Source organism: Streptomyces bluensis (assembly GCF_014650715.1).
Lineage (GTDB): Bacteria > Actinomycetota > Actinomycetes > Streptomycetales > Streptomycetaceae > Streptomyces > Streptomyces bluensis.
Window position 1 is genome coordinate 1 of sequence record NZ_BMVM01000014.1, and the last position, 57,671, is coordinate 57,671.

Annotated in this window: 50 protein-coding genes, 3 tRNA genes and 1 pseudogene (1 of these 54 running past the window's edge); 27 read left to right on the plus strand and 27 right to left on the minus strand. The window is 67.4% G+C overall.

The genetic code is table 11. The features are described 5' to 3' along the window. Window positions 1-631: 631 nt before the first annotated feature. Complete coding sequence (locus IE262_RS28565; RefSeq protein WP_189877738.1) at window positions 632-826, plus strand: hypothetical protein; 195 nt, start codon at window positions 632-634, stop codon at window positions 824-826. 96 nt (window positions 827-922) lie between these two features. Here the strand turns inward: IE262_RS28565 and IE262_RS28570 are convergent, their stop codons facing one another. Next, a complete protein-coding gene (locus IE262_RS28570) occupies window positions 923-1,678 on the minus strand; it encodes an SDR family NAD(P)-dependent oxidoreductase (protein WP_189877740.1) in 756 nt (251 codons plus the stop codon). 167 nt (window positions 1,679-1,845) lie between these two features. Between IE262_RS28570 and IE262_RS28575 the strand changes: the two genes are divergently transcribed. Together IE262_RS28575 and IE262_RS28580 are read left to right on the plus strand one after the other, a co-directional pair. Beyond that, window positions 1,846-2,709 carry a helix-turn-helix domain-containing protein gene (locus tag IE262_RS28575; RefSeq protein ID WP_229877550.1) on the plus strand — a complete coding sequence of 288 codons (864 nt, stop codon included), beginning with the start codon at window positions 1,846-1,848 and terminating at the stop codon, window positions 2,707-2,709. A 1,423-nt stretch (window positions 2,710-4,132) separates the two neighbouring features. Beyond that, window positions 4,133-4,585 (plus strand): hypothetical protein, encoded by a 453-nt coding sequence (locus tag IE262_RS28580; protein ID WP_123761925.1) that lies wholly within the window; start codon window positions 4,133-4,135, stop codon window positions 4,583-4,585. Window positions 4,586-4,836: 251 nt separating this feature from the next. Here the strand turns inward: IE262_RS28580 and IE262_RS28585 are convergent, their stop codons facing one another. Next, a complete protein-coding gene (locus IE262_RS28585; RefSeq protein ID WP_189877742.1) occupies window positions 4,837-5,061 on the minus strand; it encodes a helix-turn-helix domain-containing protein in 225 nt (74 codons plus the stop codon). Window positions 5,062-5,244: 183 nt separating this feature from the next. On the opposite strand from IE262_RS28585, the gene IE262_RS28590 reads away from it, so the two are divergent. Together IE262_RS28590 and IE262_RS28595 are read left to right on the plus strand one after the other, a co-directional pair. Beyond that, the gene (locus IE262_RS28590) at window positions 5,245-6,168 is read left to right on the plus strand and encodes a hypothetical protein (RefSeq protein WP_229877551.1); all 924 of its coding nucleotides are present in this window, start codon (window positions 5,245-5,247) and stop codon (window positions 6,166-6,168) included. Beyond that, complete coding sequence (locus tag IE262_RS28595) at window positions 6,165-7,964, plus strand: hypothetical protein (RefSeq protein WP_189877744.1); 1,800 nt, start codon at window positions 6,165-6,167, stop codon at window positions 7,962-7,964. The genes IE262_RS28590 and IE262_RS28595 overlap by 4 nt, the downstream gene beginning before the upstream one ends. Window positions 7,965-8,158: 194 nt before the next feature. Here IE262_RS28595 and IE262_RS28600 read toward each other — a convergent pair. Continuing rightward, window positions 8,159-8,242 (minus strand) — tRNA-Leu (locus IE262_RS28600). A gap of 637 nt (window positions 8,243-8,879) precedes the next feature. Between IE262_RS28600 and IE262_RS28605 the strand changes: the two genes are divergently transcribed. The 6 genes from IE262_RS28605 to pknB all read left to right on the plus strand — a co-directional run bounded on the left by IE262_RS28605 (window position 8,880) and on the right by pknB (window position 17,016). Further along, on the plus strand, window positions 8,880-9,728 hold the full coding sequence (locus IE262_RS28605) for an FHA domain-containing protein (protein WP_134038269.1): 849 nt from the start codon (window positions 8,880-8,882) through the stop codon (window positions 9,726-9,728). 10 nt (window positions 9,729-9,738) lie between these two features. After that, the gene (locus IE262_RS28610) at window positions 9,739-10,257 is read left to right on the plus strand and encodes an FHA domain-containing protein FhaB/FipA (RefSeq protein ID WP_131571260.1); all 519 of its coding nucleotides are present in this window, start codon (window positions 9,739-9,741) and stop codon (window positions 10,255-10,257) included. Between the two features lie 95 nt (window positions 10,258-10,352). Beyond that, window positions 10,353-11,909: a Stp1/IreP family PP2C-type Ser/Thr phosphatase gene (locus IE262_RS28615; RefSeq protein ID WP_189877905.1), complete on the plus strand. Its 1,557-nt coding sequence runs from the start codon at window positions 10,353-10,355 to the stop codon at window positions 11,907-11,909. Between the two features lie 27 nt (window positions 11,910-11,936). Beyond that, window positions 11,937-13,379, plus strand: a complete 1,443-nt coding sequence (locus tag IE262_RS28620; protein ID WP_189877746.1) for an FtsW/RodA/SpoVE family cell cycle protein — start codon at window positions 11,937-11,939, stop codon at window positions 13,377-13,379. Further along, window positions 13,376-14,836 carry a peptidoglycan D,D-transpeptidase FtsI family protein gene (locus tag IE262_RS28625; RefSeq protein WP_134038260.1) on the plus strand — a complete coding sequence of 487 codons (1,461 nt, stop codon included), beginning with the start codon at window positions 13,376-13,378 and terminating at the stop codon, window positions 14,834-14,836. Before IE262_RS28620 ends, IE262_RS28625 begins: the two co-directional genes overlap by 4 nt. Before the next feature lie 170 nt (window positions 14,837-15,006). Next, window positions 15,007-17,016, plus strand: coding sequence for a Stk1 family PASTA domain-containing Ser/Thr kinase (pknB, locus tag IE262_RS28630; RefSeq protein WP_189877748.1), 2,010 nt, complete (start codon window positions 15,007-15,009; stop codon window positions 17,014-17,016). A gap of 286 nt (window positions 17,017-17,302) precedes the next feature. Here the strand turns inward: pknB and IE262_RS28635 are convergent, their stop codons facing one another. Next, window positions 17,303-17,728, minus strand: coding sequence for a hypothetical protein (locus IE262_RS28635; RefSeq protein WP_189877750.1), 426 nt, complete (start codon window positions 17,726-17,728; stop codon window positions 17,303-17,305). 340 nt (window positions 17,729-18,068) lie between these two features. On the opposite strand from IE262_RS28635, the gene IE262_RS28640 reads away from it, so the two are divergent. Then, a complete protein-coding gene (locus IE262_RS28640) occupies window positions 18,069-18,503 on the plus strand; it encodes a hypothetical protein (RefSeq protein ID WP_189877752.1) in 435 nt (144 codons plus the stop codon). 716 nt (window positions 18,504-19,219) lie between these two features. On the opposite strand, the pseudogene IE262_RS28645 reads toward IE262_RS28640, so the two are convergent. Continuing rightward, window positions 19,220-19,473 (minus strand): annotated as a pseudogene (locus IE262_RS28645) (sortase domain-containing protein); the annotation flags it as partial. Window positions 19,474-19,704: 231 nt separating this feature from the next. Here IE262_RS28645 and IE262_RS28650 point away from each other — a divergent pair. Beyond that, a complete protein-coding gene (locus IE262_RS28650; RefSeq protein ID WP_189877754.1) occupies window positions 19,705-20,775 on the plus strand; it encodes a restriction endonuclease in 1,071 nt (356 codons plus the stop codon). An 87-nt stretch (window positions 20,776-20,862) separates the two neighbouring features. Here IE262_RS28650 and IE262_RS28655 read toward each other — a convergent pair whose 3' ends face one another. From IE262_RS28655 to IE262_RS28680, 6 genes are all read right to left on the minus strand, one after another. Next, window positions 20,863-21,549, minus strand: a complete 687-nt coding sequence (locus IE262_RS28655; protein ID WP_229877566.1) for a class E sortase — start codon at window positions 21,547-21,549, stop codon at window positions 20,863-20,865. Window positions 21,550-21,765: 216 nt separating this feature from the next. After that, window positions 21,766-23,184: a class E sortase gene (locus IE262_RS28660; RefSeq protein ID WP_229877552.1), complete on the minus strand. Its 1,419-nt coding sequence runs from the start codon at window positions 23,182-23,184 to the stop codon at window positions 21,766-21,768. Further along, complete coding sequence (locus tag IE262_RS28665; RefSeq protein WP_134038248.1) at window positions 23,181-23,819, minus strand: aminodeoxychorismate/anthranilate synthase component II; 639 nt, start codon at window positions 23,817-23,819, stop codon at window positions 23,181-23,183. Before IE262_RS28665 ends, IE262_RS28660 begins: the two co-directional genes overlap by 4 nt. Next, entirely contained in the window at window positions 23,816-23,977 is a 162-nt protein-coding gene (locus tag IE262_RS28670; RefSeq protein WP_134038245.1) for a hypothetical protein, read from the minus strand. The genes IE262_RS28665 and IE262_RS28670 overlap by 4 nt, the downstream gene beginning before the upstream one ends. Before the next feature lie 53 nt (window positions 23,978-24,030). Further along, the gene (locus IE262_RS28675; protein ID WP_189877760.1) at window positions 24,031-24,762 is read right to left on the minus strand and encodes a class E sortase; all 732 of its coding nucleotides are present in this window, start codon (window positions 24,760-24,762) and stop codon (window positions 24,031-24,033) included. A gap of 24 nt (window positions 24,763-24,786) precedes the next feature. After that, window positions 24,787-25,599: a DUF881 domain-containing protein gene (locus tag IE262_RS28680; RefSeq protein ID WP_189877763.1), complete on the minus strand. Its 813-nt coding sequence runs from the start codon at window positions 25,597-25,599 to the stop codon at window positions 24,787-24,789. Between the two features lie 142 nt (window positions 25,600-25,741). Between IE262_RS28680 and crgA the strand changes: the two genes are divergently transcribed. After that, window positions 25,742-25,996 (plus strand): cell division protein CrgA, encoded by a 255-nt coding sequence (crgA, locus tag IE262_RS28685; RefSeq protein ID WP_134038239.1) that lies wholly within the window; start codon window positions 25,742-25,744, stop codon window positions 25,994-25,996. Between the two features lie 313 nt (window positions 25,997-26,309). Here crgA and IE262_RS28690 read toward each other — a convergent pair whose 3' ends face one another. After that, window positions 26,310-27,224 carry a rhomboid family intramembrane serine protease gene (locus IE262_RS28690; protein WP_229877567.1) on the minus strand — a complete coding sequence of 305 codons (915 nt, stop codon included), beginning with the start codon at window positions 27,222-27,224 and terminating at the stop codon, window positions 26,310-26,312. A 231-nt stretch (window positions 27,225-27,455) separates the two neighbouring features. After that, complete coding sequence (locus tag IE262_RS28695; RefSeq protein ID WP_134038233.1) at window positions 27,456-27,989, minus strand: peptidylprolyl isomerase; 534 nt, start codon at window positions 27,987-27,989, stop codon at window positions 27,456-27,458. A 521-nt stretch (window positions 27,990-28,510) separates the two neighbouring features. Between IE262_RS28695 and IE262_RS28700 the strand changes: the two genes are divergently transcribed. Continuing rightward, window positions 28,511-29,212 (plus strand): DUF5324 family protein, encoded by a 702-nt coding sequence (locus IE262_RS28700; RefSeq protein ID WP_134038230.1) that lies wholly within the window; start codon window positions 28,511-28,513, stop codon window positions 29,210-29,212. Window positions 29,213-29,737: 525 nt separating this feature from the next. On the opposite strand, the gene IE262_RS28705 is transcribed toward IE262_RS28700, so the two are convergent. Beyond that, a tRNA-Ala gene (locus IE262_RS28705) sits at window positions 29,738-29,810 on the minus strand. 182 nt (window positions 29,811-29,992) lie between these two features. Between IE262_RS28705 and IE262_RS28710 the strand changes: the two genes are divergently transcribed. Together IE262_RS28710 and IE262_RS28715 are read left to right on the plus strand one after the other, a co-directional pair. Beyond that, entirely contained in the window at window positions 29,993-30,541 is a 549-nt protein-coding gene (locus IE262_RS28710) for a helix-turn-helix domain-containing protein (protein ID WP_134038227.1), read from the plus strand. A 389-nt stretch (window positions 30,542-30,930) separates the two neighbouring features. After that, a complete protein-coding gene (locus tag IE262_RS28715; protein WP_189877765.1) occupies window positions 30,931-32,820 on the plus strand; it encodes a serine/threonine-protein kinase in 1,890 nt (629 codons plus the stop codon). 50 nt (window positions 32,821-32,870) lie between these two features. On the opposite strand, the gene IE262_RS28720 is transcribed toward IE262_RS28715, so the two are convergent. Both IE262_RS28720 and IE262_RS39735 read right to left on the minus strand, forming a co-directional pair. Beyond that, the gene (locus IE262_RS28720) at window positions 32,871-34,382 is read right to left on the minus strand and encodes a hypothetical protein (RefSeq protein WP_229877553.1); all 1,512 of its coding nucleotides are present in this window, start codon (window positions 34,380-34,382) and stop codon (window positions 32,871-32,873) included. A gap of 275 nt (window positions 34,383-34,657) precedes the next feature. Then, window positions 34,658-34,786 carry a DLW-39 family protein gene (locus tag IE262_RS39735; RefSeq protein WP_003999697.1) on the minus strand — a complete coding sequence of 43 codons (129 nt, stop codon included), beginning with the start codon at window positions 34,784-34,786 and terminating at the stop codon, window positions 34,658-34,660. 338 nt (window positions 34,787-35,124) lie between these two features. Between IE262_RS39735 and IE262_RS28730 the strand changes: the two genes are divergently transcribed. Then, window positions 35,125-35,457 (plus strand): DUF6344 domain-containing protein, encoded by a 333-nt coding sequence (locus IE262_RS28730; protein WP_229877554.1) that lies wholly within the window; start codon window positions 35,125-35,127, stop codon window positions 35,455-35,457. Between the two features lie 180 nt (window positions 35,458-35,637). Here IE262_RS28730 and IE262_RS28735 read toward each other — a convergent pair. The 9 genes from IE262_RS28735 to dnaA all read right to left on the minus strand — a co-directional run bounded on the left by IE262_RS28735 (window position 35,638) and on the right by dnaA (window position 48,910). Continuing rightward, window positions 35,638-35,714, minus strand: a tRNA-Ile gene (locus IE262_RS28735). 153 nt (window positions 35,715-35,867) lie between these two features. Next, window positions 35,868-36,737: a DUF3566 domain-containing protein gene (locus tag IE262_RS28740; protein WP_189877769.1), complete on the minus strand. Its 870-nt coding sequence runs from the start codon at window positions 36,735-36,737 to the stop codon at window positions 35,868-35,870. Window positions 36,738-36,755: 18 nt separating this feature from the next. Further along, the gene (gyrA, locus tag IE262_RS28745) at window positions 36,756-39,356 is read right to left on the minus strand and encodes a DNA gyrase subunit A (RefSeq protein WP_189877771.1); all 2,601 of its coding nucleotides are present in this window, start codon (window positions 39,354-39,356) and stop codon (window positions 36,756-36,758) included. A gap of 42 nt (window positions 39,357-39,398) precedes the next feature. Continuing rightward, a complete protein-coding gene (gyrB, locus tag IE262_RS28750; protein ID WP_189877773.1) occupies window positions 39,399-41,462 on the minus strand; it encodes a DNA topoisomerase (ATP-hydrolyzing) subunit B in 2,064 nt (687 codons plus the stop codon). A 424-nt stretch (window positions 41,463-41,886) separates the two neighbouring features. Continuing rightward, on the minus strand, window positions 41,887-42,444 hold the full coding sequence (locus tag IE262_RS28755) for a DciA family protein (protein WP_189877775.1): 558 nt from the start codon (window positions 42,442-42,444) through the stop codon (window positions 41,887-41,889). Next, window positions 42,441-43,565, minus strand: a complete 1,125-nt coding sequence (gene recF / locus IE262_RS28760) for a DNA replication/repair protein RecF (RefSeq protein WP_134038203.1) — start codon at window positions 43,563-43,565, stop codon at window positions 42,441-42,443. Before recF ends, IE262_RS28755 begins: the two co-directional genes overlap by 4 nt. Window positions 43,566-43,734: 169 nt before the next feature. Further along, window positions 43,735-44,610: a phosphogluconate dehydrogenase (NAD(+)-dependent, decarboxylating) gene (gene gnd / locus IE262_RS28765; protein ID WP_134038200.1), complete on the minus strand. Its 876-nt coding sequence runs from the start codon at window positions 44,608-44,610 to the stop codon at window positions 43,735-43,737. Between the two features lie 196 nt (window positions 44,611-44,806). Beyond that, window positions 44,807-45,937, minus strand: a complete 1,131-nt coding sequence (dnaN, locus tag IE262_RS28770) for a DNA polymerase III subunit beta (RefSeq protein WP_134038197.1) — start codon at window positions 45,935-45,937, stop codon at window positions 44,807-44,809. A 1,008-nt stretch (window positions 45,938-46,945) separates the two neighbouring features. Continuing rightward, on the minus strand, window positions 46,946-48,910 hold the full coding sequence (gene dnaA, locus IE262_RS28775) for a chromosomal replication initiator protein DnaA (RefSeq protein ID WP_189877777.1): 1,965 nt from the start codon (window positions 48,908-48,910) through the stop codon (window positions 46,946-46,948). A 415-nt stretch (window positions 48,911-49,325) separates the two neighbouring features. Between dnaA and rpmH the strand changes: the two genes are divergently transcribed. The 9 genes from rpmH (at window position 49,326) to IE262_RS28820 (ending at window position 56,333) form a co-directional block, all read left to right on the plus strand. Next, the gene (gene rpmH / locus IE262_RS28780; protein WP_003956500.1) at window positions 49,326-49,463 is read left to right on the plus strand and encodes a 50S ribosomal protein L34; all 138 of its coding nucleotides are present in this window, start codon (window positions 49,326-49,328) and stop codon (window positions 49,461-49,463) included. 21 nt (window positions 49,464-49,484) lie between these two features. After that, entirely contained in the window at window positions 49,485-49,856 is a 372-nt protein-coding gene (gene rnpA, locus IE262_RS28785; protein WP_134038192.1) for a ribonuclease P protein component, read from the plus strand. Further along, a complete protein-coding gene (yidD, locus tag IE262_RS28790; RefSeq protein ID WP_134038189.1) occupies window positions 49,853-50,218 on the plus strand; it encodes a membrane protein insertion efficiency factor YidD in 366 nt (121 codons plus the stop codon). Before rnpA ends, yidD begins: the two co-directional genes overlap by 4 nt. A 3-nt stretch (window positions 50,219-50,221) precedes the next feature. After that, window positions 50,222-51,517, plus strand: a complete 1,296-nt coding sequence (gene yidC / locus IE262_RS28795) for a membrane protein insertase YidC (RefSeq protein WP_189877778.1) — start codon at window positions 50,222-50,224, stop codon at window positions 51,515-51,517. Window positions 51,518-51,532: 15 nt separating this feature from the next. Continuing rightward, on the plus strand, window positions 51,533-52,045 hold the full coding sequence (locus IE262_RS28800; RefSeq protein ID WP_189877780.1) for a Jag family protein: 513 nt from the start codon (window positions 51,533-51,535) through the stop codon (window positions 52,043-52,045). Window positions 52,046-52,207: 162 nt separating this feature from the next. Beyond that, window positions 52,208-52,924: a 16S rRNA (guanine(527)-N(7))-methyltransferase RsmG gene (rsmG, locus tag IE262_RS28805; protein ID WP_134038181.1), complete on the plus strand. Its 717-nt coding sequence runs from the start codon at window positions 52,208-52,210 to the stop codon at window positions 52,922-52,924. 296 nt (window positions 52,925-53,220) lie between these two features. Continuing rightward, window positions 53,221-54,294 (plus strand): ParA family protein, encoded by a 1,074-nt coding sequence (locus IE262_RS28810; RefSeq protein ID WP_134038627.1) that lies wholly within the window; start codon window positions 53,221-53,223, stop codon window positions 54,292-54,294. Next, window positions 54,291-55,388, plus strand: a complete 1,098-nt coding sequence (locus IE262_RS28815; RefSeq protein WP_134038178.1) for a ParB/RepB/Spo0J family partition protein — start codon at window positions 54,291-54,293, stop codon at window positions 55,386-55,388. Before IE262_RS28810 ends, IE262_RS28815 begins: the two co-directional genes overlap by 4 nt. A 327-nt stretch (window positions 55,389-55,715) precedes the next feature. Then, window positions 55,716-56,333, plus strand: coding sequence for a GNAT family N-acetyltransferase (locus IE262_RS28820; protein ID WP_134038175.1), 618 nt, complete (start codon window positions 55,716-55,718; stop codon window positions 56,331-56,333). 126 nt (window positions 56,334-56,459) lie between these two features. Here IE262_RS28820 and trxA read toward each other — a convergent pair whose 3' ends face one another. Further along, a complete protein-coding gene (gene trxA / locus IE262_RS28825; RefSeq protein ID WP_003991504.1) occupies window positions 56,460-56,792 on the minus strand; it encodes a thioredoxin in 333 nt (110 codons plus the stop codon). A 43-nt stretch (window positions 56,793-56,835) separates the two neighbouring features. Further along, window positions 56,836-57,671, minus strand: partial view of a thioredoxin-disulfide reductase gene (gene trxB, locus IE262_RS28830; RefSeq protein ID WP_189877782.1) — the 3' portion only. The gene runs 136 nt beyond the window's last position; 836 of the gene's 972 nt are visible here — the last part of the coding sequence; the start codon falls outside the window, past its right edge; its stop codon occupies window positions 56,836-56,838.

Sequence of the window (57,671 nt, forward strand, 5' to 3'; positions counted from 1 at the left end):
TCGACCCCGACGCGGACCCCGACGACCTCGCCTACCTCCTGCTGACCCTCATCCGCGGGACCGATGTCGTCGGCGCATACGGCCACAGCCCCGCCCGCCTGACCTCGATAGCCGAAAGCGCGTTCGCACTCCTGCCCCGCCCGCGCCACCACTGACAAGGACACAGCCGGCCTCGTCGCACTGGCATCTGATGCGGCCGGCCCACTTCGACGCTGCCGAAGCACGGCCCGCAGGTTCACGCACCGCCGGGCAGTCATCTGGGCGGCCGGCGAGGAACGGCGCCCGCATCCAGCAGCGTCACCCGGCGCTCGCGGCACACGACAACTGCCATAGTCCCCGCGATGTCAGTAGGCGGCGCGGGGACGCCCGGCTGCCGTACACCTCCACCCACTCCCAGACCGAGGGCGATTGCGCCTTGCCCCGTGGAGAGCACTGCCCCCCACGTTCAGTGACCCGCCGTCTAAAGGACTGGTAACAAGGTGAGTTTGTAGCCGGATGGGAATGACGGCGTGTCAGTTCTCGTTGATGCTGCCCGGATGGGTGATCTCTCGCACGAAGGCTGAGCGTTGTCATCGAAGGTTGGTGACCGCTAGATTTTCTCACCGAAGGTTGAGTGATCGTTTAGGTCTGGATGCTGCACAAGTACGACTGCCTCGTACCGATCCCCGGATCACACAAGCCCAGCCGCATCGAAGAAAACCTCGGCGCCGCGGACGTCGACCTCACCGAGGACGGGTTCAGCCGCATCGAGGCCGAACCCGCCACCGTCAAGGTCCATGGCAACCGCACTGACGTCGACATCGCCAAGCTCGCGGACCTCGACTGAGCGGTGATCGATCAGCGCGTCGGGGGGAGGCTCCGGATCGCCGGCGATGGCGTCGTTTGTGAGTCGTCCGACGCTGGCTGCTCAGTCCGACGTGGGTCACCACGGGAGGTCCACGCCTTCCCAGAGCGTGAAGGTGCCGGTGGGTCCGTCGGCTCTGAGCCGGGCGACGCGCACGATCTCGCGGGCGGCCTCCTCGGCCGACTCTATGCCCTCGAAGTTGACCAGCGCGGTGTTGGCGAACCCCGGCGAGACGAGGTTGACTTTGACGTCGGTGTCCTCCAGTTCGATCATCATCGCCAGCGTCACGGCGTTGAGCGCCGTCTTCGACGCGGCATAGACGGGTTCGAATGTGGAGCGGTACGGGAAGTCCGGGCCAGCCATGGTTGTCAACGAGCCGAGTGCGCTCGTGACGTTCACGACGCGCGCATCAGGCGATTCGCGAAGCAGCGGCAGCATGGCCTGGAATACCGCCAGGGGACCGAAGACGTTCACCTCCCACACAGCCCGCACCTCATCGAGGGGGACGGTGCTCGCTTTCGACATTGCCCGGAGCTCGGACAGATCACGCACATCGGTGCGGGTAGTGGAGATGGCGGCGTTGTTGATGAGGAGGTCGAGTCGGCCGGTCTCGTCGCGGATCCGTTCGGCGGCCGAGGCGATCGACGTCGTGTCGGTCACGTCGAGCTGGAGCGCGATGGCGCCCTCACCGATCTCTGCGGCTGCCTTCTCGCCGCGGGCGAGGTCGCGGGACCCGACAAACACGGTCACCCCATCGAAGACCAGCTCCTTCGCGACCTGCTTGCCCATGCCTTGGTTGGCTCCGGTGATCAGAGCAATACGGTTCGTAGGCACGAGGCCCCTCCTTCGCTGACGTGGCGATGACGAACGAGCGCTCGTGCCAGTGCGCGTCGCGCTCTGTGACAACCGTGCGGCCCTCCCGGCCGACGGAGAAGGCCACCTCGATCCTGGGAGTGGCAGGACCAGGCAACGTCAGTCCGCGGGAACTATCGTCAACGAGTGTGACGAACGCGGCAGGCTCGGGGCGCGAGAACAGGCTCGGCGACTACTTGCGCGCTCGGCGGGAACTGGTGGCTCCGGAGACTGTCGGTCTGCCTGAGGATGAACGACGTCGAGTGCCGGGGCTGCGCCGCGAAGAAGTCGCCCTGCTAGCCGGCATCAGCTCGGACTACTACCTCCGGCTCGAGCAGGGGCGCAACCGGAATCCCTCGGTGCAGGTGCTCGAAGCCATCGCACGCGTGCTGCAACTCGACGAACCCTCCACCGAGCATCTCCTCAAACTGAGCGCCACGGCGCCACGTCGGCGTCGCGCACCCCGCCGCGAGACAGTCATCCCCCGCATCATGGAGCTCGTCCGCTCGATAGAGATGCCCGCGTTTGTCGCGGGGCGCTACATGGACGTGCTCGCGAGCAATCCGCTGGCGCACGTCCTCTCGCCGGAGCTCCGACCCGGTGAGAACCTGCTGCGTGCTGCATTCCTCGACGCGGATGACCGAATACACCTCGATCGAAACGACATGGTCGCGATGTTCCGCAAACGCGTCGGAGCCGATCTCGACGATCCACGGGCCGTGCAGCTCATCGGAGAACTGTCACTGGCAAGCGAAGCGTTTCGGCAGGCGTGGGCCCGCCACGATGTGCGGCCGGCCCGGGGCGGTCCCGTCAGCATCGATCACCCGCAGGTCGGTCCGATGGAGCTAAACCTCTCCAAGCTCGCCGTCGACGACACCGGCGACCAGATGCTCGTCATCTACCACCCCACCGACACGCACCCGGAAAGCGCGGACCGGTTCACGCTGCTCGCGTCTTGGGCCGCAGAAACGCGACCCGTACGAGAGGAAGACGTCCGCGCGGTGGACGACTGACACCCCCCTGCGGTTCACGTCATACCCACGACTGCTCGACCGCGCTCGACGCTCGGGCCAACACCGGCGAGAACCCGCGGGAGGACTGCCGGCCAGGCCATGCCGATGATCGCCTCATCGCGGAGCAAGACTATGCAGCCATGCGACGACGTGTTCTCCCTTGCCCAGGTGACGAAGTGCTGCAGGAACTCTTCGCGTCACTCAACCTGCGATGAGAATCGCTCAACCTTCACTGCGACAGATCAATGGGGGTGTGAGGCGGCCGAGACGAAGAGTGCGCGCAAGCCGTGGGAGGTCGAGGACGGGCTGTGGGAACGGATCGAGCCAAGACCGACGGGTGCCAACGCATCCACCATCTGCCCGGGACACCTGTCGCCGCGGACACGGTCCCGCCGGGCCGCCTCGTCGCACCGCACCCCGGTCACCGGGGACCGGACATCCGCAGAAACGCCTCGAAGACGCAGCCCCGTCAGGTCCGCGACCTCCGTTTGAGGCATTCACTCTCATTTTCGCGTGCCACGTTCCCGGGCGGCTGCCATCGCTGGGCGCTCTGTCCGCCTACCCCGCCATCAAACCCGAGCAGGGGTAATAGGGGGATGCCAGCCTCGTGTCACGGTATGCCTCCCTGCCGACTGTCCCTGTGCCTGTCGCGGCGCCACAGACGGGCAGAACCCGCTCGCCACGAGGTACCGCGGAGGACTTGACGGCACCACAACCGACACCCATCCCTGTGCTGCTGAGCCCTGCTCTTTCCCCCGCCCTGCAGGCAAGGACGCCCCTCAGAATCGTCGCCATCTGTACCAGCCTTCCTTGCACAGCCCTGTCTCGGTCGTCCTCCACTTACTGCGCGCCAAGGGGCGGTCCCCTGGCCCCAGGCCGTAACTTACGGCGACCCTCCGACCCTCCCGGTTCCGTGGCCGCCTCGGACGCCCTGCCCCCTCCGACCCAGGACTACATGTGTGGTTCAGGACAGAACCTCTGCCCCGCCAGCGGGTCCTGCCCTGAAGCGCCCGTACCTGTTCCCAGGCGCCAATCCTCCGTACCCCAGGACTCCTGATCAGCTAACCCATTGCCAAGACAAGCGCAGAGGCCCCTATCCGACGCCCCTATCTCCTGACAGAGCAATTTCTCCCCTGGCCGTGTAGCTCAAGGCACAAGCCCCCACGACAGGGCTACCCCTCTCTCTTCCAGAAATTACCTCCCCACCGCAGGGCGGGGAATACAAGCCCGATTGAACAGCCCTTCCTTTCAAGCGAGACAGCGAAACGTTCCTCCACCCCAGACAGGCCCTGGATAACAAAACGGGAATTTTCGATACCGTTCGGCCAGGTAACCCGACAGGTAATTGACCTTGTCGCCACTTCGAGTGAAGCACCCCTTGCGAGAGGGGTAACTTATGCATTCTCATAGATAGGGTTCTGCAATGATCGAAACCCTTCCATGGGAAGAAGTAGCCGGTAATCCCGACAAGTACATCCAGCTCTTGGAGGAGAAGGAGGTCGAACTGCAGCGCGATATGTTCAAGGTCCGCCAGGAGCTTCGCCTCGTGCGTCAGGTAAAGAAGCAGATGCAGATCGCAGACGAGTGGCGGACATCAGGCATCCCTGAGCAGCGACAGTCCGACACAGACTCCGACGACGCCGAGCCGGCAACGGCAACCGGCGGCTTCCAGGTCGCGCCCCGCAAGACGCGAATCTTGCGGCTGATGGCCCAGGATCCGTTGCGGCAGTGGAAAGCCCTCGAAGTGGCCAACGCACTCAACGAAGCCGACAAGATCAAGAGCGTTCGCGTGGCAGCGGATGAACTCGCCAAAGCCGGATCTTTGATCAAGCTGCCGAATGCCTTCTACCAGTACGCACCACCCCAGCAGCCTTAAACAAAAGAAGGCCGCCACCAAGGAGTCCAGTCCAAGGTGACGGCCAACGGCGACGAACCCACCTAGTACCTTCCACAGCGCCGGATCAGTTCGTCACGTTGCATTTTACGAGCGGTCGAGGGCCGCCGGTAGCGCACGACGAAATATGGTCCCGCCCTTCGCCCGAAGGGATGACCGCCCGCATGTTCGGTTTCGAACAGCCATTCCGTGCCCCACGTCCATATACCGGCGGCTCCCCGCAGCGGCCCGCTTTACACATCCCGGCCGGGCCAGAGATCGCAGTCCAGCGCCTTTTCGAGATTGGCAATGGTCAGCAGGTCGGGCCACGCCTCACCGGCGAGCGCCTTGGCGATCGTGAAGCGGGCCACGCCACTTTCGCGCGACAGCTGAGCGACGGACCAACCCCGCCCGTCGAGCGCAGCCCTGAGCCGAGCAGCCATGGCCTGGGCGACCCGCGCCCCGTGGTGCTCCTCCATGACGGCCTCAGGCCACGCGCCGCTGGCGCAGTACGCGCGCGGCGGCAGTCGGCGGGCATCTCCTTGGGGCATGAGGTGAAGTCTGACCCATCCGGTCCTCCCCGGTCGCGCGCGGCTGCTGCCACAGCTACATGTTATTCGAATAACACCCCACCGGCTGGGGTGTTGGTTTGGCGACATGTGATGAGTCAGCGGATTGATTCCTACGGCCCGTCCGGCTCCCCCGCGGGGTGGAACCGCGTCGGCGACGAAGTGCGCCGTGTTGTCCGCCTCGCCGACCCCCTGACGTCGTACAAAGCACGTGAACTGCTCTCCGCGCTCTCCCAGTTGGCCCTCTTCTGCAACGGTGAGGGCCTTCCCGGGAAGGCCGAGGTGTGGCTCTCCCGGGAGGTCATCGAGAGGTTCATCGCGGTCGGCTGTCCCAACGTGCGGGAGAGCACCCGCGGCAACTACCGGACCCGGCTCCTGCGGCTCAGCGAGATCGTGCTGGGCGGCGAATGCCGGACCGGGAAACCCGCCAAACTGTCGGCCTCGGTTCCCAACAGCCCCTACACCCGGACCGAGCTCGCGGACCTGTGGGGCTGGGTGGGTGGGCTGCCCACCGACGAGCTGCGCTGGGACTGCAAGACGCTCATGGCACTCGGGCTCGGTGTCGGCCTCGACTCACCGGAGGTCATCCGAGTCCGCGTCCATGACGTCCGCCGATCATCAGGAGGTGGTGGCCCAGTCGTCGTGGTCACTCGCGGATCCCGGAAACGGGAGATCCTCTGCCGCCGTCCCTGGGAAGGAGTTCTGGCCGCCGCTGCCGACCGTCTCGACAACTCCGGCGCCGCGCAGTACCTGTTCCGCCCCAACTCCTACAGCCGCGGCACCAACACCGTCACGAACTTCCTGGCCCGCGCCCAGCCGAGCCCGAAGGTCCCTCGCCTGGTCATGGGCCGCCTCAGATCCACGTGGTTGGTGGAGCTCTTCGAAGCGCGGCTTCCCATCACCGTCATCGTCGCGGCGGCCGGCGTCGACACCCTCCACGGCCTCTCCCGCATCCTGCCGTTTCTGAGCGCCGTCCCCGCCGAAGAAGCCGCCCGCCTGTTGCGGGGCAGCCAATGACCACGCCCCGCAGCCTGCCCAGTGATCGCCACGAGCGCCTTCTGGCGATGCGCGCCACGCGCAGATTCATCGACGACGCCGACGTCGATGCCGCGATCGAGGAAGTCGACAACAGCCAACTCGTCCCTCTGCTGGAGGAGTTCGTCCACCTCCCGCGAGGCCGACACCGCTCCCTGCACCTCCGAAGCCTCCTGGTCGGTCTCCATCTCTGCACCCAGGACACCGGCGGCAAGATCGTCCTGGAACGGGTCACGGACATCCTGTACTTCCGCATCAGTCCGCAGCTGCGCGCCCGCCTCGGCATAGCCGAGTACGACGACCACGACCAGGGATTCGAGGCGGCCTACGCCGTGGTCAGGCGGATCTTCCACGCCATGAAGGATGCGATGAACCCCTCCCCGCTGCCGCCCAACGGGCACCTCTCACGCAAGGAGGCGCACACACTGACGGCGGCAGCCGACGTCGACGAGCTGGTGGAGCGGGAGCGACGGCTGGCGCTGTTCACCGAGTTCGTGCTGGATGCCTCCGTACGCCCCCTCCACGATCTGCTGGCAGAACTGGCAGAGGTCTCCCTGGGCATCGACGCCACCCCCGTCCGCACGTTCTCCCGCGGCCGTCGCACGAACGGACCCGAGCTCGCGACCGATCCGGACGCCGGCTGGTACGTACGCGAGGGCGACCACCGCGACCCGGACGTGCCGGTGTCCGATGCCATGCGCCCGCCTCCGCCGCCCGCCAAGAAGGGCAAAGCCAAGCCGCCTCCGGGCAAGAAGAAGACCTCGCTCAAGAAGAAGTACCTCTACGGCTACGACGCCCACCTCATCGTGGCCCGGGACACCGAACACGACGCCGTACTCCTCGACGACGGCACCCCGAACCCCGACGTCCTGCCCGTCGTCGTACTCGGCGTCGCCCTCGACAAGCCCGGCCAGCGCCCCGCGTACAACGGCGTGAAGGTCCTGGACCGACTCCAGGAACGGGGCTACAAACCCGGCTACCTTGCCGGCGACCGCGCCTACAACAACTCCGAGCCCGCGGAATGGCAGATCCCCGTCCGAGCCATGGGCTACAAGCCCGTCTACGACTACCGGGCGGACCAGCTCGGCAAGCAGGACGGAACGCAGGGCGCCATCCTCGTCGAGGGCCGCTGGTACTGCCCGTCCATGCCGAAGCCCCTCATCAACGCCACCATCGACCTGCACGCCGAGCGCATCGACCGGGAGACGTGGGTCCGGCTGATCGCCGCCCGCCGCGGCTACCGCCTCATGCCGAAGCAGAACGCCGACGCCGACGGCTACCAGCGGATGATGTGCCCCGCCGAAGCAGGCAAGGCCCAGTGCTCTCTCAAGCCCCACACGATGGGACGCGGCATCCATCTACCCCTGGTCGACCCGGAACCCAGCCCGGTGGGCCCGGTCAAGGTCTGCCGCCAGCGCGCCATCACCGTCGGCCCGGAAGCCGGCGCCAAGCAGTGGCAGGCCCTGGAGTACGGCGGCCCGGAATGGCAGAAGATCTACTTCCGGCTGCGCAACAGCGTCGAGGGCTACAACGGCTACGCCAAGAACCCCCTCGCCGAGGGCATCGAAGCCGCCGGCTCCCGCCGCATCCGCGGCATCGCGGCCCAGACGATCCTCCTGGCCCTCCAACTCGCCCACGCCAACCGCCGCAAGATCAAGAAATGGCTGGAGACGCTCGCACTCGGCGGCGAACGCCCCCGGCGCCGCACCCACCACAGGCGGAAGACCAAGGAACCCGGGACCTGGACACCTACCGGACATATGTCGTCGGCCGCGTGAACCGGCCGAGGTCACCACAGCACCACCCGGAGAACGACCAGCAGCTCAAATAGCAGGGCCCCGGCCGTGAGATACCTCACCGCCGGGGCCCTGTCACGTCCCTGTCCGGGCCGGTTCCGGCTCGACAACGAGGAACGGGCCCCCACCGGTGACTTTCGTCACTGGTGAAGACCCGTTCCGTCGGTTCTTCGCTGTGCGCGAGGGGGGAGTTGAACCCCCACGCCCTTGCGGGCACTGGAACCTGAATCCAGCGCGTCTGCCTATTCCGCCACCCGCGCATTGGGTGTGTCCTCTGGCCCCGCTCCTTGCGGCCCGGCGCCTTCCGACACGCAGAAGATTAGCACGGTGGGGACGGTGGGTTCACATCCCTTATCCAGGCCCTCCGCCAGCACGGACGTCCGCGCCCCGGGGCGAGCCGCGCCCTTGCGCCCGCCGCCTGCACGGCCCACCGGGCCGACCGCCCGTGCCCCGTACTCCTGCCCCCGTCCCCCCGTACCCCCGTACCTCCGTGCCGCTCTGTCCGCCGGCCCTGCGTCCGTGTGCGGCAGCCACACGTCTCCAGCTCGTTTCCGCCTGTATCGACATGTGCCGGTTCACGTATCAACCTCGTACCGGTACCGGCCATCTCCCCAGGAGGCGGGCAGGGTCCACAGTCAGGTGCGGGACACTGGTCACGCACCCCCTCTACGATCCTTGGCAGAAACCTCGGTGGGAGTTCGACGTGAGTTCGGCGGGAGTACGGCAGGAGGAGTTCGAAGGGGTGCTGCGCAGGGAATCCGGGAGGGGACTTCAGTCGGTGTCGACACCCGTCGACCGGGTTGACAGGGGGAACCACCCGATTTCACGGCGCGTGGATACGATCAGTAAGCAGTACGGACGCAGGATGCAGCACGGCAACGACGGAGGAGGTGCCCCATGGGAGTCCTGAAGAAGTTCGAGCAGCGCCTCGAAGGCCTGGTCAACGGCACCTTCGCCAAGGTGTTCAAGTCCGAGGTCCAGCCGGTCGAGATCGCCGGCGCGCTCCAGCGGGAGTGCGACAACAACGCGACGATCTGGAACCGCGACAGGACCGTCGTCCCCAACGACTTCATCGTGGAGCTGAGCACGCCCGACTACGAGCGCCTCAGCCCCTACTCCGGCCAGCTCGGCGACGAGCTGGCCGGCATGGTGCGCGACTACGCCAAGCAGCAGCGCTACACCTTCATGGGCCCCATCAAGGTCAACCTGGAGAAGGCCGACGACCTCGACACCGGTCTGTACCGGGTGCGCAGTCGTACGCTCGCCTCCTCCAGCAGCCAGCAGGCTCCCGCGTCCGCCCCGGCCGGCGGCCGTCCCGGAGCCGGCGGTGGCTACGGCTACCCGCCGGCTTCCGCGCCCGCGGGTGCTCCGCCCATGCCGTCCGCGCCGCCGCCCGGCGCCCGCCCCGGCGCCGCGCCCTACGGCCAGCGGCCCTCGGGCGGGCCCGCCTCCGCGGCGGGCGGGCGCACACGCCACTGGATCGAGATCAACGGCACGCGCCATCAGATCTCCCGCCCGACGCTGGTGCTGGGCCGCAGCACCGAAGCCGACGTGCGGATCGACGACCCCGGCGTCTCCCGCCGGCACTGCGAGATCCGGACCGGAACGCCCTCGACGATCCAGGATCTCGGGTCCACCAACGGCATCGTGGTGGACGGGCAGCACACCACCCGCGCTACGCTCCGCGACGGCTCGCGGATCGTCGTGGGCAGCACCACCATCATTTACCGGCAAGCCGAAGGGTGAAGCGGGGGCAATGTCAGAGCTGACCCTCACGGTCATGCGGCTGGGTTTCCTGGCCGTACTGTGGCTGTTCGTGATCGTGGCCGTGCAGGTCATCCGGAGCGACCTGTTCGGTACGCGCGTCACCCAGCGCGGTTCCCGGCGTGAGAGCGCCCGGCCGCAGCAGGCCGCCCGGCAGGCACCCCCGCAGCAGCGCGGCCAGCAGTCCGGCGGCGGCGGTGGCCGCCAGCGCCGCGGTGCACCCACCAAACTCGTCGTCTCCGAGGGCACCCTCACGGGTACGACGGTCGCGTTGCAGGGGCAGACCATCACGCTGGGCCGCGCGCACGACAGCACCATCGTGCTGGACGACGACTACGCCTCCAGCAGGCATGCCAGGATCTACCCGGACCGTGACGGCCAGTGGATCGTCGAGGACCTCGGATCCACCAACGGCACGTACCTCGACCGGAACCGACTGACGACCCCCACACCGATTCCGCTGGGCGCGCCGATCCGCATCGGCAAGACCGTCATCGAGCTGCGGAAGTAGTGCCACGTCATGAATGAGCGCGAGCGGAGCGAGCACGCGGTGGCCCCCACGACGGGCCCCGGCGCGCTCCCGACCGGAGGGTGGGCACCGTGCGGATGTACCCGGAGCCGACGGGCGAGGTGCGCATGAGTCTGTCACTGCGCTTCGCCGCCGGATCGCACAAAGGCATGATCCGCGAGGGCAACGAGGACTCGGGCTACGCGGGCCCGCGCCTGCTCGCGATCGCCGACGGCATGGGCGGCCAGGCCGCCGGTGAGGTGGCCTCCTCCGAGGTGATCTCCACCATCGTCGCCCTCGACGACGACGTACCCGGCTCCGACATCCTCACCTCGCTCGGCACCGCCGTGCAGCGCGCCAACGACCAGTTGCGCATGATGGTCGAGGAGGACCCCCAGCTGGAGGGCATGGGGACCACCCTGACCGCCCTGCTGTGGACCGGGCAGCGGCTCGGCCTCGTCCATGTCGGCGACTCCCGCGCGTACCTCCTGAGGGACGGCGTCCTCACCCAGATCACCCAGGACCACACCTGGGTGCAGCGTCTCGTCGACGAGGGACGCATCACGGAAGAGGAAGCCACCACCCACCCGCAGCGCTCCCTCCTCATGCGCGCGCTGGGCAGCGGCGACCATGTCGAGCCCGACCTGTCGATCCGTGAGGTCCGCGCCGGCGACCGCTACCTGATCTGCTCCGACGGCCTCAGCGGCGTCGTCTCCCACCAGACGATGGAGGAGACCCTCGCCAGCTACCAGGGCCCGCAGGACACCGTGCAGGAGCTGATCCAGCTCGCGTTGCGCGGCGGCGGCCCGGACAACATCACGGTCATCGTGGCCGACGTCCTCGACATCGACGCCGGGGACACCCTCGCCGCCCAGCTCTCCGACACCCCGGTCGTGGTGGGCGCGGTCGCCGAGAACCAGCACCAGCTGCACGACAACGGCGCCATGCAGACCCCGGCCGGCCGTGCGGCCGGCCTCGGCCGGCCGGTGCCCGGACAGGGCGGCGGCGAGTTCGGCCCGCCCGGTTCCGGCGACACAGGCGGCTACGCACCGTCGGACAGCTTCGGCCAGTACGCGGACGGCGACTTCGTCAAGCCCCGCAAGAAGGGCGCGTGGCTGAAGAGATCGTTCTACTCCCTGCTCGCCGTCGCCGTGATCGGCGGCGGCACGTATGCGGGCTACCGGTGGACGCAGACGCAGTACTACGTCGGCGTCAACGAGGACCATGTCGCGCTCTACCAGGGCATCAGCCAGGACCTGGCGTGGGTCTCGCTCTCGAAGGTCGAGAAGGACCACCCCGAGATCGAACTCAAGTACCTGCCGCCGTACCAGCAGAACCAGCTCAAGGCCACCATCGCCGAGGGCGGCCTGACGGACGCCCAGGCGAAAATCGACGAGCTGTCCACCCAGGCGTCCGCGTGCAAGAAGGACGCTGAGCGCCGCGAGGCCGAGAGCCGTAATAACGCGAAGACGGGCGAGGGAGAGGCCGGAGGGGTCACGGGAACCACTCGGTCCTCGCTCACGTCCAAGGCATCACCGTCGCCGACTTCGTCGCCATCGACGTCGGCGCCGTCGTCCACACCGACACCCACACCCACCGGCCCCAGCCTGTCCGAGGAAGAGCAGAAGCTGGTCTCGCTGTGCGGGAAGCAGTAGGCAAGCCGTGAGGGGCCTCGTCATACGATGAGCAGTACTACCAACTCGCCGACGCACCACACGTCCACGATCGGCGCCATCGGCGCACCGAGCAGACGCAACACCGAGCTCGCGCTGCTGGTGTTCGCCGTGGTGATCCCGGTGTTCGCGTACGCCAACGTGGGCCTCGCCATCAACGACGAGGTCCCGACCGGCCTGCTCGGCTACGGGCTCGGGCTCGGTCTCCTGGCGGGTGTCGGCCACCTAGTGGTGCGCAAATTCGCGCCGTACGCCGACCCGCTGATGCTGCCGCTCGCCACGCTGCTCAACGGGCTCGGGCTCGTCGTCATCTGGCGCCTCGACCAGTCCCAGCGGCTCCAGCTGAGCTCCACGTACATCGAGGCCTCACCCCGGCAGCTGCTGAACTCCGCACTTGGCGTCGCCCTGTTCATCGCCGTCCTGGTCTTCCTCAAGGACCACCGCGTCCTGCAGCGCTACACGTACATCTCCATGGCAGCGGCCATGGTGCTGCTTCTGTTGCCCCTGGTGCCGGGACTCGGGGCCGACGAAACCTTCGGCGCCAAGATCTGGATCTCGATTCCCGGCCTCGGCACCATCCAGCCCGGTGAGTTCGCGAAGATCATCATCGCGGTCTTCTTCGCCGGCTACCTCATGGTGAAAAGAGACGCCCTCGCCCTGGCCAGCCGTCGCTTCATGGGCCTCTACCTGCCACGCGGCCGCGACCTCGGTCCCATCCTGGTCGTCTGGGCGATGTCCATCCTGATCCTGGTCTTCGAGACCGACCTCGGTTCGTCACTGCTGTTCTTCGGCATGTTCGTGATCATGCTGTACGTCGCCACCGAACGCACCAGCTGGATCGTGTTCGGTCTGCTGATGTCCGCCGTGGGCGCCGTCGGCGTGGCCTCCTTCGAGCCGCACGTCCAGCAGCGCGTCCAGGCCTGGCTCGACCCGATGAAGGAGTACGAGCTCAGCAAGCAGGGCATCATCGGCCACTCCGAGCAGTCCATGGAGGCCCTGTGGGCCTTCGGCTCCGGCGGCACCCTCGGCACCGGACTCGGCCAGGGCAACTCCGACCTCATCGGCTTCGCCGCCAACTCCGACTTCATCCTCGCCACCTTCGGCGAGGAGCTGGGCCTGGCCGGCGTCATGGCGATCCTGCTGCTCTACGGCCTGATCGTGGAGCGCGGCATCCGTACCGCCCTCGCGGCCCGCGACCCCTTCGGCAAGCTGCTCTCGGTCGGCCTGTCAGGCGCTTTCGCTCTCCAGGTCTTCGTGGTCGCCGGCGGCGTCCTGGGCCTGATCCCACTGACCGGGATGACACTGCCCTTCGTGGCGTATGGCGGTTCCTCCGTCATCGCCAACTGGGCGCTGATCGGCATCCTGCTCAGAATCAGCGACACCGCCCGCCGCCCGGCCCCGATGCCGGCCGCCAACCCCGACGCCGAGATGACCCAGGTGGTTCGCCCGTGAACAAGCCCCTGCGCCGGATCGCGCTCTTCTGCGGGATCCTCGTGCTCGCACTGCTCATTCGCGACAACTGGCTCCAGTACGTCAAGGCCGACGCCCTGAGGACGGACACCAAGAACCGCCGCGTCTCCATCGAGCGCTACGCCACACCGCGAGGCGACATCATCGTGGACGGCAAGGCGATCACCGGGTCCGTCGCCACCAAGGGCACCGACTACAAGTACAAGCGCACCTGGAAGAACGGCGAGATGTGGGCCCCCGTCACCGGCTACTCCTCCCAGATCGTGGGCGCCACGCAGCTGGAGAACCTTGAGGACGGCATACTCACCGGCAACGACGACCGGCTGTTCTTCCGCAACACCCTCGACATGATCACGGGCAAGAAGAAGGAGGGCGGCAGCGTCGTCACCACCCTCAACGCCGCCGCGCAGAAGGCGGCCTTCGAGGGACTCGGCAACAAGAAGGGCGCCGTCGCCGCGATCGACCCGGCCACGGGCGGCATCCTCGCGCTGGCCTCCACACCGTCGTACGACCCCAGCACCTTCGCCGGCATCAGCAGCAAGGACGGCGAGACCTTCACGAAGCTGGAGAAGGACAAGGACAAGCCGATGCTCAACCGGGCGCTGCGCGAGACGTACCCGCCCGGCTCGACCTTCAAGGTGGTCACCGCCGCTGCGGCGCTGGAGAACGGCAAGGCGAACGGCATCGACGAGCCCACCGACACCCCTGACCCGTACCGGCTGCCACAGTCCACGTACGACCTCACCAACGAGCACGGCGCGTGCAAGAACGCCACGCTGCGCGACGCGCTGGAGGTCTCCTGCAACACCGTCTTCGCCAACCTCAGCGACCAGGTCGGCAACGAGAAGATGATCGAGCAGGCCGACAAGTTCGGTTTCAACGATTCGAAGCTCGACATCCCCGTCCGCGCCGCCGAGAGCGTCTACCCGAAGGACAACCGGCCGCAGAACGCCCTGAGCGGCATCGGCCAGGCCTCCACCCGCGCCACCCCGCTCCAGATGGCCATGGTCAGCGCCGCAGTCGCCAACGACGGCAAGCTGATGAAGCCGTACATGGTGGACCAGCTGCGGGCCTCGAACCTCGACACCATCGAGACGCACGAGCCCGAGGAGCTCTCCCAGGCCGTCTCCGGGGACACCGCCCAAAAGCTGCAGGCCATGATGGAGACCGTCGTCAAGACCGGTACCGGCGCCAAGGCGCAGATCCCCGGCGTCACCGTCGGCGGCAAGACCGGTACCGCCCAGCACGGCCTCAAGAACAGCGAGAAGCCGTACGCCTGGTTCATCTCGTACGCCAAGCTCAGCGACGGCAGCTCGCCGGTCGCTGTGGCCGTCGTCGTCGAGGACGGCAGCGCCAACCGTGACGACATCTCAGGTGGTGGTCTCGCCGCCCCCATCGCGAGGAACGTGATGAAGGCAGTCATCGACAGCAAGAAGTGACCCCTGTCACGTCGCCTTCACAACGGTGCACGTTGCGATACCGGTCCTGTATCAGGTGACGCGACCGACCAGGTCACGCAAGGCGAGCCGGGTACCGTATGCCCGGACAGCACACCGCCGGACCACACGTGGGTGCGGTCGGGACCGACGGAGAGGGCTGGTAGGAAGCTATGGAAGAGCCGCGTCGCCTCGGCGGCCGGTACGAGCTGGGCCAGGTGCTCGGCCGTGGTGGCATGGCAGAGGTCTACCTCGCGCACGACACCCGCCTCGGCCGCACCGTGGCGGTGAAGACGCTGCGAGCAGACCTCGCACGCGACCCCACCTTCCAGGCCCGGTTCCGCCGGGAGGCCCAGTCGGCCGCCTCGCTCAACCATCCCGCGATCGTCGCGGTCTACGACACGGGCGAGGACTACATCGACGGGGTCTCGATCCCGTACATCGTCATGGAGTACGTCGACGGCTCCACGCTGCGTGAACTCCTGCACTCCGGCCGCAAACTGCTGCCGGAGCGCTCCATGGAGATGACCATCGGCATCCTCCAGGGCCTGGAGTACGCGCACCGCAACGGCATCGTCCACCGCGACATCAAGCCGGCCAACGTCATGCTGACGCGCACCGGCCAGGTCAAGGTGATGGACTTCGGCATCGCCCGCGCCATGGGCGACTCCGGCATGACGATGACGCAGACCGCGGCGGTCATCGGCACCGCCCAGTACCTGTCGCCGGAGCAGGCGAAGGGCGAGCAGGTGGACGCCCGGTCCGACCTCTACTCGACCGGCTGCCTGCTCTACGAACTGCTGACGGTCCGCCCGCCCTTCGTGGGCGACTCCCCGGTGGCGGTGGCATACCAGCACGTACGGGAAGAAGCACAGCCCCCGTCGGTCTTCGACCCCGAGATCACGCCCGAGATGGACGCGATCGTACTGAAGGCCCTGGTCAAGGACCCGGACTACCGCTACCAGTCCGCCGACGAGATGCGCGCCGACATCGAGGCCTGCCTCGACGGCCAGCCCGTCGCGGCCACCGCGGCCATGGGTTCCGTCGGCTACGGCGCCTACCCGGACGACCAGCCGACGACGGCCCTGCGCTCCGCGGACGCGGGGGCCACCACCATGATGCCGCCGATGAACCCGGACGACGGTGGCTTCGGCTACGACGACCGGGCCGGCCGGCGCCGCCAGAACCAGAAGAAGAACAACACCTCGACGATCCTGCTGGTCGTCGCGGGTGTCCTGGTCCTCATCGGCGCGATCCTCATCGGCAAGTGGGCCTTCAGCGGCAACGGCAACCCCAACGACACCGTCGCCACCCCCAACTTCATCGGCGTCACCCAGCCCGAGGCCGAGCGGATGGCGAACAACGTCGACCTGGAGGTGGACTTCACCAAGAAGCCCTGTGAGAAAGAGAAGAAGGGCAACGTCTGCGAGCAGAACCCGGACCCCAAGACCGAGGTCAAGAAGGGCGAAACCATCAATCTGGTGGTGTCCACGGGGGCGCCGAAGGTGGCGGTGCCGAACGTCATCGGTGACAAGGTCGCCGAGGCCACGCAGGAGCTGAAGGGCGACAAGTACCAGTTCAATGTCGAGACGGAGACCAAGGAGTCCAGCGAGGACCCGGGCACCGTCCTGAAGACGGACCCCATCGCGGGCGAGGAGATCGAGAAGGGCTCCACGATCACCCTCACCGTCGCCAAGAAAGAGTCGAAGTCCACGGTCCCGGACGTCTCCGGCCAGTCCTGTGAAGCGGCGCAGCAGCAGATGCAGGCCAACGACCTGACCGGCACCTGCACCGAGGTCGATACCGAAGACGACAATCTGGTCGGCAAGGTCATCACCACATCGCCCCCGGCGGGCGCCCCGGCCGATAAGAACTCTACGGTGACCATCCAGATCGGCAAGAAGGCCGAGCAGCAGGTGGTGACGGTTCCGGACGTGACCCGTCAGCGCGTGAAGGACGCCAGGAAGGCGTTGGAGCGCGAGGGTCTGACTGTGGGCAACGTCGGGGGCTCGCAAAACGAGGACGCCATCGTCCTTGTCCAGGACCCGCAACCGGGCAGCCAGGTGCCCGCGGGCACCCCGGTGAACCTCCAGGCCTTTGACCAGGGCGGCAACAACGGAGGCAACGGAGGCGGCGGCGTCTTCGGAGGCATCAACGGAGCAAGCTTCCGCCAGGAGGACTGACCCACCACACAACCCGACAGAGCCTGGCGTCAAGAGTCGTACAACGACGCCAGGCTCTTTCGGTGCCGACCACCGCTAGTGTCTCGTGCTTCTGATCGCGTTGCTCAGGTTGGCTAGTGCCCCAACAGGCAACGTTCGCCCCGTCGCGACGCCGGGTGCGCCCTCTCGCCGCACCGGCCGGAAGCCCAAGTACATCCAGTACGAGGACTTCCGGCCGGCACGCCGAGAGCACGCACCGGACGCCGCTCCTTAACGGGCAAACGTTGCCTGTCGGGGCACTAGTGGATCAATTAGGGTCGATCACCAGGCCAGTCTCCGCGCGGCAGCCATCGATCAGGTGCGGATGAACTGGATCTTGACCTTGCGTTTGATGATGCGGGCGCGGCCGTCCAAGTCGCGGCGCGGCGACAAAGTTGGTGAGGAACGTCTCAGAAGCGGGCAGATGCCGTCGGCGGGGTTCGAATCGGTGGCGTACATGGGGCATCTGGAAGACGCGCGGCCACGCCTTGTGTTCGTCGGCGAACTCCTTCATCTTTGGGCACAGGCGCACGTTCAGGTTGCCCCAGCACCACACGAGCGGGGTGTTGAGCTGCTGGTAGGCCGCGAGTGGCTTCACTGAGGTTGAATTGGTGATGGCGTCGGGGCGCGACAGCTGATCCTTGCGGTAGGCCAGCACCGCGCCCGCCAGCTCCCGCGCCTGCTGCGCGCCCACGGTGCTGCGCCGGCCCTGCCACGACCTTGTTCAGCTCCTGCATGGTCGGTCTGGCACCACCACTGGCACGACGCCGCCCAAGCCCACCGCCACTGGAACAACGTCACCGCCGCGGACACGAGCTGACTACTGAAGACCAAGGCCTACAGCTGTCCACCAAGGCATCACCTGACGCAGGTCCGAATATTACGTGAAGAACACCTAGCATTAGGTGATCAGGTGTGGCAGAGTTGTGACGCAATGTCATGCGCGCGCCAATATTGCTCGTAATTGAGTGACCGCGCCGAGTCGCGTGCACAGTGGCAAGTTCGGAAACAGTGAGACATGGAGGGGATAACGAGTGAAGCACCTAAAGAGGTTTGCGCTTGTCGGAGGCACCGCCGCTGCGGCAACACTGCTGACAGCCACGAATGCGTTCGCAACCTGGTCCAGCAGTATCGCCGGAGCCAGGCCGGGCTTCGCCTCCCGGGAATGGGGGGACCAGAGCTACACACAAATTCATTTCAATAGGTGCCACACCGGTGACTTTCCAGGCACAAAGAGTGTCGACGTTCAATTGGTTCGAGTGGACACTTTCCCGGATACTTACTACGACACAAAGCGTTTCACAGAATGCTTCACGCTGGGCGATGGCGACGAGACCAGCACGGGGGTTTGGACGGGCTTGCCAGCCGGTGACTACCAGTTCTATATCAAGATGATCAACAACTCGGATATCAGCAGTTCATGGGTGAGCGTTGAGAAGGTTACCGTGGACACGACCCAGGCAGACTAGCCCTAAATCCTACCCATAAAGCAGATGGGCGTCCGCGTTCCTCAAGGTGGAATCGGAGGCCCATCTCGGTTTCCTTCTTCATGCTTCATTGAATTAACATGTCGAATACGAGCTTAACCTTCAGTGCGATGCGTTTGTGCCTCCTGGACACGGAGTACCTGGCGCGCACAGAGCTTGTGGACAACTCTGTCCACAGAGACGCCACCTCCCTCGACGACCTCGTCACCAGCACATCGCCCTACTCGACCGCACTGTCGTGCCGAAACTAAAGCCCTGATCGAGACATCAGGCGAGCACTCCGCGAACTCATCGCTCTCCGGACAGCGGTTCAACGCATCGATCGGAGGCTCCATCAGCACGACATCCGGCTGCAAAGGCTAGAGGCCCCACGCCGGGACCAGCCTCTCGGCGGGGTCATCTCGTCCGCTGCCGCCATGAACGGCCGCGAGTTTGAGGAGCAAATCGCCGAACTGCTGGGTCGCGACGGCTGCACTAGCATCGTCGTCCAGTGAAAGCGATTCACGCCCCATCGCTCGATCACCAGCTCTGAGATCCAGAAGTTCGTCGGGACCGCAAAGATTCTCCACGACTCGGATGTGGCTTCTTGGTGACAACGTGCCCTTCAAGCGCGCTCTTGAACTCGCTTCCGAGAGCAGCATCACCGCCGTGCGCCGTGGGCTCCTGGAAGAGTGGAGCGCATGGAGGAGTGCTGAGCCGTCCACCTTCTCCACCCGCTCCAGTTGCCTCCACACGAAGTACCGGTACGCCGACGTTTACGGGGCGTGCAGCTCGTCAGTGTGATGTAGCGGCCCGGCTTCTTCCGGCGCGACTCATTCGGGACCGGAGCCAGGACCTTGACGTTGTACTCCGAGGTCCCGAGGAGAATCGCGTAGACCTTGTAGACGCACCAGTCATCCTTGGTCTCGAAGACGATCGAGTCGCCCTTCTCGATCCAGTGCCACAGAGCTCCGAACGCCACACAGCAGTTGGCCACGGTGGCCCGACAGCGAGCAATTCAAGTCCCACCCTTCTGCTTCAGCCAGCTGTCATCTCTAATGCTCAATCCATCTATTCCAAGCTTACGTATGAAATTCGACCGCATCTTCGTATTGATCTACTCGTTGAACTGCTGGGGTGGAGCATCGAGCCTCCGCCCAGAGGCGAATGACCGTCCTCGAGCAGGTGAACGAAGGGACAGAGTATGTTCAACGAAGTGGCTCTACTGGAGTCGAAAGCACTGCGCGACAGCGTGCTGGACCGCACCGACGTGCTCGACAGAGTGAAGGCGCTGTCGCTGTTGCCGGACGGGATGCATGTCACGACAGCGATGGTCGCGACCTACTTCGAGGTAGCCGAGACAGTCATCAACAACCTGCTCAGCCGCCACAGACAGGAGCTTGCAGCGAACGGACTGCGCGTCCTTCGCGGCCCTGAGCTGCGAGAATTTAAGGAACTCAACTTGAGTTCCTATCCCAGTGGTTATCCACAGCCCCGCTCCAGCCTGGCCCTCTGGCCGCGCAGGGCCGTCCTCAACGTCGCCATGCTTCTCCGCGACAGCGGTGTCGCCCGTCAGGTGCGTACGTACCTGCTCGACATGGAGTACCTGGTAGGCAGCCTCCCTGTGGACAACCTCCTCGCGGGAGAGGGAGCCCCTACAGACGAACCGGAGGCATCCCTCGACGACCACATCGACCAGCGCATCGCCCACGTACTCGGCCGTACCGTCGTGCCCATGTTCAATGCCCTGATCGAGACATCTGGCGAGCACCGCCGCGAACTCATCGCTCTGCGGACAGGGGTTCAGCGCATCGAACGAAGGCTCCAGCAACACCACATCCGGTTGCAGAGGCTGGAAGCACCACGACAGGACCGGCCCCTCGCCGGGATCATGGCTTCCATGGACGCCATGAACGGCAGGGAGTTCGAGGAGCAAGTCGCCAGTCTGCTGCGCCGCGACGGCTGTACCAACGTCGTGGTCAAAGGCGGCAGCAGAGACCGCGGCATCGACATCACCGGTCGTACGGCCAGCGGGCGACGCCTCGCCGTCCAGTGCAAGCGATTCGCGCCCCACATCTCGATCACTAGCCCAGAGGTCCAGAAGTTTGTCGGGGCGGCAAAGGTTCTGCACGACTCGGAGGTGGCCCTCTTTGTGGCAACGTGCCCCTTCACCCGAGATGCCTTGAACGTCGCTTTGGCGGGCGGCATCACAGCCGTGCACCGTGGGCTGCTTGAGGAGTGGAGTGCCGGGGCAGCACTGAACGTCCTGGGTTAATCACGACGGAACACAGATGAGCCCGAAGCCGCAAAGGCTGCTTGCGGCTTCGGGCCCAGTTCATCCTAGGCGTGACGGGCTGTCACGCTAACGCAGTTCCTCGGGCAACGTACGATCCGCATCCACCTTCTCCACCCGCTCCAACTCCCCCCACACGATGTACCGGTACGTCGAGGTGAACACGGGCGTGCACGTCGTCAGCGTGATGTAGCGGCCCGGCTTCTTCTTCCCCGACTCCTTCGGGACCGGGGCGAGGACCTTGACGTTGTACTTCGAAGTCTCCGGGAGGATCGCGTAGACCTTGTAGACGTACCAGTCGTCCTTGGTCTCGAAGACGATCGGGTCGCCCTTCTTGATCTTGTGGATGTTGTGGAACTTGGCGCCGTGTCCGTCACGGTGGGCGGCGAGGGAGAAGTTGCCGTTCTTGTCGCTGGTCGGGAGGGTCGCCTTGACGGGGTCGGTGTAGTAGCCGGCCACGCCGTCGTTCAGCAGCTTCGACGAGGTGCCCTTGCGGACCAGGATCTCGCCCTTCGTCATCGACGGGACGTGCAGGAAACCGATGCCGTTCTTGGTGTCCAACGCCCCGGGACCTCCGGGACCGGTGTTCGGCTGCTCCGCCCAGTTGTCACGGACCTTGTCGCCCTGCTTGTCCGCCGCACGGTCCGCGACGACGTTCGTCCACCACAGCGAGTAGACGACGAACAGGCCCAGCACCAGACCCGCCGTGATGAGGAGTTCGCCGAGGACACTGACCGCCATCGCGATCCGGCCCATGCGGCGGCGGCGCGGCGGCGCGGCGGTCGAGGACGAGGATGCGGGCGCGGGCTCCGGCGCTCCGGCGGTCCGCTCGTCCTGCTGGCCCTGTTCGGCCTGCTCGTCCTGTTCGCCCTGCTCGTCGTGCTGGTCACCGTGCTTCGTGGTCGCTGCCACTTCCATCTGCCCCGTCTATTCCAGGTACCGCATGCTCCTGCTGGACGAGCGTGTCCGCTCTCATTGGACGAGCGCGTCCGGTTTGCCCTTGCTGCGCGGCCGTTCCTCGACCATCTTGCCCCACACGATCATCCGGTACTTACTGGTGAACTCCGGCGTACACGTGGTGAGGGTGATATACCGGCCCGCCGTTGTGAAACCGGACCCCTTGGGGATCGGATCGAGAACACTGATGTTCGAGGGGGAGGTCACCGGCAGGATCGAGGCCATGTCGTAGACGTAGTACGTGTCCCGCGTCTCGACCACGATCGGATCGCCCGGCTTGAGACGGTTGATGTACCGGAACGGCTCGCCGTGCGTGTTGCGGTGTCCCGCGACGCCGAAGTTGCCCTTCTTGTCCTCGGGCATCGCCGTCTTGATGCTGTCCTCGTCGTAGTGCCCGACCATGCCGCGGTCCAGCACCTTCGACTTGCTGATGCCCTCCGCGATCGGCACGACCACGTCCAGCTTCGGGATGTGCAGCATGGCGAAGCCCTGCCCGGGCTCGAAGGCCCCCGGCGCGCGCTTTCCGCTGGCCCACTCCTGCTGAAGGCTGTTCGCCTCCTGGCCCGCCTGCGCGTTCGCCAGGATGTTTGAGTACCACAGCTGGTACGTCACGAACAGCAGCATCAGCACACCGGTGGTGATGAACACCTCACCGATCGCCCGGCTCGCGACAACGCCCGCGCTGGGCTTGTTCGCCCGCGCCGCCCGGCGTGCCTCCACCCGCGACCGGGGTGCCGCTAAGGGCGTCCCGTCGGCCTTCTCGCCGTCCGGGGCACCGCGCCGGGCGCCATGCCGCCCCCCACGGGCGCCCGAGCCGCTCTGAGCCGCTCCAGCGCCCTTGTGGGCGCCGTGCGCGCCTCCCGAGCCCCCATGACGCCCCTGCCGCTTCGCGGCCTTCCTACGGGCCGCACGGCCACCGGGAGCGGAGGCGGGAGAGACGGGGGACGCACCGGCCGTGCCCGCCGCACCGGACACCGAGCCCGCCGCAGACGCCGAGCCCGCTGCGGATATCGCCTCGTCGGCCGCACGGGCCATGCGCCGCGCCTCGTCCACGCGCAGCGCCACCGTCTCCTCGTCGACCGGCAGCGGCCGGTACCCGGCCGTCCCCTCGTCGACCACCGGATGCTCGTGCCCGTAGGACGTCCCCACGCCGCCCGGCTCGTACGACGTCTGCGCCTGCGGCTGGGGCTGGGGCTGATGCTGGGGCTGCCTGTGACGCTGTCCGGGCCAGTCCTCGCTGTACTGGGAACGCGAAGCGGGAGCGCCCGGCAGGGGATCGGTCAGCGGGTCCGAGAGTCCCTCGACCGCCGCCTGGAAGGCCTCCGCTTGCAACGTCTCCGCTTGCAAGGCCTCCGCCTCGAACGCGTCGGCTCCCCCGTACGCGGCCTCGCCGCCGTAGGGGGAACTCTCGCGCTCGGGGCGCAGCGCCGTCACGCCGTGGCCCTGCCCACGACCGGCGCGAGCCCGGACGACCGCGCCACGGCCTCCCGGTCTCCGCATTCCGCCAGCCAGTTGGCGAGCATCCGGTGCCCATGCTCCGTCAGCACCGACTCGGGATGGAACTGCACGCCCTCGACCGGGAGTTCACGGTGCCTCAGCCCCATGATGATGCCGTCGTGCGTGCGCGCGGTGACCTCCAGCTCGGCCGGCACCGTCGCCGGCTCCGCGGCCAGCGAGTGGTACCGCGTGGCGGTGAAAGGGGACGGCAGACCGGCGAAGACACCCCTGCCCTCGTGCTCCACCAACGACGTCTTACCGTGCAGCAACTCGGGCGCGCGGTCCACGACACCGCCGTACGCCACCTGCATCGACTGCATCCCGAGACAGACCCCGAACACGGGCACCCCGGTCGCCGCGCAGTGCCGGACCATGTCGACGCAGACGCCCGCTTCCTCGGGCGTGCCCGGCCCGGGCGACAGCAGCACACCGTCGAACCCGTCCTGCGCGTGCGAGGTCGCCACCTCGTCGTTGCGCAGCACCTCGCACTCGGCGCCCAACTGGTACAGGTACTGGACCAGGTTGAAGACGAAGCTGTCGTAGTTGTCGACGACGAGAATCCGGGCGCTCACTGGTCGTTCACCGTCACATCGTTGAAGGGCAACAGGGGCTCGGCCCAGGGAAAGACGTACTGGAAAAGGACATAAACCACGACCAAGATCAGTACGACGGAAATCAACGCCCTGACCCATGCGTTCCCCGGCAGATGCCGCCAGATCCAGCCGTACATGCCGTCCCTTCCGTCACACCACGGCACAGACTCACGCCGTTTACGCCACCAGACTAACGGCGCAACGCCTCCGGTTTCCCAGCCTCCACAGGCTGTGTGGAATCCAGATGCGCCCACACAATCAGCCGATGACTGTGCCCCCACTCCGGTTCACAGGTGGTCAGCGTCAGATAGCGGCCCGAGCGGATGTACCCGGACTTACGGGGGACAGGATCGATCACCTCAACGTCCGTGGGCAGGGTTTTGTAGGGCCCTTTGTCGATCCGATACGTGAACCAGGTCGTCCCGTCCGTCAGGACCACCGCATCACCCACGCGCAGCCTGGGGAAGTCCTTGAAGGGATCACCGTAGGTGCGGCGATGGCCGGCCACGGCGAAGTTCCCCTTCTGTCCGAGCCGCGCCGTGTTCGCGTAGTGACCGAGTCCCTCCTTGAGGGTGTTCACCTCGGTGCCCTCCAGCACGGGCTTGTTCCACGTGAAACCAAGACGCGGGATGTACATCACCGCGAAGGGTTCGCCGTCCTGGTACGGCGCGGGTGCGGCCGGAGCAGCCGAGTTGCCGGGCCTCGTCGAGCCCTCAGAGCCCTCAGAGCCGTCAGAGCCCGCAGGCGCCGTCGGGGACTTCACATCCCCCTTCGCCCACTGCTCCTGAAGCTCGTCGATCTGACGGTCCATCGCACTGTCGGCCTTCACACCCGTCCAGAACAGCACATAGGCCACGAACAGCACGATCAGAGTGCCCACGGTGATGCACAGCTCGCTGACGCTCCTGACGATCACGCGCACCGGCACAGAGTCCCCCAGCGGCAGCTACTCCACGGGCTTCGCGTACTGCAGATCCACTGTGCCCGAGTAAGGGGGAAGAGTCACCGCCCCGTCCTCGGTGACTTTCCAGCCGAGCCCGTAGACGTTGACGTACACCATGTAGTTCTGGATCGCGGGGGAGACGCTGAGGGCCTTCTGCAGTTTCTGCGGGTCTCCGACCGCCTGGATCGTGTACGGAGGCGAGTAGACGCGCCCCTGGAGGATCAGGGTGTTCCCGACGCAGCGCACGGCGCTGGTGGAGATCAGCCGCTGGTCCATGACCTTGACGCCCTCGGCGCCGCCTTCCCACAGGGCGTTCACCACGGCCTGGAGGTCCTGCTGGTGGATGACCAGGAAGTCGGGCTGCGGCTCGGGGTAACCAGGCAGCTTGGCGGTGGCGTCCGGCGGGGCGTCGTTGAGGGTGACCGTGATGGCCTCACCCTTGAGCTTCTGGGTGCCCGCGTTCTTCTCCAGCGCCTTCAGCCGGGCGTCTTCCGCATCCGTGCGGCCGTCGTCACGCTCGGCCAGGGCCTCGATCTCGTCACGCAGGGCCCCGTTCGACTCGTCGAGCTGGCCGTTCTTACGGCTGCGTTCATGGATGAGGTCGGACAGCTTCAGCAGGGAGCTGTCCGTACGGATGTTGGTGCCCTTGGCCGTGTCGAAGCTCGTGAAGAAGATCAGCCCGGCCAGGGCGAACACGGCGACGGTCAGCACCCGCACCGGGGGAAAGCGGAGCGAACCGGACGGATCAGCCGGGACGGAACCCGTCGCGGGCGAGTCGCCCTGACCCGATCGGGGTGTGTCGGCGGAATTGCTCAACGTACCCTTATCTCCTTCGGCGCCGCGGAAGCACTACGCTAACGGACGCCCGGGGGAGCATTCAGTGTCCCCTTGTACGCTGCCCCGGAGCCCGCCCCAGTTCCCTGCGCGGCCACGCAGCGCATCGACAGGAGAGACCCTCGTGCCGAAGTCACGTATCCGCAAGAAGGCCGACTACACCCCGCCGCCCACCAAGCAGGCAGCGACCATCAAGCTGAACAACCGCGGCTGGGTCGCCCCCGTCATGCTGGCCATGTTCCTCATCGGCCTCGCCTGGATCGTCGTCTTCTACGTCACCGACGGCTCACTGCCCATCGACTCACTGGGCAACTGGAACATCGTGGTCGGCTTCGGCTTCATCGCGGCGGGATTCGGCGTCTCCACCCAGTGGAAGTAGGGCTCGGGGCACAGGTGACGTAGAGGTCGCCGCTCGCTGAACCCAGCTCCACCCCAGGATGTCCGATGAGTTATCCACAGACGTTATCCACATGGGGAAGCACATGGGGAAAAGAAAAGACGATCTGTGGATAACCCACCGGGCATGGACGCCGATACGACAGACACACCGCCACTCGTAAGCATGTTCGCCCCCTGTCCCACCTGCGAAAACACGGGTGAGCGACAGGGGGCACAGCTGTTCCCGCACGGTATGCACAAGATCCGCGACGGTCTGTGGACAACAGCGCCGAAGGCGGGCCGGGCGGCCCCCCTCAGGTGAGCTGAGCCGTCCTGACCAGCGTCGCGACCACCACGGCGGCCAGCACCAGGCCGCAGACGCCGTACTGGATCAGGGTGCGGCGTTCACGCGGCGCGTGGACCATCGCGTAGCCGATCCCGACACCGGCGACGAGGCCGCCGACGTGGGCCTCCCAGGAGATGTTGAACGCCGGGTTGAAGGTGAAGATCAGATTGATCACCAGCAGGGCGATGATCGGCCGCATGTCGTACCGGAGCCGGCGCATGAGGACCGCGGTCGCGCCGAAGAGTCCGAAGATGGCGCCCGAGGCACCGAGCGAGGGCTGGTTGGCGTCGGCGATCAGATAGGTGAGTGCGCTGCCCGCGAGGCCGGAGACCAGGTAGAGGGCGAGATAGCGGGCGCGGCCGAGGGCCGCCTCCAGGGGGCCGCCGATCCACCACAGGCTGAGCATGTTGAACAGGATGTGGACGTAGCCGCTGTGCAGGAACATCGACGTCAGCAGGCGGTACCACTGTCCGTCGGCGACTCCCTCGACCGAGCCGAGTTGTGGGACGTAGGCCAGGCCGATGAGGTCGAAGCGGTCGGTGAAGCGGGCCCCGAGGGAGAGCTGGACCAGGAAGATCAGGAGATTGATGCCGAGGAGGACTTTGGTGAGGAGCCGGGGGTCGGCGGTGACGGGACCGCCTGCCAGGGTGCGCGGCCGGGAGGCGCTCGGGGCGTGGCCCGTGCCGGAGCCGCCGCGGACGCATTCGGGGCACTGGAAACCCACGGAGGCGCTGACCATGCACTCCGGGCAGATGGGACGGTCGCAGCGGGTGCAGCGCACGCCGGTGCCGCGGTCCGGGTGCCGGTAGCAGCCGGGCAGGCTGTAGGTGTCCTGCGGGCCCGGGTCCTTGGGGCCCTGCGGGCCGCCCGGTGCCTGGTCCACCATGGGGTCCCCTCAATCTCCGTACGTCGGCACGCGGCGGGCGCGCATGAGTCCGTACACGCAACGTCGCGCCCCGCTCATCCTTACGGTTGAGCGGGGCGATTGGTTCCCTTCGGGCCGTGCGGGCCCTTTCGGGGTGCTGCGAGCGTTTTGGGTTCGGCTCCGCCGGGCGTCCGGGGTGAGCCCTGTCACCGGGTCTGCCCGGGCCAGCCCTGCCGGGTCCGTCCGGGGTCAGCCCTGCCGGGTCTCGACGACGACCGACTCGATGACGACGTCGTTGACCGGGCGGTCGGTGCGGGGGTTGGTCTGGGTGGTCGCGATGGCGTCGACGACCTTCTGGCTGGCGGTGTCGACGACCTCGCCGAAGATGGTGTGCTTGCGGTTCAGCCAGGCCGTCGGGGAAACGGTGATGAAGAACTGCGAGCCGTTGGTGCCCGGTCCGGCGTTGGCCATGGCCAGCAGGTAGGGCTTGTCGAAGGCGAGGTCCGGGTGGAACTCGTCCTCGAACTGGTAGCCGGGACCGCCGGTACCGTTGCCCAGCGGGTCACCGCCCTGGATCATGAATCCGCTGATCACCCGGTGGAAGACCGTGCCGTCGTAGAGCTTGTCCGTGGACTTCTGGCCGGTTGCCGGGTTGGTCCACTCACGCTCGCCCTGGGCGAGCTCGACGAAGTTCCGGACCGTCTTGGGCGCGTGGTTCGGCAGCAGCCGCACCTCGATGTCGCCTTGGTTGGTCTTCAGGGTGGCGTAAAGCTGCTCGGCCACGATCTGCCTTCCGTTGTCCTCTGTGACTCCCCTGATCCTCGCACGGACGGCGCCGCGCGTCGCCCGGCCGCCACATCCGAGCGAATATCAAGGGGTGGCGCTTGCGGTTCCGGGAGGTGGTACGCCCGGAACCCCTGGTGGTGCTCACGGAAAACCGGTCGAGTCACCCTGGGCGGGCGCGCGTCGCGGTGATCCGTGGCATTGTCGTCTATAAGCGGTTGTTTCCAGGTGTTCATCCGCTCTTGCATGTGTTCGTTTCGCGTGCCCCGTGACCCGTGTGTCCCGCACTCGTACCGAACCCGCACGGAACCCCCATGGACGTCTCACAGAACCCGTATCGGCTTCGGCACCGCCCCTGTACCGGCCTGGTGCCCGCCCCGCACGGTCCCGTTTGGACTCCGCCCCCACGCCCGGATGTGACCCGGATGCCCGTCCGCACATGCTCGGGAGCGGTTGGGAAGGCATGATCCGTAAAAGGGTGGAAAGTCGAATTACCGTACGCCACCGAGGAGGAGGATCCCGTGACCCGCAAAGACAGCGTGCGCGCAGCGGCCGAGTCGGCGAAGGACAGCGTGCGGCACGCCGCGGAAGTGGTGGCGCCCTACGCCGACACGGCCAAGGACAGGGCCGCGTACTACTCGCACGAGGCCCGTGTACGGCTCGCGCCCAGGGTGTCGCTAGCCGCCGAACAGGCCCGCCACCAGTACGGCGCCCATGTGGCCCCGCGCCTGGGGCAGGCCCGTTCGCATGTGCCGCCGAAGGTCGACTACGCGGCCCACGAGGCCGCTGTCCTGACTCGCAAGGCAGTCCGGCAGGCGGCCGGATACACCGTGCCGGCCGTGGAGCGGGCCGTGACCACGGCCCGGCCCGTCCGGGAGGCGGCCGCGTCCGGCAGTGTCGCGGCGCTGGCCGCGCTGCGCGGACAGGTCTCGCCCCGCCAGATCCAGAAGCTGGTCCGCCGGCAGCAACGGCGGGCCCGGGCCAGCCGGATCGCCAAGGGTATGGCCACGCTGGGTGCTCTCGTGGGCGGCGCCCTCGTCGCGTGGAAGTGGTGGGACAGGCAGGCCAACCCTGACTGGCTGGTCGAGCCCCCCGCCGCCACGGAAGTCCCTGACAGCAGTCACCTGGCCTCCGTCGACGGCAGCGGACAGTCGCCCCTTGACCCCGAGGTACAGGCCAAGGACGCCGAGGAGAAGCCGGCCGACAGGGACGACCGCCGCTGAGCCCACCGAGCGGGGCGGGCCGCTGAGCCCACCGAGACCGGATCCGGCCGCTGCCGCCCGCTGGCGGCAGCGGCCGGATCCGGTTGCTGCGCGCCTCGGCTCTTTCGCAGCGATTGCGATCGCGGGGAGGGCGGGCCATGGAGCCCGCCCTCCTGTGCACCTCGACCTCAACACTGAACCCTCAACAGCGCCGTGGGGCAGGACCCGAGAAGTTCCTGTCCCATGGCGCTGTTTCACGTGGAACGCCCCCTCAGCGGAATGCATCGATCCGATTGCGGAGAGTGGCGTTGCCGCATTTCCGCCGACGTCGTGGCGCAGAACACAGTTTTCGCGAATGCGCACGTCAGGACAGCCGACCCCACCTCACCTCGGCACCCATCCCGTCTCCCCTCCGCCGGCACGACTCGCGCTCGCGACGGGCCACCTGGACGACCGCGCATCCCCTGGCATCCACCGGACGCGGGGCAGGCGCAGAAAAAACCGGCCTGGTCGTCAAGCAGTGACGACCAGGCCGGTCATGTGGTGTGGAGCCTAGGGGAGTCGAACCCCTGACATCTGCCATGCAAAGACAGCGCTCTACCAACTGAGCTAAGGCCCCGGGAGGGCAGCACCCACCCGGAAGATTCCACCACCGGAAGGCGCCGCAGACCAGAGTACCGGGTCACCCCCGGGATCTCGCAAAAAGATTGGGGGTCCCCGTGAACGACCACTCTCCGTAAGATGCACGTCATGGTTCGCTAGAGCGAACCGCGGTATTTGGGGAAGCGATGGGGAGACGCAATGGACGCCGCACAGCAGGAAGCGACCGCAAGAGCCCGGGAGCTGCAGCGGAACTGGTACGGAGAGCCGTTGGGGGCGCTCTTCCGTAGGCTCATCGACGACCTGGGGCTCAACCAGGCGCGTCTGGCGGGGGTTCTGGGGCTGTCCGCGCCGATGCTGTCGCAGCTGATGAGCGGTCAGCGCGCCAAGATCGGCAACCCTGCGGTGGTCCAGCGGGTTCAGCTGCTGCAGGATCTTGCGGGGCAGGTCGCTGACGGCAGCGTGAGCGCCGCCGAGGCGACCGAGCGCATGGACGAGATCAAGAAGTCGCAGGGGGGCTCTGTGCTCAGTAACACCGCGCAGTCGACGACGAGTTCGGGGGCGCCCACGGTCAAGCGGGTGGTCCGCGAGATCCAGTCGCTGCTGCGCTCGGTGGCGGCCGCGGGAGACATCATCGAGGCGGCGGACACCCTCGCCCCGACCCACCCGGAACTGGCAGAGTTCCTCCGGGTGTACGGCGCCGGCCGCACCTCCGACGCGGTCACCCACTACCAGACTCACCAGAACTGAGCCCAACTCCCGGTCGTCGAAGGGTGGTCGGCGACCGGGAGGACGACCGGCGGAAAGTCGAGGGCAGAAACAGTGGACACTGTCGGGCGGAGCGGGATCCCGCACACGAGCAAGCAGCGGGAGCGGAAGCACGTAGCAGGTGCTGGGTGCCAGGTAGCACGTAGCAGGTGCCCGGTAGCACCTAGCAGGTGCCTGGTAGCAGGTAGCAGGTAGCAGGTAGCAAGAGAAGACAGCGGGTTCCCATGCGGCCCGGAATCCGGGAAGCCGAATAAGCCGCGCTACGGCAGGGAAGCCGAATAGGCGCGAGCACCCGAGCGGGCCGAAGGGAGCCGTAGAGCTCGCCTGGGAACCAGCCGAGGGGGGAGCCGAAGGGGGAGCGACGCACAGCCATGGGTGAGGTCTTCGCCGGCCGCTACGAACTGGTCGACCCGATCGGGCGCGGAGGGGTCGGCGCCGTCTGGCGCGCCTGGGACCACCGCCGGCGCCGCTATGTGGCGGCCAAGGTCCTGCAGCAGCGCGACGCGCACTCCCTGCTGCGCTTCGTCCGGGAACAGGCCCTGCGGATCGATCACCCCCATGTGCTCGCGCCCACCAGCTGGGCCGCCGACGACGACCAGGTCCTGTTCACCATGGAACTGGTCACCGGAGGCTCACTGGTCAACCTCGTCAACGACTACGGCCCACTGCCGCCCGCCTTCGTCTGCGCCCTCCTCGACCAGCTCCTCTCCGGGCTCGCCGCAGTGCACGCGGAGGACGTCGTGCACCGCGACATCAAGCCCGCCAACGTTCTGCTGGAGGCCACCGGCACGGCCCGGCCGCACCTGCGCCTCTCCGACTTCGGCATCGCCATGCGCCTGGGCGAGCCCCGGCTGACCGAGACCGACTACGTGGTGGGGACGCCCGGTTACTTCGCGCCCGAGCAGATGCTGGGCGCTGAGCCCGACTTCCCTGCCGACCTGTTCGCCGTGGGCCTGGTGGCTCTCTACCTCCTTGAGGGCGCCAAACCGGACGCCAAAGCAATCGTCGAGTACTTCACCGACAGGGGGACGCCAGGGCCTCCGAAGGGTGTTCCGGAGCCCCTCTGGCAGGTCGTGGCCACGCTTCTGCAGCCCGACCCGAACGCCCGCTTCCGCACGGCCACGGGCGCCCGCAAGGCTCTCGCCTCCGCCACCGAGCTCCTTCCGGAGCCCGGCCCCGACGACGAGCTGGTGGAGGTCTTCGACCAACTCGGTCCGCTTCCCGCGGGGTTCGAACCGAGCGGCCCCCTGAGGAGGGCATCGGGGCTGGACACGGGCGCCGGCCCGGCTACGGGCACTGGCACTGGCACTGGCACTGGCACGGACAGTGGCACCGGGACGCCATCCTGGCCCGTGGCCGGGTCCGGCAGCAGCAACCTGTTCTCGCCAACTCCCGAGCCGGGGGCGGGCGCTGACGCGCCACCTTCGCCGCCGGGGCCCGGTGGCATACCGTCGGGCGGCTCGGTTGTCACGCCGATGCCACCTCCTGAGCCACCGCCGGTCACGCCGGGCAATGACATGGGAGCCGCGCCGCCGCCTCCCTCCCCGGGCTCCATACCCCGTCGTCCGTCCACACCACCGCCCATGCCCAGGAGCGCACCGTCTCCAGCCGGATCAGGCGGTGAGCAGTGGGAGTACGCGGCGGGCACCGGGTCTGACGGGCGCCCGTTCGGACCCGGATACCCGGAATATTCGGAGAGCGCCCCGGGTGCCGTACAGCCAGGGTCCGCCCCCGCCGTACCGCCGCGCCCCGAGCGCGACCCGGAGCCCACGCAACCGTTCACGATGTCGGACACCGGCAGCTTTCATCTCCCGCCCCCGCAGGGCCAGGTGAGCACTGTTCCTGCCCAGACGCCGACGCGTGACGAGGAGCACCAGGCACCGCACCACCCGAATCAGCAGCCCGAGCAGCCCGAGCAGCCGCCCACTCCTCCCTCGCCGACCGCGCTGCCGAGCCAAGCCCCTCAAGGACCTTTCTACGCTCCGCACCATTCCGAACCCACGCATGTGCTCTCCCCCCAGCCGCACCCGCCCTTGAGTCACCTGGCCCCCGAGAACCCCTCGCAGGCGCCGACGACCGCGGTGCAGCAGCACGCTTACGTCTCTACTGGTTCATACACCGCTCGATCCCCGCAGGTTCCACGTCGGTCGAGAAGAATCTCGCGACGTCGTCCGGGCCCACCCGCCAAGGTGGCCGTCCCGGTCCTCCTGCTCGCGCTGGCCTGCTTCGCGGTGGGTTTCTGGGCCCTGGCCCAGCTCTGACCAGCGCATCCCCCGCCTGCGAGCTCGACTGCTGAGCTCGCTCTTTCCGCCTACCCCCGTGGCGCCCCGTGTCCCGGCCCCTTCACCGCCACCCCCTGCCCGGCGGCGCCCACTCCCGTCCGCCGCCGGGCCGCGACCGTCCAGACCCCGAGCCCCAGGACCAGCAGGCTCCCGGTACCGATTCCAGCCACGGCGACCAGCTTCATCACGGTGTGGTCGTCTCCGATGCCCCGAGCGCCGTCCGAGGCCTCCGCCGTCCCGGATCCCGCGGATCCTCCGGATTCCTCGCCGGCACCGGTCGCACCACCCACCGACCCGCTCTCGGCAGCCTCCTGGTCCGCGGCTGTGATCTCGAACACCCCCGCCGGCTCGGAGGTCCCGAGATACCCCGGGCCTTCGGCCGCCGAACCGGCGACTCCTACCCGCAGCGTCAGCCCGAACGGCCCTTCGCCGAACCGCTCGGCGACCGGCGCCCCGAGATGCACGGCGAGGTAGTACCAGCCCGCGAACCGCATGCCGCTCATCCGGTCGTCGCGGGCGAAGCGGTTGTCGTAGCGGACGGGAGGTATCCGGTCCAGGTCCGCGGACCTCTGACGGCCGTCGTAGCCGGCCGTCGCGTCGTCCACGAATCCGCGTACGGGGTTGTAGAGGGACATAACCAGCGCGTTGCCCACATAGCCGTCGTCGCCGCTGCCTGAACCGCCCAGCTCGGCGGTGGCGTACAGCTGCTGTCCCCAGTGAACGGGCACCCTGTAGTAGAGCGTCTGCCCGGCCCGGATGCCGTCCGTCTCCTCCCAGACCCCCTGAGCCACTGCGCTCGCCGTCGTGAAGCTCGTACCGCCCCTGCGGCGCTTGGCATCGCCGGTGACGGCCGCGGGCGACGTGGAGTTCCCCACCTCGGGTGCGCTCGTGGAACCGGTCTGTTTCAGGAGCGGCTCCAGCACATAACCGAGCTCCAGTCCCCAGGCTTCGCCCGAAGATTCCTGAGATTCCCGAGATTCCTGAGATTGCTGAGATCCCTGTAGCCCCTGAGAACTCCGTGTGTCCTGTGTGCCCTGGGAGGAGGCGACCGTCCCGACGCGCTCGACGAGCACGTAGTACGTTCCGGCCTCCTGGCACATGTACGGATCACGGCCGATCTGGCGCGACGCCCAGGCGGTGACGGGGCGAGGGCTGCCGGTGGGCCCGAAGCGCGCTGTCTCGGAGGAGCACCGGTGGCCGTTGACGTCCTGCACGGTCACCTTGACGCCCTCCGCCGAGGCGACCGCCGTCCCCATGCGGGGGACGGCGGTGGCGGAGACGTACGCGTTGGCCCCATTGCCGAGTTCGAGGCGGTAGTAGAGCTTGCCGCCCTCACGGATGGAGCTGCGGTACGTCTTCCCGGGAGCGAGTCGTACGGCGCCGGTGGTGCTCGGCATGCCCTCGACCCTGGTGGCGTCCTCGGCAAAGGCGTACGGGGCGGGTGTACCGGCCGCCGCGGCCTGTGCGGGCAGCCCTGCCGTCGCGCACAGGGCCGCTCCCACGGCTGCCAACGCTCGCCACCAGACCGTGCGCCGTCCCATTACGCGCCACCCCCTCGTCGTAGCCCCCGGACGCCGCCCATCCTGCCCCGCCGGAGGACATGCCACCCGCACTCTGCGGACGTAGGCCCGAAGCGCCCTCTACGAAGACCCCTATTTTGCCGCTGCAACCGAATCAGTCACAGGAGCGAACAGGCCAGGCAGCCAGGGCAGCCAGGGCAGCCGAGAACAGGCGTTCAGGACAGCCGAGAACACAAAACCCCGACCGCGAGGCGGCCGGGGTCTGCTCTGAGACTGATGTCGATGGCTGTCGACACTCACGAACCCGTGGGCACGGAGTCAGTCGCCTCCGTCCACAGATCCTGCTCGGCGCGATCCGCCTGGATCTGGCGGTACACGAGGAGCCCGCCGATGGCGGCCAGTGCGACCAGGAGAAGCTTCTTCACCGCGCTACCTCGTCTTTCCTTGACGTAGGGGACCTCTGGCGCCCGACTATACACACCGGTCGATATCGATCGGTGACCTGCATCGGCCCTCAACTCCGGCCCGGCACAGAGCAGTAGAACCGGACGTCGCTGTTCCGATGGCAGGCCGCATCACGCCGTGCGAAGCGTGATATTCACTGGCAAACCACACTCATTACCAACTTTGCCACTTCCCTGCACCCATCCGGGTGGTGTTCATCAGAAGAGCTACGCACCACGAGCGTCGATCCACCACTTCGCACCCCACATACACATCATGAGGAAAGTACGCAAATCGCCCAACCCGAATGTGAGGGGTCATGGCCCGCAACAAGGTCAGGACGCTGTGGACCGCCGTCGTCACCGCCTTCCTCGCGCTGTGCACGGCGCTCGGACTCATCACCACCACCGCCTCGGCGGCCGTACCGCAGACCGAGCGGACCTGCAAGAGCGCGCCGACCGTGAAGGCGCCGGCACTGTCCACCTGGGCCCTGTCCCACGGCCGCTTCCTACCCCCCACGATGAAGCAGCGCATCCAAGCCGAGGCCCACGGCGCCGCCCCGTCCTGTCGCCAACGCCCGTCCACACGGCTCCTCGCGACCACCCCCACGGCCGCCGCCACACCCGCCCTTCCGACAGGGTCTGTTCCCTAGTCCCACCTGACCCACGAGTGAACGGGCGAACAGGACGAACGGGCGAACCTGCGTACACCGCCACACACGAAGACCCCCACCAGTTCTGGTGGGGGTCTTCGTCATGCGGGCCGGGCTGCGAGAGACAGACTGCGGGACACGAAAAGACCAGCTACTTACGTGAGTAGCTGGTCTTTTCACTGGTGGGGCTAACAGGATTTGAACCTGTGGCCTCATCCTTATCAGGGATGCGCTCTAACCAACTGAGCTATAGCCCCGCCGCGCTCTGCGGTGTGTCCCGCGCGCTGACTCCTGAAGATTAGCGCACGACCAGGGCAGTCCCAAAATCGATACCCGGGGAGGGCCGACCAGCGGGGAAGGCGCCCAACGCAGTCGTCGGGCAACACTCACTGCGGCAGCCTCCCGCGCGGTTACTCGTCCTCGGCCAGGGTCAGCTCCACGCCGCCCACGAAGCCCGCGGAGAGGTTGTAGATGAACGCGCCGAGCGTCGCGAGTGCCGTCGCGAGGACGACGTCGATGACGGCGATCACCGACGTGAAGATCAGCACGTTCGGCAGGGACAGGAACGCCTGCAGATCGAAGCCGTTCGACTCGTTCGAGCCCGTCGCCTCGGAGATGGTGCCACCCACCGTCGAGAAGACGCCCATCGCGTCCATGACCATCCACAGCACCGCCGACGCGACGATCGTGCAGACGCCGAGCGCGATGGAGAGCAGGAAGCTGACCTTCATCACGGACCACGGGTCGGCCTTGGCCACGCGCAGACGCGCCTTACGGGTGCGGGGCATGGTGCGTGCACCCGTACGCGGTCGGCGTACGGCACCGTTCGGAGCCTCCGCCGGGTAGGCCTGCGGCGGGTGGTAGGGGGCTGCCGCCTGCTGCGACTGCCGCTCCCCGGGGAGCGGCGAGGCCGACGCCACGGGACCGGCGTTCGACGGCACGGCGGCGGACGCGCCGGCGTTCGACGGCACGGCGGCCGGCTGCGGCACCGGCTGGGCCTGCGGTTGCGGTTGCGGTTGCGGCTGGGCGCCAGGAGCGGCCGGGCCCGCACCAGCAGCCTCGTACTGCTGGTTCTGTGCGCCTCGGGTATCCGGCACAGTTCCCCCCTGGGATCCATGAGCGTCAGCCGAGTGCGAGTCTGTCGCGCTCGGCTTGATCGCCTTCAGCTGGGTCGTGTGCGAATCCATCGCACGCTCGGCGGAGCCACGGCCGCCGCCGTCCGTTTCGGTACCGGTGGAGGTACCTGTACCGGTCGATCCGGGGCCAGTGGCTCCGCTCACGATGACTCACTCCTCGCGCTACTCAGCCGAGGACGGCTCGCCCTCGCCCGTGTCAGTGGTCGCGGCACCCTCGGCCTCCGGCTCGCCCACGGCGACCTCGCCGTCGACCTCTTCGGCCTCGCGTCCCGCCTCGGCGTTACGTGCGATACCGACGACGGCATCGCGCTTGCCCAGGTTGATCAGTTGGACGCCCATGGTGTCACGGCCGGTTTCCCTGACCTCGTTGACTCGCGTACGAATCACACCGCCGCCCAGCGTGATGGCGAGGATCTCGTCGGTCTCCTCGACCACCAGCGCACCGACGAGAGAACCGCGGTCCTCCACGATCTTGGCGGCCTTGATGCCGAGGCCGCCGCGTCCCTGGACGCGGTACTCGTCGACGGGGGTCCGCTTCGCGTACCCGCCGTCGGTGGCAGTGAACACGAACGTACCGGGTCGGACAACATTCATCGAGAGCAGTTCGTCGCCCTCACGGAAGCTCATGCCCTTGACGCCCGAGGTGGCACGGCCCATGGGCCGCAGCGCCTCGTCGGTGGCCGTGAAGCGGATCGACTGCGCCTTCTTGCTGATCAGAAGGATGTCGTCCTCGGCCGAAACAAGTTCGGCTCCGATCAGTTCATCGTCGGAACCATCCTCCTTTTCACGGAGGTTGATCGCGATCACGCCGCCCGAGCGTGGCGAATCGTAATCCTTCAGAGGCGTCTTCTTCACCAGACCGCCCTTCGTGGCGAGCACCAGGTACGGCGCCGCCTCGTAGTCGCGGATGGCGAGGATCTCGGCGATCGCCTCGTCCGGCTGGAAGGCGAGGAGGTTCGCGACGTGCTGGCCACGCGCGTCCCGGCCGGCGTCCGGCAGCTCGTACGCCTTGGCCCGGTACACGCGGCCCTTGTTGGTGAAGAACAGCAGCCAGTGGTGTGTCGTGGACACGAAGAAGTGGTCGACGATGTCGTCTTCCTTGAGCTTCGTGCCGCGTACGCCCTTGCCGCCGCGCTTCTGGGCGCGGTAGTCGTCGGTCTTGGTGCGCTTGACGTAGCCGCCGCGCGTGACCGTGACGACGATGTCCTCCTCGGCGATCAGGTCCTCGATGGACATGTCACCGTCGTAGGGGACGAGCTTGGTCTGGCGGTCGTCGCCGTACTTCTCGACGATCGCGGCCAGTTCCTCGCTGACGATGCCGCGCTGGCGGATCGGAGAGGCCAGGATCGCGTTGTACTCGCGGATCTTCGCCTGGAGTTCGTCGTGCTCCTGGACGATCTTCTGGCGCTCCAGGGCGGCCAGGCGGCGCAGCTGCATCTCAAGGATGGCGTTGGCCTGGATCTCGTCGATCTCCAGGAGGTCCATCAGGCCCGTACGCGCGATCTCGACCGTGTCACTGGCCCGGATCAGCGCGATGACCTCGTCGATGGCGTCCAGTGCCTTCAGCAGACCGCGCAGGATGTGGGCCCGCTCCTCGGCCTTGCGCAGCCTGAAGCGCGTACGGCGGACGATGACCTCGATCTGGTGCGTCACCCAGTGCCGGATGAACGCGTCGAGCGACAGGGTGCGCGGCACACCGTCGACCAGCGCCAGCATGTTGGCGCCGAAGTTCGTCTGCAGGTCGGTGTGCTTGTACAGGTTGTTCAGGACGACCTTGGCGACCGCGTCGCGCTTCAGCACGATGACCAGACGCTGGCCCGTCCGGGACGACGTCTCGTCGCGGACGTCCGCGATGCCGCCGATCCTGCCGTCCTTCACGAGGTCGGCGATCTTCTGCGCGAGGTTGTCCGGGTTGACCTGGTACGGCAGCTCCGTGACCACCAGGCACTGGCGGTTCTGGATCTCCTCGACCTCGACGACCGCGCGCATGGTGATCGAGCCGCGGCCGGTCCGGTAGGCCTCCTCGATGCCCTTGCGGCCCACCACCAGGGCGCCGGTCGGGAAGTCGGGGCCCTTGATGCGCTCGATCAGGGCGTCCAGGAGCTCCTCGTGGGAGGCCTCCGGGTTCTCCAGGTACCACTGGGCGCCGGCCGCGACCTCACGGAGGTTGTGCGGCGGGATGTTGGTCGCCATGCCGACCGCGATACCGGCCGAGCCGTTGATCAGCAGGTTCGGGAACCGGGCGGGCAGGACCGTCGGCTCCTGGGAGCGGCCGTCGTAGTTGTCCGTGAAGTCGACGGTCTCCTCGTCGATGTCACGGACCATCTCCATCGACAGCGGCGCCATCTTGCACTCGGTGTAGCGCATGGCCGCCGCCGGGTCGTTGCCCGGAGAGCCGAAGTTGCCGTTCGAGTCCACCAGCGGCATGCGCATCGACCACGGCTGCGCGAGGCGGACCAGTGCGTCGTAGATCGAGGAGTCGCCGTGCGGGTGGTAGTTACCCATGACGTCGCCGACGACGCGGGCGCACTTGTAGAAGCCGCGCTCGGGGCGGTAGCCGCCGTCGTACATGGCGTACAGGACGCGGCGGTGGACGGGCTTGAGGCCGTCCCGTACGTCCGGCAGCGCGCGCGAGACGATGACGGACATCGCGTAGTCGAGGTACGAGCGCTGCATCTCCGTTTCGAGCCCGACGGGCTCGATGCGAAGGATGGTCTCGCCCTCAGAAGGCTCAGGCGTGACTGGAGTGTTCTCGTCGGCCATTGCTGGTGAAGATCCTTCCTGGTGCGGTCAGCGGAGACCGACTCAGATGTCGAGGAAGCGGACGTCCTTGGCGTTGCGCTGGATGAACTGGCGCCTGGCCTCGACGTCCTCGCCCATCAGGACCGAGAACAGTTCGTCGGCCTGGGCGGCGTCGTCGAGCGTGACCTGGCCGAGGACGCGGTGGTCGACGTCCATGGTCGTCACGCGCAGCTCCTCGGCGTTCATCTCGCCGAGGCCCTTGAAGCGCTGGACCGAGTCGTCCTTGATGCGCTTGCCGTTCTGGCGACCCAGCTCGATCAGCGCGTCGCGCTCGCGGTCCGAGTACGCGTACTCGAAGTCGTCACGGCCCCACTTGATCTTGTAGAGCGGGGGACGCGACAGGAACACGTGCCCGGCCTCGACCAGCGGCCGCATGAAGCGGAACAGGAAGGTCAGCAGCAGGGTGTTGATGTGCTGGCCGTCGACGTCGGCGTCGGCCATCAGGATGATCTTGTGGTAGCGCAGCTTCTCGATGTCGAAGTCCTCGTGGACCCCGGTGCCGAAGGCGGAGATCAGCGCCTGGATCTCCTGGTTCTGCAGGATCTTGTCGATCCGCGCCTTCTCGACGTTGAGGATCTTGCCCCGGATCGGGAGGATCGCCTGGTACTCCGGGTTGCGGCCGGACTTGGCCGAGCCGCCGGCGGAGTCACCCTCGACGATGAAGATCTCGCACTTGATGGGGTCGTTCGACTGGCAGTCGCTCAGCTTGCCCGGGAGGGACGCCGTCTCCAGCAGGCCCTTGCGGCGGGTCAGGTCGCGCGCCTTGCGGGCCGCCACGCGCGCGGTGGCCGCCTGGATGGATTTGCGGATGATGTCCGCGGCCTCGTTCGGGTTGCGGTCGAGCCAGTCCGTGAGGTGCTCGTGCACGACCTTCTGCACGAAGGTCTTGGCCTCCGTGTTGCCCAGCTTGGTCTTGGTCTGGCCCTCGAACTGCGGCTCGCCGAGCTTGACCGAGATGATCGCGGTCAGACCCTCGCGGATGTCGTCACCCGTGAGGTTGTCGTCCTTCTCGCGCAGCAGCTTCTTGTCGCGCGCGTAGCGGTTGATCAGACCCGTCAACGCGGCCCGGAAGCCCTCCTCGTGCGTACCGCCCTCGTGCGTGTGGATGGTGTTGGCGAAGGAGTACACGCCCTCGCTGTAGCCGTTGTTCCACTGCATCGCGACCTCGACGGAAAGGAGCTTCTCCTTGTCCTCGGAGTCGATCGAGATGACGGAGGGGTGCACCACGTCTCCCTTACGGGAGTTGAGGTACTTGACGAAGTCAACGATGCCGCCCTCGTAGTGGTACGTGACGGTCTTGGCCTCGTCCTTCTCGTCGGCGCCCGCCTCGTCCGCGCCTGCGGTGGCCTTGGCCGACTCGCGCTCATCAGTGAGTTTGATCGTCAAACCCTTGTTGAGGAACGCCATCTCCTGGAAGCGCCGCGAGAGCGTCTCGAAGGAGTAGTCGGTGGTCTCGAAGATGTCGCTGTCGGCCCAGAAGGTGACCGAGGTGCCGTGCTCCTCGGTGGCCTCGTGCTGGGCGAGCGGAGCGGTCGGGACACCCAGCTTGTAGTCCTGCGTCCAGCGGTGGCCGTCGGTCTTGACCTCGACGGCGACCTTCGTCGACAGGGCGTTCACCACGGAGACGCCGACGCCGTGCAGACCGCCGGAGACCGCGTAGCCGCCGCCGCCGAACTTGCCCCCCGCGTGCAGCACGGTCAGTACGACCTCGACGGCCGGCTTGCCCTCGGACGGCACGATGCCCACCGGGATGCCACGGCCGTTGTCCACGACGCGCACGCCGCCGTCGGCCAGGATCGTGACATCGATCGTGTCCGCGTGGCCGGCCAGGGCCTCGTCGACGGAGTTGTCCACGACCTCGTACACGAGGTGGTGGAGTCCGCGCTCACCGGTCGAGCCGATGTACATGCCGGGTCGCTTGCGGACCGCGTCCAGCCCTTCGAGGACGGTGATGGCACTGGCGTCGTACGAGGCATTGCCCTCGCCGTTCTCGCCGGTGTCGGTGGACGGGATGTTCTCGTTGGGGTTGCCGGAATCGGCCACGAAGCGCCCTTTCTGGCACAGCACAAGCCAGGCTCCCGGCGGGTGTGCCGGAATGGCTGCGGCATGTTGCGGTGGAAGCCTTTGTCAGCGTTGCACGGTGTTTCCGAAGCGGTCCCCACAAGTGGGGCGGGATTAGCGTCCAGTCTACCGGTAGCGCTGACAGTGATGGGGGTTTGCCGGTACCTGAGTCCGCATGTGCCGCCCTGAACCGGTCTCGGCCGACTCCCCATATGCGGAACGGGGCTCCAAGAGGCTCACAGAGGCACTCAGCGCTTCCGGGCGTCAACCCATCGCTACTCCCTTGTGGGGGCGGCGTTCGCAACCGCGTGCGATCACGAGAGCTGTGGCGAACAGACGGCCGAAGAGCTATCAAATCGCCCTCAACCATCCCGTGACGGATTCGTCCGTGTGAATCCGGTCACGGCGCGGTCCTGCTTCTCAACGGGGCTCAGCCGTAGGTGTCCCCGTGACCGGTGCTCCCGGGCGCGCGCAGCGGGCCGAAACGCCGGGCAGGGCCCGAGGGACCGTGCACCAGGAGCCGCCGCACCGCGCCGTGGCCGAGGTCCTCGTTGAGGCGCGCGACGATCTGGGGAGCCAGCAGGCGCAGGTTCGTCGCCCAGGCCGTGGAATCGCAGCGCACGGTCAGGACCCGCTCGTCCTCGTCGTACTTCTCCGGAACGCAGTGCTTGGCCACGTCCTCGCCGACGAGCTCGGGCCAGCGGCCCATGACACCGCCGACGGCGGCCGGCGTCTCCCAGCCGCGCTCGGTGATCAGACGGTTGATGGCGGAGCCGAGCGCCATCGGGTCGCGGCCGTCGGCGCGCGCTCCGGAGCGCAGACCGCCACCGCGCCGGGCCTGCCTCTTCTGCTGAGCGGCATCCCCACGCGCGCGTGCCGCCTCTTTCGCGGCCCGCAGCGCCACGCGCGCCAGGTCCACGCCGGACGGCTCGGGGGCCTTCCGGGGCACGGGCCCGGAGGCTTGCGGTGCGGATCCGTCGGTGCTCATGCGCGCTCCACAGTGCCGTTGGACACGGTGTACCGCGCCCCCGTCAGTACATCCGGTACGTCGGCGTCGACCGCCGCGGTCACCAGGACCTGCTCCCCGGGCGCCACGAATTCGGCGAGGCGCTCTCTCCTGCGGGCGTCCAGCTCGGCGAACACGTCGTCGAGCACGAGGACGGGCTCGTTCCCCTCCGCCCGCAGCAGGTCGTACGACGCGAGCCGCAGCGACAGGGCGTACGACCAGGACTCGCCGTGTGACGCGTACCCCTTCGCGGGCAGCTGACCGAGTTTGAGAACCACATCGTCCCGATGCGGTCCCACAAGGGTGACGCCCCGCTCGATCTCCTGTTTGCGAGCCTCGGTGAGGGCTGTCGCCAACTGCTCGTAGAGCTCCTCGCGTGTCTGGCCGACGATGCCGGGGGCGGAGGGCTTGTACTCCAGGGCCACCGGCCCGCCGCCGGGCGCGAGCTGCTCGTACGCCTTGTCGGTGAGCGGCTGGAGCGCGGCGACCAGATCGAGGCGCTGCGCGAGCAGTTCGGCGCCCGCGCGCGCGAGGTGCTGGTCCCACACGTCGAGCGTGGACAGGTCCATGGCGCGGCCGCCATGGCGACGGGCCAGCGCGGCCGTCTTGAGGAGGGTGTTGCGCTGCTTGAGGACCCGCTCGTAGTCGGAGCGCACGCCCGCCATGCGCGGCGAGCGGGCGGTGACCATCTCGTCGAGGAAGCGACGCCGCTCCCCCGGGTCACCCTTGACCAGGGCGAGGTCCTCGGGCGCGAACAGGACGGTTCGTACGATGCCGAGCACGTCACGCGGCCTGACCTGCGAGGATCTGTTGATGCGGGCGCGGTTGGCCCGGCCCGGGTTCAGCTCCAGCTCGACGAGCTGCTGGCGCTCGCCCTGCCTCACCTGGGCCCGGATGACCGCCCGCTCGGCTCCCATACGGACCAGGGGCGCGTCCGACGCCACCCGGTGGCTGCCGAGGGTCGCGAGGTAGCCGACCGCCTCGACCAGGTTCGTCTTGCCCTGCCCGTTGGGGCCCACGAACGCGGTGACACCACGGTCGAGTGGGACCTCGACCCGGGCGTACGAGCGGAAGTCGGCCAGCGACAGGTGCGTGACGTGCATGGTCGGGTGCCGACCTCCCCCAACGTGGTGCTTCGGGCGTCCCGTGCTGCCGGGCCGCCCGTGGCCTGCGGTTTTCCCCCGGTTGTCCACGGCTTGTGGACAACCGGGTCACTCCTGAGGGTGTCACGAAGGTGTCATCCTCAGGCTGTGGACTGCATCGTGCTGTGGACTACTTCTTCTCGACCGCGTGGCCGCCGAACTGGTTCCGCAGCGCCGCGATCATCTTCATCTGTGGAGAGTCCTCCTGCCGGGAGGCGAACCGCGCGAACAGCGACGCGGTGATCGCCGGCAGCGGGACGGCGTGGTCGATGGCTGCCTCCACGGTCCACCGGCCCTCGCCGGAATCCTGTGCGTAGCCGCGCAGCTTCTCCAAGTGCTCGTCCTCGTCGAGGGCGTTGACCGCCAGGTCCAGCAGCCAGGAACGGATGACCGTGCCCTCCTGCCAGGAGCGGAAGACCTCGCGGACGTCCGTCACGGAGTCGGCCTTCTCCAGCAGCTCCCAGCCCTCGGCGTACGCCTGCATCATCGCGTACTCGATGCCGTTGTGGACCATCTTCGCGAAGTGCCCGGCGCCCACCTTGCCCGCGTGCACCGCGCCGAAGTCGCCCTCCGGCTTGAGCGCGTCGAAGACCGGCTGCACCTTGGCAACGTGCTCGGCGTCGCCGCCGTACATCAGCGCGTAGCCGTTCTGCAGACCCCAGACACCGCCGGAGACTCCGCAGTCGACGAAGCCGATGCCCTTGGCGGCCAGCTGCTCCGCGTGCCTCTCGTCGTCCGTCCAGCGCGAGTTGCCGCCGTCCACGACGACGTCACCGGGCTGAAGGAGCTCGGCGAGTTCGTCGACGGTCGACTGGGTCGGGGCGCCGGCCGGGACCATCACCCACACCACACGCGGGCCCTGGAGTTTGCCCACAAGCTCTTCGAGGCTGTGGACATCGGCGAGGTCCGGGTTGCGGTCGTATCCGATCACGGTGTGGCCTGCGCGGCGTATCCGCTCGCGCATGTTGCCGCCCATCTTGCCGAGGCCGACGAGACCGAGCTCCATCAGTTGTTCCTTAGGTTGCGACGTGGCATGAGGGCACCTTCGTACCCGTGTCCGAGCCTAAACCCGGACGCTCACGCACATCCGTGGGCGTACGCGCTCAAACGTACGCCCGGCCTGCGGCTTCACCGGATCGTGTCCTCAGGCCGTGCGCGGGGCCCGCCGATCCACCAGGTCCGTCCCGTGCTGTGGACAGGCGTCAGCCGCTGAGCCGCACCGGCATGATCAGGTACTTGTAGGCCTCGTCCGCCTCGGCGTCCACCGCGGGCTTGCCGCTGAGCAGCGCCGGCTTCGTGGACGTCGTGAAGGAGAGCTGGGCGACCGGGGAGTCGATCGCGCTCAGGCCGTCCAGCAGGAACGTCGGGTTGAAGGCGATCGAGATGTCGTCGCCCTCCAGCTGGGCGTCGACCCTTTCCACAGCCTGTGCGTCGTCGCTGGAGCCGGCCTCCAGGATCAGCACGCCCTGCTCGAAGCTGAGCCGCACCGGGGTGTTCCGCTCGGCGACCAGAGCCACACGCTTGACGGCCTCGACGAAGGGGGCGGTCTCGATGACGGCCACGGTGTTGAACTCCGTCGGGAACAGCGTGCGGTACTTCGGGAGGTCGCCCTCCAGCAGGCGGGTGGTCGTACGGCGGCCCGCGCCTTCGAAGCCGATCAGGCCCTCGCCCGCGCCCGAACCGGACAGCGCCAGCGTCACGCTGTCGCCGCTGGTGAGCGCCTTGGCGGTGTCCAGGAGTGTCTTGGCGGGGACCAGCGCGACCGCGGACGCCTCCGGGTTCTCCGGCTTCCACAGGAACTCGCGGACGGCGAAGCGGTAGCGGTCGGTGGACGCCAGCGTCACCGTGTCGCCCTCGATCTCGATGCGCACACCGGTGAGCACGGGCAGCGTGTCATCGCGTCCGGCGGCGATGGCGACCTGGGCGGCAGCGGCAGCGAAGACCTCGCCGGGGACCGTGCCCGTGGCGTTCGGCATCTGCGGCAGCGACGGGTACTCCTCCACAGGCAGTGTGTGGAGGGTGAACCGCGAGGAGCCGCAGACGACCGTCGCCCGTACACCGTCTGTGGAAATCTCCACCGGGCGGTTGGGGAGAGCGCGGGAGATGTCCGCGAGGAGGCGGCCGGAGACGAGGACGGTGCCCTCCTCCTCGACCTCGGCCTCCACCGACACGCGCGCGGAGACCTCGTAGTCGAAGCTGGACAGGCTCAGCTGACCGTCCTCGGCCTTCAGAAGGAGGCCGGCGAGGACAGGCGCCGGCGGACGGGCCGGGAGGCTGCGCGCCGCCCAGGCCACTGCCTCCGCGAGTACGTCGCGTTCCACCCGGATCTTCACTGTTGCCGCCTCCTGCTGTTGCCGGCGCTTCTCGGCCTGCCTGGCTTCGTCGTCTGACTCGGTGTCCCCGGCCCCGGTGAGGGGAAGGACATCGGGGAACAGTCTGACGCACCCCACTGACAGTAGGTGCCTCTCGGGGTCAAGTCGTGACGAGGGGCAGCCGGGAGCCGGACAGCGAGTTGTGCACAGGACCCGCTTCGAAACGGATTCCCCACTCTCTCTGGTTGGGAGTAGTAGTAGGGCCTGTGGAAACCGTGGATAACCGCGTTTTCGCAGCTCAGCGCCGAGATTTTGTCCACTGGTCCTGTGGGTGCGGGCAGTGGACAACCAGGTGTCTCTGTGGAGAACAGAAAGTTCTGCACACCCCGTGCACAGCCTCGGGGCACTTCTCCCCAGCGGCGTCCCCAGGTTTACCCATCTTTCCCACAGCCCAACCCGGCACCTTGGTGTGACGCCTTTCACTCGACGCGGTGAGATGGCGCGTTGCGTTGCCGAACAGTGGACAGTCCTGTGGAGAAGCCGGATCACGCTGGGGACAACGAGCCACAGCCTGTGGGTTGCCGGTGGACAACTTCGTGCACAGCCTGTGGATCTTCTGATCGTCCACAGTCTGTGGAGATCGTCCGTCCACCGATCCACAAGCAGCTGACCTTGCCCGATGGCTGTTCACCAGCGCCGCCTGTGGACATGATCTGTATAACTTCCCAGTCCCCAGGGTGTGGACGGGAGAAAGTCCCCGAATCTGTGGAGGGCGGCCGTAACGCCACGTGGATTCGAACAGCGCGTGTCGCGCGCGGGGACGGGGAACGCCACAGGCACCCCACCGCGTGCGTCCGGGAACGGTGGTGGATCGTCCGGGTGCGGCGGTGGACGGGCTGGAAGGCGGGTGGCGAAGGCGGGTGGCGAAGGCCCTCAGGGCGCCGTCCCGGGCAGCTGCGCCGCCCACGACGAAGGCGCCCGCGGAACCTCTTGTCCCGGGGCGCCTTCAGGGGCGTACGGCGGTGGCCGTCAGCCGTTCTTGATGCGGTTCGTGAGCTCGGTGACCTGGTTGTAGATGGAGCGCCGCTCGGCCATCAGCGCGCGGATCTTGCGGTCGGCGTGCATGACCGTGGTGTGGTCGCGGTTGCCGAACTGCGCGCCGATCTTGGGCAGTGACAGGTCGGTGAGCTCGCGGCACAGGTACATGGCGATCTGCCGGGCGGTCACCAGGGCGCGGCCGCGCGAGGTGCCGCACAGGTCCTCGACGGTCAGACCGAAGTAGTCGGCGGTCGCCGCCATGATGGCGGTCGCGGTGATCTCGGGGGCCGCGTTCTCGCCGCCCGGGATCAGGTCCTTGAGGACGATCTCGGTCAGGCCGAGGTCGACCGGCTGCCGGTTGAGCGACGCGAACGCGGTCACCCGGATCAGCGCGCCCTCCAGCTCGCGGATGTTGCGCGAGATGCGGGAGGCGATGAACTCCAGCACCTCCGGTGGGGCGTTGAGCTGTTCCTGCACCGCCTTCTTGCGGAGGATCGCGATACGCGTCTCCAGTTCGGGCGGCTGGACATCGGTGATCAGGCCCCATTCGAACCGGTTCCGCAGCCGGTCCTCCAGGGTCACCAGCTGCTTGGGCGGCCGGTCGGAGGAGAGCACGATCTGCTTGTTCGCGTTGTGGAGCGTGTTGAAGGTGTGGAAGAACTCCTCCTGCGTCGACTCCTTGTCCGCCAGGAACTGGATGTCGTCGACGAGCAGGATGTCCATTTCGCGGTACCGCTTGCGGAAGCTGTCGCCCTTGCCGTCGCGGATCGAGTTGATGAACTCGTTGGTGAACTCCTCCGAGCTCACGTACCGCACGCGCGTGCCCGGATAGAGACTGCGCGCGTAGTGCCCGATCGCGTGCAGCAGGTGTGTCTTGCCGAGCCCCGACTCCCCGTAGATGAAGAGGGGGTTGTACGCCTTGGCCGGCGCCTCGGCGACCGCGACCGCGGCGGCGTGTGCGAAACGGTTCGAGGCACCGATGACGAACGTGTCGAAGAGGTACTTCGGGTTCAGCCGTGCGGTGGGCTCGCCCGGACCCGCCGCGGGGGCGGGCTGGGCGGCCAGGGGGCCGGGGGCACCGCTGGAAGCGGGCAGCGCCGAGCCGACCGGTCCGCCGCGGTGCACATGGCCCGAGCCCGCCGGAGGATCGGGCAGCTCATGGCGGTCGGGGCGCTGGTCGTAGTCGCCCGGACCCGAGTCGAAGTCCGCGCGGGCCTGCTCGTAGTCGGGGCGGGCGTCGTACTCCGGTCGCCGCTGCTCGTACAGCGGCCGTTCCCTCGACTGCGCGCGGTAGTCCTGCGAAGGCGATGCGTACGGGTCGCGCTCCGGGAAGCCGAGCCGCTGCTGCTGCCAGCCGTAGTCGTCCTGGGACGGGCGTGGCCAGGCGCCGGGCTCGGGGCGCTGGTAGTCCCCTGGGTAGGCGGGGCGGGCGGTCGGGAGCTGGTCCGCGCGCGGGGGCGGCAGCTGGGCACCCGGGCCGTCGGACAGGTGTTCGGAGCGGCCGGATGCGCGGTCGTCGGCGCGGTGGCGGCCGTAGTCCTCGTAGGGGTCCCGGGCCCGGCTGTCGTACGTGTCCGGGATCTGGGCGTCGTAGCCGTCACGGTTCTGCGCCGGTACGGAGGGGCGCTCGAGCTCCTCGTAACGGGACGGAGCCGGGGGCGCGGGGGCGGGCGGTTCGCCGACCGAACTGTCGACGGTGATCGCGATACGGATCGGCCGGCCGCATTCCCGGCTGAGGGTCTCGCTGACGATGGGCGCGAGCCGGCCTTCCAGTACGCCCTTGGCGAACTCGTTCGGGACCGCGAGCAGTGCGGTGTCCGCGACCAGCGCCAGGGGCTGGCAGCGCCTGATCCAGTGCTCGTCCTTGACCTCGACGCCCTGCCCTCGGCCTTCACCGAGGAGGTGCTCCAGTACTCGTGGCCACACTGCGGCAAGATCGGCAGGCAGGTCAGCCACAGGGCACGCTCTCTCACAGGTCCCACGAACGTGTGGTTCTGGGACGGGTTGGGGTTCGAATCGCTGGGGACTTCAGGTCCCGGCGGTCGGGTCGGCGCAAAGCCGTTGGGTCAGGGAGAAGGGAACGAATCGGAGTCCAGTCACGGTAGTCAGGGCGACCGGTGCGGTTCAAGTTGTTGTCCCCAGGCTGTGGACAGTGTCTCTCCGTGACCCTTGGTTTGACCGGATGGCGCGGCCCCGCGTACCGTAACCAGGTCGAGTTGTCGATGGCTGCTGCCGCCTGCCTCCGATGGGCACAGATCGCTTTGGGTGATCGGTAAGCGGTGCACTCGGGCGTTGAGCGAGCTACTCGTGGGCGCACGGTGACAGCCAGGACGGCACCCCGCAACCACCGATTTCTTTCTGGAGCCCCCGAGTGAGCAAGCGCACCTTCCAGCCGAACAATCGTCGTCGCGCCAAGACCCACGGCTTCCGGCTGCGTATGCGCACCCGTGCCGGCCGCGCGATTCTCGCGTCCCGCCGCAGCAAGGGTCGCGCCCGTCTGTCCGCCTGATCCCGGTCAGGTCATGACGTCGTGCTGCCCACCGAGAACCGGCTGAGGCGGCGCGAGGACTTCGCGACCGCGGTACGACGAGGTCGCCGGGCCGGGCGCCCGCTCCTCGTCGTCCACCTTCGAAGCGGTGCCACGGACCCGCACGCGCCTGGGGAGAGCGCTCCCCCGACGCGTGCGGGTTTCGTCGTGAGCAAGGCCGTCGGAGGCGCGGTCATACGTAACAAGGTCAAGCGCAGACTTCGTCACCTGATGCGCGAGCGAGTGGGCCTGCTGCCCCCCGGTAGCCTGGTAGTCGTACGAGCGCTGCCCGGTGCGGGCGACGCCGACCACGCACTGCTGGCCCGAGACCTGGATGCCGCCCTTCAGCGGCTGCTGGGAGGGGGCGCGCGATGAAGTACCCGCTGCTGGCGCTGATCAAGCTGTACCAGTGGACGATCAGCCCGTTGCTCGGGCCGGTCTGCAAGTACTACCCGTCGTGCTCCCACTACGGCTACCAGGCCATCGACCGGCATGGTGCGATCAAGGGCACGGCACTCACCGCCTGGCGCATCCTTCGGTGCAATCCGTGGTCACTGGGCGGTGTGGACCATGTCCCGCCGCGCAAGCGCCCGCGATGGCACGAGATGCTGCGCAACGCTTGGCGCGCACGCAAGGGCGGGACCTCCGCCGCCGAACCGGCCACTGAGGGGCACGGGGTGCCCGACCTCTCCTCTAGCCCGGCCGCCGAGAGCCCGTCCCATGCCCAAGGAGCATGATTAGTGGACACGATTGCCAGTCTCTTCAGCTTCATCACGACACCCGTCTCCTGGGTCATCGTCCAGTTCCACACGGTGTATGGCGCGATCTTCGGTCCTGACACCGGGTGGGCCTGGGGCCTGTCCATCGTGTCCTTGGTGATCCTGATCCGCATCTGCCTGATCCCGCTCTTCGTGAAGCAGATCAAGGCGACCCGGGCCATGCAGACGCTCCAGCCCGAGATGAAGAAGATCCAGGAGCGCTACAAGAACGACAAGCAGCGTCAGTCCGAAGAGATGATGAAGCTGTACAAGGAGACGGGCACCAACCCGCTCTCCTCGTGCCTTCCCATCCTGGCGCAGTCGCCGTTCTTCTTCGCCCTGTACCACGTGCTCAACAGCATCGCGTCGAACGACACCATCGGCGTGATCAACCAGAGCCTGCTGCAGAGCGCGCAGAAGGCGCACATCTTCGGGGCCCCGCTGGCCGCGAAGTTCACCGACAGCGCGGACAAGGTCGCGGCGCTCGACGCCTCGCTGACCAACGTCCGCATCATCACCGCGGTCATGATCATCCTCATGTCGGCGTCGCAGTTCTACACGCAGCGCCAGCTGATGACGAAGAACGTCGACACCACGGTGAAGACGCCGTTCATGCAGCAGCAGAAGATGCTGATGTACATCTTCCCGGTCATGTTCGCCGTGTTCGGTATCAACTTCCCTGTCGGTGTCCTCGTCTACTGGCTGACCACCAACGTGTGGACCATGGGCCAGCAGATGTACGTGATCCACAACAACCCGACCCCGGGTTCCAAGGCCCAGGCCTCCTACCTGGAGCGCCTGCAGAAGCACGTCACGCACCACGGCAAGACCCGCAACCGCCGTGAGCGCGCCATCGTGAAGGCGATCGTCGCCAAGGGCCGCGACCGCAACGAGTTCGAGCGCAAGTTCATCAACACTCTGACCAAGGCGGGCCTCGCGGCCCAGGCTGACGGCACCGTGGCCAAGAGCGAGGTCGCGGCCGTCGCCGCGGCCGAGGACGGTACGCCGACCACCGGCGCACCGAAGCGTCAGCAGCCCAAGCGGCAGAGCAAGTCCCAGCGCCAGTCCGGTGGGGCCAAGCCTGCAGGCGACAGCGAGCCGAAGACCACCACGTCGCTGAGCAAGTCCGACGAGCCGTCCGACGCCGCGGACGCCAAGCCGGCGGGCGCTGCCAACGGCAAGAAGACGGCCTCGAAGCCCGGCTCCGGCACCCGCAGCAAGGCCCAGTCCGGTCAGCGCAAGGGCCAGCAGCGTCCCAAGTCCCCGTCCAAGAAGTAAGAAGGAGTCCATCCCGTGACGGAAGGCACCACCTCCGCCGCCACCGAGGGTGGCGACACCCTGACCCGCCTGGAGCAGGAGGGCGAGATCGCGGCGGACTACCTTGAGGGTCTGCTGGACATCGCCGATCTCGACGGCGACATCGACATGGACGTGGAGGCCGACCGCGCCGCTGTCTCGATCATCAGCGACTCGGGCAGCCGCGACCTGCAGAAGCTGGTCGGCCGGGACGGCGAGGTGCTGGAGGCGCTTCAGGAGCTCACGCGCCTGGCCGTGCACCGGGAGACCGGCGACCGCAGCCGTCTGATGCTGGATGTCGCCGGCTACCGCGCCAAGAAGCGTGCCGAGCTGTCCGAGCTGGGTGCCAAGGCCGCAGCCGAGGCCAAGAGCTCCGGCGAGCCGGTGAAGCTGAAGCCGATGACACCCTTCGAGCGCAAGGTCGTACACGACGCGGTCAAGGCCGCGGGTCTGCGCAGCGAGTCCGAGGGCGAGGAGCCGCAGCGCTTCGTCGTCGTGCTTCCCGCCTGATTCAGCACGTTCCTCCGGCCCCGTCTGTTGCCCAGGCGGGGCCGAACTTTGTCAGCTCGATCAATCCTGTCGGTCGCCGCGGCGCGTGGCGGCCCGTAGGTTCCTGATGGTCTTGGTGGTCTGCGCCCAGTGCGCCTGTGCGGTACGGAAGGACGGTCCCTCGTGACGGAGGCAGCGGAGCTCCCCCCGGCTCCCGAGCAGGCCCGGGCGGTATTCGGCGAACGCTTCGCGGACGCGGTCCGGTACGCGGAGCTGCTTGCCGAGGCAGGAGTGCAGCGTGGTCTGATCGGCCCTCGCGAGGTGCCCAGGTTGTGGGAGCGGCACCTGCTGAACTGTGCGGTGCTCTCGGAGGTCGTGCCTGAGGGCGTGACCGTGTGCGATGTCGGCTCGGGGGCGGGGCTGCCGGGCATCCCGCTGGCTCTGGTCCGGGACGACCTGAAGATCACGCTGCTCGAACCTCTGCTGCGGCGGACCAACTTCCTCACCGAGGTCGTCGAGCTCCTCGGCCTCGACCATGTCACGGTCGTGCGTGGCCGTGCCGAGGAGGTCATGGGGAAGATGCCTGCGGTCCACGTTGTCACGGCACGCGCGGTGGCCCCGCTGGACAGGTTGGCGACCTGGGGAATCCCCTTGCTGCGCCCGTACGGAGAGATGCTCGCGCTCAAGGGGGATACCGCCGTCGAGGAGCTGAAGAGCGCCGCCACTGCCTTGAGCAAGCTGGGTGCCGTGGAGACCTCGATCCTCCATGTTGGTGAGGGGGTAGTGGATCCACTGTCCACCGTGGTGCGGGTCGAAGTCGGGGAGAGCCCGGGCGGTGTGCGGTTTGCAGCCAAGCGCGCCAAGGCGGCCAGGACGGGGCGGGCCCGACGGCCTCGTTGAGTCCCTCCGGCGAGCGTGTGGGCGCTGTTGATCCGTCCTGACGACGAGACGTACTCCACACAAGCTGCCAAACCTACGCATGCCGGAGTGTCGCGACACTCCGGTTGCCGCGGCTGTGCATCGTGTTTCACGTGAAACGTCGCTCACTGCTGCACGGCATCATCAGCCGCGGCCGCGCCGCGGCCGACCCCCGCACCCGTAAGCCTCTCGGGTCACTCGGAGAGGTACCGGAGTTGTCCACAGAGGTGGATTTCTCCACAGAACACCAGGCCTCACTGGTTCGCGACCCCAAAGACATGGGAGGCTCTGTTCATTGCGAGCCTGAAGTCGAGGAGAGTGAATCCTTGCGGTCCGACGCCAACATCGCGGGACCGATGACCGATCCGGTCCCCGGTCCCCGTACCGAGTCGATGGGGGAGGATGTTTCACGTGAAACACCGCCCCCGATGGACGACACTCCCATCGGTCGTGCTGCCCAACTGGCGGTGGAGGCTTTGGGACGCGCCGGTGAGGGCCTGCCTCGGCCCGAGCAGACGCGCGTCATCGTGGTCGCCAACCAGAAGGGCGGGGTCGGAAAGACCACGACGACGGTCAACCTTGCCGCTTCACTGGCCCTGCATGGCGGACGTGTCCTGGTGATCGACCTCGACCCGCAAGGCAATGCGTCCACTGCGTTGGGCATCGATCATCACGCCGAAGTTCCTTCGATCTACGACGTGTTGATCGACAGCAAGCCGCTGTCCGAAATCGTCCAGCCCGTGCCCGACGTCGAGGGACTCTTCTGTGCCCCCGCCACGATCGATCTCGCCGGTGCGGAGATCGAGCTGGTCTCTCTGGTGGCGCGGGAGAGCCGGCTACAGCGGGCGATCCAGGCCTATGAGCAGCCCCTGGACTACATCCTCATCGACTGCCCGCCCTCGCTCGGTCTCCTGACGGTCAATGCGCTGGTGGCCGGCCAGGAGGTCCTGATCCCGATTCAGTGTGAGTACTACGCACTGGAGGGCCTCGGGCAGCTGCTCCGCAATGTCGACCTGGTGCGGGGGCACCTCAACCGCGCCCTCCATGTGTCGACCATCCTGCTCACCATGTATGACGGCCGGACGCGCCTCGCCTCCCAGGTCGCCGACGAGGTGCGCAACCACTTCGGTGACGAGGTACTGAGGACGAGCATTCCGCGCTCCGTCCGTATCTCCGAGGCACCGAGCTATGGGCAGACGGTGCTGACGTACGATCCAGGATCGAGCGGTGCCCTCTCCTATCTTGAGGCGGCACGAGAAATCGCGCTGAAGGGCGTCGGTGTTGGGTACGACCCGACGCCCGCCCATATCGGCGCACAGAGTAACCCGAGCATGGTGGAGGGGATCCAGTGAGCGAGCGACGGAGGGGGTTGGGCCGTGGTCTCGGCGCACTGATTCCTGCCGCCCCAACAGGGGAGCCGGTGTCGCCACCGGCGGGGAGTGGAGGGTCCACGTCCCCTGCGGCTGTGCCCGTCCTCACCACCGAGCGAGGAGTGGCGGCCGCGAAGGTGACAACGCTGCCGCATGTTTCACGTGAAACAGAGGACCCGTCGCCGAACGGTGCCGTGGAGACACAGGCAGCGCCTCTCGGTGCCCACTTCGCCGAGCTGCCCCTGGACTCCATCACGCCGAATCCTCGCCAGCCGCGCGAGGTATTCGACGAGGACCTCCTGCAGGAACTGGTCACCTCCATCAAGGAGGTCGGTCTCCTCCAGCCTGTCGTCGTACGGCAGCTGGGTCCCGCGCGATACGAGCTCATCATGGGTGAGCGGCGTTGGCGGGCCTGCCGTGAGGCCGGCCTGGAGGCGATCCCTGCGATCGTGCGCGCCACGGACGACGAGAAGCTGCTCCTGGACGCGCTCCTGGAGAACCTGCACCGAGCCCAGCTGAACCCCCTGGAAGAGGCGGCCGCCTATGACCAGCTGCTCAGGGACTTCAACTGCACGCATGACCAGCTGGCAGACCGGATTGGTCGATCCCGTCCACAGGTCTCCAACACCCTGCGTCTGCTGAAGCTCTCTCCTGCGGTGCAGCGTCGAGTGGCTGCCGGCGTTCTCTCCGCAGGGCATGCCCGGGCGCTGCTCTCCGTGGAGGACTCGGACGAGCAGGACCGGCTGGCTCATCGGATCGTCGCCGAGGGGCTCTCGGTGCGGGCGGTCGAGGAGATCGTCCACCTCATGGGTTCGCACCCGAAGAGCGCCCCGACTTCCAAGGGGCCGCGTGCCGGCACCCGGATCTCCCCGGCGCTGAGCGACCTTGCGACCAGGCTCTCGGATCGCTTCGAGACGCGAGTGAAGGTCGACCTCGGCAAGAACAAGGGCAAGATCACCGTCGAGTTCGCCTCGATGGAGGACCTTGAGCGCATCCTTGGCAGCCTGGCTCCAGGCGAGGGCCCGGTTCTTCAGAAGAGTCTCCTGGATCACGAATCCGACGAGACTGATTCCTGAGCCTTCAGACTGTAGGACGACTTTCGACCGGTCGACCAGCAGAGCGGGCCGTGTCCGGTGTGTACCGGAACACGGCCTGCTCTTTGCTTTCAGGCGGTATCGATGGAATCACATCGTGGATACGATGCGTTGGGGTATGGCGCATCCACCTGGCGGCACCTTGATCGGGGAGGCGGGCGTCATACGAACCGTGAGCCGTTCCGAGCTGGTGATCGTCGGCTTTGGACTGAGGGCGGTTGGCGGTTTCGTCGGCAGCCTGCCGAGGGAGCGGAGTGCCCTGACAGCAGCCCGCGACGCAGCGGGCGAAGGAAGCGAGGAACAGCCTTCATGGGGCGTCGGCTCGTACCGCTCACCCTGGACAACGTTAAGGACCTTCCCAGGCGCTGTCGCTCGTGTGTCTTCTGGGAGTTGGACCCAGTCAGCGGTGAGGCCGCAGTCAAGGCGGGCACCCCTGCACTGGAGAAAGAGGCCTGGATTTCCGCGGTCCTGCTGGACTGGGGATCCTGTGGCCGGGTCGTCTATGTGGACGAGGTACCGGTGGGCTTCGTGCTGTACGCGCCACCCGCCTATGTCCCCCGCTCGACGGCATTCCCCACGAGCCCGGTGTCTCCCGACGCCGTCCAGCTGATGACGGCCTTCATCATGCCGGGCTATCAGGGGCAGGGCCTGGGCCGTGTGATGGTCCAGACAGTCGCCAAGGATCTGCTGCGTAGGGGTTTCAAGGCCATTGAGGCCTTCGGGGACGCGCGTTGGCAGGCACCAGCGTGTGTACTGCCTGCTGACCATTTGACGGCGGTGGGCTTCAAGACGGTCCGTCCCCATCCCACGTATCCCCGGCTTCGGCTGGAGCTGCGGACGACGCTTTCCTGGAAGGAGGACGTCGAGCTGGCGCTGGACCGTTTGCTCGGCGCCGTACAGAAGGAGCCGGCACTGCGACCGCTCTGATGGATGGGCTCTCTGTGTGCTGTGCGCGCTCACCTCACACGAATGGGCCAGCCCTTGAGGCTGGCCCATTCGTGTTTCACGTGAAACATCGCCGCTGTCGTGAAACGGCGGTGCCGACGACTCGGCTCACTCAGCGATGAAGTCCTCAAGGTCGCGAACGATCGCGGCCTTCGGCTTGGCACCGACGATGGTCTTGGCGACCTCGCCACCCTGGTACACGTTCAGGGTCGGGATGGACATGACGCCGTACTTGGCGGCCGTTCCCGGGTTCTCGTCGATGTTGAGCTTGACGACCTCGATCTTGTCGCCGTACTCGGCGGCGATCGCCTCAAGAGACGGCGCGATCTGGCGGCACGGACCGCACCAGGCGGCCCAGAAGTCCACCAGGACGGGCTTGTCGCTCTTGAGGACGTCCTGCTCAAAGGAATCGTCGGTCACATTCTTCAGGGTGCCGGCCACGGCGGGGCTCCTTAAATGGTTGATGCGGTGAGACGGATGGGGGTCAGACGGCGGTCTTCTCGGGCTCGGCGGCCTGCCCGCTGTCCGCGAGGGCAGCGAGGAAACGCTCGGCGTCGAGGGCCGCGGAGCAGCCGGTGCCGGCTGCGGTGATCGCCTGGCGGTACGTGTGGTCGACGACATCACCGGCGGCGAAGACACCGGTCAGGTTCGTCCGGGTGGAGGGGGCGTCCACCTTCAGGTAGCCCTCCTCGTCCAGGTCGAGTTGGCCCTTGAAGAGTTCCGTACGGGGGTCGTGGCCGATCGCGATGAACAGGCCCGTCACCGGTAGCTCCGACGTCTCGCCCGTCTTCACATTGCGCAGCGTCAGGCCGGCCAGCTTCTGGTCGCCCTTGATCTCGGCGACCTCGCTGTCCCAGACGAACTTGATCTTCGGGTCGGCGAAGGCGCGCTCCTGCATGGCCTTGGAGGCCCGCAGGGTGCTCCGGCGGTGGACAACCGTCACGGACTTGGCGAACCGGGAGAGGAAGGTGGCCTCCTCCATGGCGGTGTCACCGCCACCGATCACCGCGATGTCCTGGTCCTTGAAGAAGAAGCCGTCGCAGGTGGCGCACCAGGAGACGCCTCGACCGGAGAGAGCGTCCTCGTTGGGCAGCCCGAGCTTGCGGTGCTGGGAGCCGGTGGCGACGATGACCGCCTTGGCGTGGTGCACGGTGCCCGCGGTGTCCGTGACGGTCTTGATCTCACCGCTGAGGTCGACGGCAACGACGTCGTCGGGAACAAGCTCGGCACCGAAGCGCTCGGCCTGGGCACGCATGTTGTCCATGAGCTCGGGGCCCATGATGCCGTCCTGGAAGCCGGGGAAGTTCTCCACGTCGGTCG

Excerpts from the sequence above, each read along its gene's own strand:
- IE262_RS28610 (WP_131571260.1), top strand. The coding sequence starts at position 9,739 with ATGTCAGAGCTGACCCTCACGGTCATGCGGCTGGGTTTCCTGGCCGTA.
- gyrA (WP_189877771.1), bottom strand. The coding sequence starts at position 39,356 with ATGGCCGACGAGAACACTCCAGTCACGCCTGAGCCTTCTGAGGGCGAG.
- IE262_RS28715 (WP_189877765.1), top strand. The coding sequence starts at position 30,931 with ATGGGTGAGGTCTTCGCCGGCCGCTACGAACTGGTCGACCCGATCGGG.
- IE262_RS28755 (WP_189877775.1), bottom strand. The coding sequence starts at position 42,444 with ATGAGCACCGACGGATCCGCACCGCAAGCCTCCGGGCCCGTGCCCCGG.
- IE262_RS28585 (WP_189877742.1), bottom strand. The coding sequence starts at position 5,061 with ATGGAGGAGCACCACGGGGCGCGGGTCGCCCAGGCCATGGCTGCTCGG.
- IE262_RS28720 (WP_229877553.1), bottom strand. The coding sequence starts at position 34,382 with ATGGGACGGCGCACGGTCTGGTGGCGAGCGTTGGCAGCCGTGGGAGCG.
- IE262_RS28620 (WP_189877746.1), top strand. The coding sequence starts at position 11,937 with ATGAGCAGTACTACCAACTCGCCGACGCACCACACGTCCACGATCGGC.
- IE262_RS28595 (WP_189877744.1), top strand. The coding sequence starts at position 6,165 with ATGACCACGCCCCGCAGCCTGCCCAGTGATCGCCACGAGCGCCTTCTG.
- IE262_RS28580 (WP_123761925.1), top strand. The coding sequence starts at position 4,133 with ATGATCGAAACCCTTCCATGGGAAGAAGTAGCCGGTAATCCCGACAAG.
- IE262_RS28730 (WP_229877554.1), top strand. The coding sequence starts at position 35,125 with ATGGCCCGCAACAAGGTCAGGACGCTGTGGACCGCCGTCGTCACCGCC.
- IE262_RS28650 (WP_189877754.1), top strand. The coding sequence starts at position 19,705 with ATGTTCAACGAAGTGGCTCTACTGGAGTCGAAAGCACTGCGCGACAGC.
- IE262_RS28810 (WP_134038627.1), top strand. The coding sequence starts at position 53,221 with ATGGGAGGCTCTGTTCATTGCGAGCCTGAAGTCGAGGAGAGTGAATCC.
- pknB (WP_189877748.1), top strand. The coding sequence starts at position 15,007 with ATGGAAGAGCCGCGTCGCCTCGGCGGCCGGTACGAGCTGGGCCAGGTG.
- recF (WP_134038203.1), bottom strand. The coding sequence starts at position 43,565 with ATGCACGTCACGCACCTGTCGCTGGCCGACTTCCGCTCGTACGCCCGG.
- yidD (WP_134038189.1), top strand. The coding sequence starts at position 49,853 with ATGAAGTACCCGCTGCTGGCGCTGATCAAGCTGTACCAGTGGACGATC.
- IE262_RS28670 (WP_134038245.1), bottom strand. The coding sequence starts at position 23,977 with ATGTACGGCTGGATCTGGCGGCATCTGCCGGGGAACGCATGGGTCAGG.
- IE262_RS28590 (WP_229877551.1), top strand. The coding sequence starts at position 5,245 with ATGAGTCAGCGGATTGATTCCTACGGCCCGTCCGGCTCCCCCGCGGGG.
- IE262_RS28565 (WP_189877738.1), top strand. The coding sequence starts at position 632 with ATGCTGCACAAGTACGACTGCCTCGTACCGATCCCCGGATCACACAAG.
- gnd (WP_134038200.1), bottom strand. The coding sequence starts at position 44,610 with ATGGAGCTCGGTCTCGTCGGCCTCGGCAAGATGGGCGGCAACATGCGC.
- IE262_RS28615 (WP_189877905.1), top strand. The coding sequence starts at position 10,353 with ATGTACCCGGAGCCGACGGGCGAGGTGCGCATGAGTCTGTCACTGCGC.
- IE262_RS28655 (WP_229877566.1), bottom strand. The coding sequence starts at position 21,549 with ATGGGCCGGATCGCGATGGCGGTCAGTGTCCTCGGCGAACTCCTCATC.
- IE262_RS28820 (WP_134038175.1), top strand. The coding sequence starts at position 55,716 with ATGGGGCGTCGGCTCGTACCGCTCACCCTGGACAACGTTAAGGACCTT.
- IE262_RS28710 (WP_134038227.1), top strand. The coding sequence starts at position 29,993 with ATGGACGCCGCACAGCAGGAAGCGACCGCAAGAGCCCGGGAGCTGCAG.
- IE262_RS28605 (WP_134038269.1), top strand. The coding sequence starts at position 8,880 with ATGGGAGTCCTGAAGAAGTTCGAGCAGCGCCTCGAAGGCCTGGTCAAC.